This is a genomic window from Burkholderia sp. BC1 (assembly GCF_052683555.1).
The window spans coordinates 1-55,952 of sequence record NZ_JBQYLP010000017.1 but is presented as its reverse complement, the minus strand read 5'-3'; the positions used below and the strand labels follow the sequence as shown (position 1 = coordinate 55,952).

Sequence of the window (55,952 nt, the reverse complement as noted above, 5' to 3'; positions counted from 1 at the left end):
AGACGGACCGCGATCAGATTCGCGAGCGAGCCGATCGCGAATCCGAAGCCGCCGACCGATACGCCGAACGCGAGCGCACGCCAGTCGTGCGTGAACTCCGACAGCAGGATCGCGGCCGGCACGTTGCTGATGCCCTGCGACAGGATCGCGCCCGCCGCGAATACGCGCAGCGGCGAATCGAGCCGCGCGTGCGCGATCGCGTCGTGTATCCACGGCAGCGCCGCGGCCGTGCGCAGCACGACGAACATCAGCACGAAAATCAGCAGCAGCAGCCAGTCGATCTTCAGGACTGCCTTGCGTTGAACGGCGAGCAGCACGATCGTCACCGCGATCAGCGCCGGCAGCGGATGATGCGCATCGGCCAGCAGCACGAATGCGGCGAACAGCACGGCCGCGATCAGCGCGTGCGTGCGGTGCACGTCGACGTCCGCGACGTCGCCGGACAGATCGAGCGGTTTCGCGCGAAACGCGCATGCGGTCAGCGCGAGCAGCAGCACCATCAGCGCGACGGCGAGCGGCCCGAGCGTGACGACGAAGCGGCCGAACGACACGCCGCTCAACTGCCACAGAAAAAGATTTTGCGGATTGCCGAGCGGCGTTGCGATCGATCCCGCATTGACGGACAGCGCGACGACGATCACGAGGCGCCGGAACGGCAGCGGCGTCAGCTCGCGCAACGACACCATCAGCGGCACGACGACGAACAGCGCGACGTCGTTCGTCAGCCACATCGAGAGCACGGCCGCGAACACGACGAGCAGCATCGCGAGCCCGCGCTCGGAACGCACGTGATGCACGATCCGGTGCGCGAGCCACATCAGGCAGCCCGACAGTTCGAGCGCCTTCGTCAGCATCAACAGGCCCGCGAGCGTCGCGACCGTCTGCCAGTCGACGCGCTCGGCCAGCACGCGAATCGGTTGCGGACGCAACCATTCCAGCACGATCAGGCTGAGCGCCAGCACGGACAGCACGGGCTCCTGTGCAAGCCAGCCGAGCCACCGGCGCGGCGCCGGCGCGCCCGTGTCGTGAATCGACATGCTCCCGTTATTCCTCGGCCGCGACGTTGCCGCGCAGGCGCACGAGAATGCCTTCGAGCGCATCGAGGTTGCCGAAGTCGATCGTCACCTGCCCTCGCCCGCGACGGCCCAGTTTGATCTTCACCGTCGACGCCAGCAGATCCGACAACTCCTCTTCGAGACGACGCGTATCGCGGCCGCCGTCGTCCTTCGCGCGCGCCTTCACCGCAGGCGCTTCCTTCGTCGTCTGTGCGACGAGCTTCTCGGTCTCGCGCACCGACATCCGCTTGTTGACGACCTGATGCGCGAGCGTGATCTGCGTCGCCGCATCGACCGCGAGCAGCGCACGCGCGTGGCCCATGTCGAGATCGCCCGCGAGCAGCATCGTCTGCACGGGCGCCGCGAGGTTCAGCAAACGCAGCAGGTTCGACACCGCGCTGCGCGAACGGCCCACCGACTCGGCCGCCTGCTCGTGCGTGAAACCGAATTCGTCGAGCAGCCGCTGAATGCCGTGCGCCTCTTCAAGCGGATTCAGATCCTCGCGCTGGATGTTTTCGATCAGCGCCATCGCCGCGGCGGCCTGATCGGATACCTCCTTCACGAGTACCGGCACTTCCTCGAGGCCCGCGAGACGCGCGGCGCGGAAACGTCGCTCGCCCGCGATGATCTCGTATTTGTCTGACGAAATGGGGCGTACCAGGATCGGCTGCATCACGCCCTGTGCGCGAATGCTGGCCGCGAGCTCCTGCAGGCTGCCTTCGTCCATCCGCGTGCGCGGCTGGTATTTGCCGGCCTGCAGCTTGCCGAGCGCGAGCGTGTTCGGCGCGCCTTCGATCTTCACCGCTTCGGTGATGTCGGCGCTGCCGCCGAGCAGCGCTTCGAGGCCACGTCCCAAGCCCTTCTTCTTCGGTACGGCGTTCATGTCTTTCTTCCTCGCTTCGCTCATGTCCGGTTACGACGCCTCGAACGCGCGCACGCGCTCGATCATCTCTGCACCGAACTGGAGATAGGCTTGCGCACCGCGCGAGCTGCGGTCGAACACGACGCCCGGCAGCCCATAGCTCGGCGCTTCCGCGAGGCGCACGTTGCGCGGGATCACCGCGTCGAACACCTTGTCGCCGAAGTGCGCTTTCAGTTGATCGGAGACCTGCTGCTGCAGCGTGATGCGCGGATCGAACATCACACGCAGCAAGCCGATGATCTTCAGGTCGCGGTTCATGTTCGCGTGCACCTGCTTGATCGTGTTGACGAGATCCGAGAGCCCTTCGAGCGCGAAGTATTCGCACTGCATCGGGATCACGACGCCGTGCGCTGCGCACAGGCCGTTCAGCGTCAGCAACGACAGCGTCGGCGGACAATCGATCAGCACGAAGTCGTAATCGTCCTCGACGCGCTCGAGCGCCGCCTTCAACTGGCGCTCGCGGTTCTCGATACCGATCAGCTCGATCTCCGCACCGGACAGCTCGCGGTTCGCCGGCAGCACGTCGTACGTGACGGCTTCGGGCCGGATGCGCGCGTCGGCCACCGACACGCCGTCGACCAGCACCTCGTACACCGTCGCTTCGCATGCGGCCTTGTCGATCCCGCTGCCCATCGTCGCGTTGCCCTGCGGGTCGAGATCGATCAGCAGGACTCGTTGCTCCTGCGCTGCAAGGCTTGCGGCGAGATTGACCGATGTCGTCGTCTTGCCGACGCCCCCCTTCTGGTTCGCAACGCAGAAGATCTTTGCCATCGTTGGTGTGTTCCTCTTACCTTCAAACATTCGGCGCGCCGTTCGCGCGCCGTCAAATCGCCTCGTCGACGGCCACCTCGATCAGATGCCGTTCGGCATCGAGCATCGGAACCGCCAGACGCATCGTCTGCTTCACACGGCTGCCTTCGGGCAACCGCGCAATCTCGTCGTCCGGATGCACGCCCTTCATCGCCCAGATCGAACCGCCCGGCGCAACGAGATGCCGAGCAAGTTTAACGAAGTCGGACAGGTCCGCGAAGGCGCGCGACACGATGATGTCGAATTTTTCCGGCACCTCGACGCCGGGCCGCAGCGATTCGACGCGCCCCGTGACCACCGACAGATTCGTGAGCTTCAGTTCCGCACGCGTTTGCGTCTGGAACGCGGACTTCTTCTGCACGATGTCGTTCAGCGTTACCTGCCAGTCCGGCTCGACGATCGCGAGCACGATGCCCGGCAAGCCGCCGCCCGAGCCGACGTCGAGCACGCGTGCCGACGCGCGGCCGCGCAGATGCGGCACGATCGACAGCGAATCGAGGATGTGCTGGATCAGCATCTGCTGCGGATCGCGAATCGCCGTCAGGTTGTAGACCGCGTTCCACTTGCCCAGCAGCGCGACGTAGTCGAGCAGCCGGTTGCGTTGCGTATCGGATAGCGCGACGTCGAGCGACGCCGCGCCGTCGACGAGCATCCGTTCAAGTACGTCCCGATTAACCGCCGGCGCGCGACGCGCCGTCATTGTTGCGTCGGGACGGCGCCGTCCCCCTGCTCGGCAGCCGGTGCGGCCGCGCCGTTACGGCGGCCCAGCCCGCGCCGCTTCAAGTGCACCATCAGCAGCGAAATGGCCGCCGGCGTGACGCCGGAGATGCGCGATGCCTGCCCGATCGTCTCCGGCCGGAACTGATTGAGCTTCTGGCTGACCTCGAACGACAAGCCGCGCACTTCGCGATAGTCGATCCCGTCCGGCAGACGCGTGTTCTCGTTCGCGTCGTTGCGTTCGATCTCGGTCGCCTGACGTTCGATATAGCCCTGATACTTGATGCCGATCTCGACCTGCTCCTTGATCTGCGCGAGCAGCACCGGATCGTCGGCCAGCGGCTCCGCCGGCCCGCACTCGCCGCCCTTCAGCCCGCAGACGCCGTCGTAGTCGACGCCCGGACGCCGCAGCAGCTCCGCCAGGCTGTATTCATGGTCGATCGGTTTGCCGAGCAATGCGGTCGCCTCTTCCGGCGGCAGCGTCTTCGGCGTCACCCAGGTCGTCTTCAGTCGTTCGGTTTCACGTGAAACAGCGTCGCGCTTCCGGCAGAACGCGTCCCAACGCACGTCGTCGACGAGGCCCAGCTCGCGGCCGATCTCGGTCAGACGCATGTCCGCGTTGTCTTCGCGGAGGCTCAGACGGTATTCGGCGCGGCTCGTGAACATCCGGTACGGCTCGGCGACGCCGCGCGTAACGAGATCGTCGACCAGCACGCCGAGGTACGCCTGATCGCGACGCGGGCACCATGCGTCCTTTTCCTGCACGTAGCGGCCCGCATTGACGCCTGCGAGCAGGCCCTGCGCGGCGGCTTCTTCGTACCCGGTCGTCCCGTTGATCTGGCCCGCAAAGAACAATCCGTTGATCGCCTTCGTCTCCAGCGACGCCTTCAGCGCGCGCGGATCGAAGTAGTCATACTCGATCGCATAGCCGGGCCGCAGGATATGCGCCTGTTCGAGGCCACGCATCGAATGCACGAGCTCGAGCTGCACGTCGAACGGCAGGCTCGTCGAAATCCCGTTCGGGTAGAACTCGTTGGTCGTCAGCCCTTCCGGCTCGAGGAAGATCTGGTGCGATTCCTTCGACGCGAATCGATGAATCTTATCCTCGATCGACGGGCAGTAGCGCGGCCCCACGCCTTCAATCACGCCCGTGTACATCGGCGAACGGTCGAGACCGCCGCGAATGATGTCGTGCGTGCGCTCGTTCGTGTGCGTGACCCAGCACGGCAGTTGCTGCGGATGCTGCTCGGCACGGCCGAGGAAAGAGAACACCGGAATCGGATCGAGATCGCCCGGCTGCTCTTCGAGCTTCGAGAAATCGATCGTGCGCCCGTCGATACGCGGCGGCGTTCCGGTCTTCAGCCGGCCTTGCGGCAGCTTCAGCTCCTTCAAGCGCGCAGACAGCGACACGGCGGCCGGGTCGCCCGCGCGACCGCCCGTATAGTTGTTCAGGCCGACGTGGATCTTGCCGTCCAGGAATGTACCGGCCGTCAGCACGACCGCGCGCGCGCGGAACCGGATGCCGATTTGCGTGACGGCGCCGACCACGCGATCGCCCTCGACCATCAGGTCGTCGACGGCCTGCTGGAACAGCCACAGATTCGGCTGATTCTCGAGGCGGCGACGGATCGCCGCCTTGTACAGGATGCGGTCCGCCTGGGCGCGTGTCGCGCGTACGGCCGGGCCTTTCGACGAATTCAGGATCCGGAACTGGATCCCCGCTTCGTCGGTGGCTGCCGCCATTGCGCCGCCCAGCGCATCGACTTCCTTGACCAGATGGCCCTTGCCGATGCCGCCGATCGACGGATTGCAGCTCATCTGCCCGAGCGTTTCGATGTTGTGGGTCAGCAGCAGCGTCTTCCCGCCCATTCGGGCGGACGCCAACGCGGCTTCCGTGCCGGCATGACCGCCGCCGACGACGATGACGTCAAATTCTGTGGGATAAAGCATGGTGGATTCCGTACGCAGGACCGCGCACGAACCTATCTGAGAAATGTATGGGGCGAATTATAGCGGGTTCGCTTTTCGCCCGAAGGCCGTCCGAATGGTAGGGTCTGTACGTTTCGACGATTTTTTCGCCGATGCGTCCGAAAAACCGTGCCGCTGCGGCGAATCGCGGTAGCTCGCCGAGCCGTTCGCTGCTTCACAGCGTTCGCGCTCGATCGCCCTGAAGTTGTCCCCAAGCGGATGCTGCTTCTGTGCCCGCCCTTCCCGGCACGTCGGCCCGCCCCCAAACAAAAACGGCGTGTTTCACGTGAAACACGCCGCTCGTTTCCCGCTGCCAGCGGTTCGATCAGGCCGTCTTCCTTGCGAGCCCGAGATACGTCTCGATCACGCGCGGATTCTGTGCAAGTTCAGATGCCGGCCCTTCAAGCGCAAATTCGCCGGTCTCCAGCACGTAGCCGTAGTCCGAGATCTGCAGCGCCGCACGTGCGTTCTGCTCGATCAGCAGCGTCGCGACGCCTGTGCCGCGCAACGCGCTGATGATATGAAAGATCTCCTTCACGATCAGCGGCGCAAGCCCGAGGCTCGGCTCGTCGAGCATCAGCAGGTCCGGCTTGCCCATCAGCGCGCGTCCGACCGCGAGCATCTGCCGCTCGCCGCCCGACAGCGTACCGGCCGCCTGCTTGCGTCGCTCCTTCAATCGCGGAAACAGCGCGAACACCGGGTCGAGCTGGTCGAGAAAGTTCGCTTCGCCGGCCTGCTTGCGGCGATAGGCGCCGAGCACGAGGTTGTCTTCCACCGTCATCGTGCCGAACAGTTCGCGCTTCTCCGGCACGAGGCACATCCCGCGCGCGACACGCTGCTCGACCGGCAGTGCACCGACATCCTCGCCGCGATAGACGACCGCGCCGGACGCATGGCCCGTCACCGGCAGCGCGCCCATGATCGCGTTCAGCAGCGTCGATTTGCCGGCGCCGTTCGGGCCGATCACGCTGACGATCTGGCCCGCCCCGACCTTGATCGCCGCGCCGTGCAGCGCCTCGACCTTGCCGTACCGGACCGCCAGCCCGCGCACTTCGAGAATCGGCATCGTCGTGTCCGTCATCACTCCACCCCGCCCAGATACGCTTCAAGTACCGCCGGATCCTGCTGCACGTCCTGCGGCAGCCCTTCGGCGATGCGCGTGCCGAATTCCATGACGACGAGCCGGTCGGTCAGGTTCATCACGAAATCCATGTCGTGTTCGACGAGCAACACGCTCATGCCTTCGGCCTTCAGCCGGCGCAGCAGCTCCGCGAGTTGCTGTTTTTCCTGATAACGCAGGCCGGCTGCCGGCTCGTCGAGCAGCAGCAGCGTCGGATCGCAGCACAGTGCACGCGCGATTTCGAGAATCCGCTGCTGACCGAGTGCGAGGCTCCCCGCCTCGTCGTACATATGCTGTTCGAGGCCCACACGGCGGATCTGCCGCGCAGCCTCGGCGAGCAGCTGCGCTTCCTCGTGCGCATTGAGCCGCGCAATGCTGCGCCATACGCCCGTATGCCCGCGCAGATGGGCGCCGATCGCGACGTTCTCGAGCACCGTCATTCCCGGCAGCAGCTTCACGTGCTGGAACGTGCGACCGATCCCGCGCTGAACGATCTGTCGCGACGTGAGCCCGTCGATCCGTTCGCCGCGGAACGTGATCGTGCCGCCGGTCGGCTGCAGCACGCCGGTCACGAGGTTGAAGGTCGTCGACTTGCCCGCGCCGTTCGGGCCGATCAGCCCGACGATCTGCCCCGCTTTCACGTCGAAGCTGACGTCGTTGACGGCCACGAGCCCACCGAATTGCTTGCGTGCGTTGTCGACGACGAGCAGCGGCTCGCCGGCCACCGGTTTCGCGCGCTGCGGCAGCGGATCGGCGTGCTCTGGCACGTGCGCACGCGGCCCGCGCGGGAACAGTCGGGCGACGAACGGCCACACGCCCTGCCGCGCATACTGCAGCAGCAGCACCATCAGCACGCCGAACACGATGATCTCGAAGTTGCCTTCGGAGCCGAGCAGCTTCGGCAGCAGCGTCTGCAGGTAGTCCTGCAGCACCGTGAGGATCGCCGCACCGAGCACGGCGCCCCAGACATGCGACACGCCGCCGACGACGGCCATGAACAGGAATTCGATGCCGTGGTTCAGCCCGAACGGCGTCGGGTTCACCGCCCGCTGCAGATGCGCGTACAGAAAGCCGGACACCGCGGCGAGCACCGCCGCGTAGACGAAGATCACGACGCGCATCCACGCCGTGTTCACGCCCATCGCCTCGGCCATCACGCCGCCGCCGCGCAGCGCGCGAATCGCGCGGCCCGGCCGGCTGTTCAGCAGGTTCTGCACCGATACGATCGCCGCGAGCACGACTGCCCAGATCAGGAAATACAGGCTGCGGCCGCTGTCGAGTTCGAGCCCGAACAGGCTCAGCGCCGGAATGCCGTTGATGCCGTCGTATTTGCCGAGCACCTCGAGATTGCCGAACAGATAGAACAGCGCGAGGCCCCATGCGATCGTGCCGAGCGGCAGGAAGTGTCCCGAGAGCCGCATCGTGACCGCGCCGAGCACGAGCGCGACGAGCGCCGTCAGCGCGACGCCGACGATCAGCGCGAGCCACGGCGACACGCCGTAGCGCGTGGTCAGGAATGCGGTCGCATAGGCGCCGACGCCGACGAACGCGGCCTGCCCGAAGCTCGTCATGCCGCCGACGCCCGTCAGCAGCACGAGCCCGATCGCGACGATCGCATAGAGCCCGATGTAGTTGAGCAGCGTGATCCAGTATTCGGGCACGTGCAGCGCGCCGGGCAGCACCGGCAACGCGAACAGCACGACGAGAAACGCCCAGAACGTCTTGTTGCGCAGCATCGTCTTCATCGCGTCACTCCTCTTCCTCTTCCGCATGCGGCGTCGCGAAGCTGCGCCACAGCAGCACCGGAATGATCAGCGTGAACACGATCACCTCCTTGTACGAACTCGCCCAGAACGACGAATACGATTCGAGCACACCGACCAGCAGCGAGCCGGCCGCCGCGAGCGGATAGCTGACGAGCCCGCCGATGATCGCGCCGACGAAGCCCTTCAGGCCGATCAGGAAGCCGGAGTCGTAGTAAATGGTCGTCAGCGGGCCGACGAGAATGCCGGACAGCACGCCGAGTCCGGCCGCGAACGTGAACGCGAGCCGCCCCGCCTCCGTCGTGCCGATGCCGACGAGCCGCGCGCCGAGCCGGTTCACCGACGTCGCACGCAAGGCCTTGCCGGCGATCGTGCGGCCGAAGTACACGTACAGCGCCGCGATCAACACGAGCGCCGTGACGATCACGACGATGCTCTGCGCCGACACCGTCATGCTGCCGATCGACAGCGCCGCATCGGAGAACGCAGTCGTGCGCGAGCCTTCGGCGCCGAACATCACGAGGCCGAGGCCGACCATCGCGAAATGCACGGCGACCGACACGATCAGCAGCAGCAGCGTCGTGCCCTCGGCGATCGGCTGATACACGAGCCGGTACACGAACGGCCCCATCGGCACGACGATCGCGAGCGTCAGCGCGATCTGCGCGAGCATCGGCAGCGGCTGCGCGGCAAAGCTGCGCGTCACGGCGAATACCGCGAGCGGCAGCAGTACGTAGCGGCTACCGAGTGTCGCGAGCGTGCGGCCGAGCGGGCGACGCCGCTCGCGATGCCGGATCAGCCCGCCCACTTCGAGCAGGAAGCAGGCGATGCCCATGACGAACAGCAGCCAGCAGGTCGCGGGGAATTTCTGCGCCTGCAGCGCGGCGAGCGTCAGCGCGCCGTATGCGACGAACTCGCCCTGAGGAATGAAGATCACGCGCGTGACGGAAAACACCAGCACGAGCGCCAGCGACAGCAACGCGTAAATGGCGCCGGTCGTGATGCCGTCTTGCGCGAGGATCGCCGCAATCGAAAGATCCATACGTATCGTGTATCGAGAATGCTGCGGAGAAACGGCGACCGGGACGGCGCGCGCGTACGCGGCGACACGGCCTCACGTATCGTGGCGCCGCCCCGAAGGATTCGTGCGACGACGCGCGACGCACCGCTCGCGCGCGACGACGGCATGCGCGGCCCGCTCGGCACGCGCACGCCGATTTCACGTGACACTTACTCGGCCTGCAACTTCCACTTGCCGTCGACGATCTGCACCATCACGCGTGCGCGCGAATCGAAGCCGTTGTGATCGGTCGGCGTCATATTGATCACGCCGTGCGACACCGGCAGATCCTTCACGCTTTCGAGCGACGCGCGCAGCGCCTCGCGGAACGCCTCGGTGCCCGGCTGACCCTTCTTCAGCGCGTCCGGAATCGCGCGCTGCAGCAGCAGCCCCGCGTCCCACGCGTGGCCGCCGAAGGTCGACAGCGAGCCGGCGCCGTACGCCTTCTCGTAGGCGGCCTTGTACGCGAGCGCGGGCTTCTTCACCGGGTTCGAATCGGGCAATTGATCGGTCACGAGCACCGGGCCGGCCGGCAGGAGCTCGCCGTCGCAATCCTTGCCGCATACGCGCAGGAAGTCGTTGTTCGCGACGCCGTGCGTCTGATACACCTTGCCCTTGTAGCCGCGCTCCTTCAGCGTCTTCGCGGGCAGCGCCGCCGGCGTGCCGGAGCCGGCGATCAGCACCGCGTCCGGGTTCGAGCCGACCAGCTTCAGCACCTGCCCCATCACGGACGCGTCCGTGCGGTTGTAGCGCTCGTTCGACACGATCTTGATGCCGTTCTTCTGGGCGGCCGCGCTGAACGTGTTGTACCAGCTGTCGCCGTACGCGTCGGCGAAGCCGATGAAGCCGACCGTCTTCACGCCGTGCTTGGCCATGTAGCCGGCGATCGCGTCAGCCATCAGCTGGTCGTTCTGCGGCACCTTGAACATCCAGGCGCGCTTCGCGTCCATCGGCGAGATGATCTGCGCGCTCGCGGCGAGCGAAATGGTCGGCGTCTTCGCCTGCGACACGGGGTCGAGCATGGCGAGCGAATTCGGCGTGACCGACGAACCGATGATCGCGTCGACATGATCCTCGTCGATCAGCTTGCGCACGTTCTGCACGGCGCGGCTCGTGTCGGATGCGTCGTCGAGCACGATGTACTGCACGCTCTTGCCGGCGATTTCCTTCGGCAGCAGCGCGATCGTGTTCTTTTCCGGAATCCCGAGCGACGCGGCCGGCCCCGTCGCCGACAGCGTCACGCCGATCTTCACCTGCGCCGACGCCGTCGCGGCCGCGCATGCGAGGCCCGCGGCAAGCAAAGCCTCCATCCATCGATTCATCTTCATTTTCGTTGTCTCCAAACGCTGCTCGAAAAATCCGCGGGCCGCTCGGGCGACTCCCGGCCTCAAACAAGTTAATAATTTAACTATCTCGCATTGCGGTGCCTACACTCGTTTTCCCGCGAAAAACCGTATGCACCGCGAGCCCGGCAACATCGCGCCGATCGGCCTGAAAACGACGCACGACGCCCGTTACCGTGCGCGAGCGCAATGTCGTCAGGATGAAGCAGCGCGAAATATGGGAAAGGATCGGTGCGAACGCAACGACGGGCCAACTGTCCGGAACAGGAAAACGACGGCTCAGGCTCATGCGGGACGGCACCCCGAGAAAGCGCCACGCGATGCCGGGCCGGACCGCGAGAATTCGGGGCCTGCCGACGCGCGCGACGTCGTGCGGCCCAGGCTCGACCACGTGCGCGGCTCGGCGTTGCCGCGACCACACCGCGGCGCGGCCTGCGCGTGCATGCCGCCCGGCGCGCGCGCACCCCGTGCCGCGCGGCTCGCCCCGCTCCATCGTCCTGCGCTTCTCATTCAACCGCACTCCATCTTCTGCATTCTGCTTGTAGGAGGACTGCCGACCATTTCGCCGACCGCTCGGTCGGCGAAAGCTGAGTGTAACGGACGCTTTTTGCGCACGCCAACCGGGTAAGCCCGGACGGTATGCGCGCGGCTGCGCGCCGTACGCGTATGCGAAAACGGAAATACGAAGGAAGACAAAGAATACGCGCCCGAATGCGGTGCGGCGAATGCGAACCGCCATGCCGAGTCGGCCGTCGCACGCGCATTGAAATGCGGTGAAAATCCGCGCGCAAATGAAAAAGCGCTGTTGGATTCCGTCCAACAGCGCTTTGGGGTCCGGGCACTTTGTGCCTCGATTGTCTCCTCGTTCTCCACCTGCAAATTCGATTCGCGGTGCATCAGAACTGAAACGAAGCTTAAAGAAGCTTAAGGCCGCCGGCAACTTAGCATTTACCCCTATGGTGCATCGCCGCACGAAAATGGGGCACCACTTTGCCGCGCGGCGCGTGCCGGAGGCCGCTTCGGCGCCGTTCCGAAGCATGCCGGATGGTGCTTCGCATCAAGGCGCCGGCGGCCGTGCACACGCCGTTACGACGCGCCGAGCGGCTTGATCCGCGCGATCATCTCGCCGACGATCCCGCGCCGGAACGCGAGCACGCAGGCGATGAAGATCAGCCCGGTGACGATCGTCGCCGATTCGCCGAGCGAATGGAACCAGCCGATGCCCGTCGTCGAGGCGAGCCACTCGCCGATGTCGCCGAGCCGGTCTTCGAGCGCGACGATCAGCGCCGCGCCGAGCAGCGGCCCGAACAGCGTGCCCATGCCGCCGACGAGCGTCATCAGCACGACGAGGCCCGACATCGTCCAGTAGGCATCGGACAGCGTCTCGAAGCCGAGCACGAGCACCTTCAGCGATCCGGCCAGCCCCGCGAGCCCCGCCGACAGCACGAACGCGAGCAGCTTGAAGCGATCGGTGTCGTAGCCGAGCGAGATCGCGCGCGCCTCGTTCTCCTTGATCGCGACGAGCACCTGGCCGAACGGCGAGTGCACGATCCGCACGATGAACGCGCAGGCGGCGACGATCACGACGAGCACGACGTAGTACAGCGCGAGGTCGTTCGACAGGTCGAGCAACCCGAACAGCCGGCCGCGCGGCACGCCCTGCAGCCCGTCCTCGCCGTGCGTGAACGGCGCCTGCAGATAGATGAAGTACACCATCTGCGCGAACGCGAGCGTGATCATCGCGAAATAGATGCCTTGCCGGCGAATCGCGAACAGCCCGACGACGAGTCCGAGCAGCGTCGCGATCGCGGTGCCGGCCAGCACGCCGAGCTCGGGCGTGAAACCGAGCGTCTGCATCGAGTAGCCGGTCGCGTAGCCGGCCGTCGCGAGGAACATCGCATGGCCGAACGACAGCAGCCCCGTATAGCCGATCAACAGGTTGAACGCGGCCGCGAACAGCGCGAACGCGAGCACCTTCATCACGAAGACCGGATACGCGCCGACGAACGGCGCGACGAGCAGTGCGGCGAGCAGCACGCCGTAGAGCACTTTTCTCTGCATCATTTTTCCTTGCCGAACAGGCCGGCCGGGCGGATCAGCAGCACGATCGCCATGATCACGAACACGACCGTCGCGGACGCTTCCGGATAGAACACGCGCGTAAAGCCCTCGATCACGCCGAGCAGCAGGCCCGTAACGATCGAGCCGAGAATCGACCCCATCCCGCCGATCACGACCACCGCGAACACCGTGATGATCATCGGCTGGCCCATCAGCGGCGACACCTGGATCACCGGCGCGGCGAGCACGCCCGCGAAGGCGGCGAGCGCGACGCCGAAGCCGTAGGTGAGCGTGATCATCATCGGCACGTTCACGCCGAACGCCTCGACGAGCTTCGGATTCTCGGTGCCCGCACGCAGGTAGGCGCCGAGCCGCGTCTTCTCGATCACGAACCAGGTGGCGAGGCACACCGCGAGCGACGCGACGACGACCCACGCACGATAGTTCGGCAGGAACATGAAGCCGAGATTGGTCGCGCCGGACAGCTGCGACGGCACGTCGTACGGCTGCCCCGACGAGCCGTAGATCGAGCGGAACACGCCTTCGACGACGAGCGTGAGGCCGAACGTCAGCAGCAGCCCGTACAGGTGATCGAGCTTGTACAGCCAGCGCAGCATCGAGCGCTCGATCGCGATGCCGAACGCACCGACGATCAGCGGCGCGAGCACGAGCATCGCCCAGTACGGCAGCCCGAAATACGACAGGCCCATCCAGGCGAGCATCGCGCCCAGCATGAACAGCGCGCCGTGCGCGAAGTTGATCACGTTGAGCAGCCCGAAGATCACCGCCAGCCCGAGGCTCAGGATCGCGTAGAACGAACCGTTGACGAGCCCGAGCAGCAACTGGCTCAGCATCGCCGGCAACGGAATGCCAAAGATTTCCATCGAGTTTGCCGTCAGAATGAGTTTCGTTGCGCACGCAACCGTATCGGGCCGCGTGCGCCGGCGGCGCAGCGGACGTACCGCGGCGGCCGTCGGTGCCGCGCGGCGCGCCGCCAGGCGCGCCGCCGCGTCACGTCTACTTCCACAGCGCGCAGCGCGATTCCTGCTTGGTCGCGAATGCCTGTTCGCCCGGAATCGTCGCGAGCACCTTGTAGTAATCCCAGGGCTCCTTCGACTCGGACGGCTTCTTCACCTCCATCAGATACATGTCGTGGATCATGCTGCCGTCCTGACGGATGTAGCCCTTCGCGTAGAAGTCGCTGATCTTCATCTTCTTCAGCTCGGCCATCACCTTGTCGGAATCGGTCGTGCCGGCCGCCTGCACGGCCTTGAGGTACGTCGTCACCGACGAATAGTCGGCCGCCTGCAGGCTCGACGGCATCTTCTTCATCTTGCCGAAGTAGCGCTGCGCCCACTGGCGCGACGTCGCATCGCGGTTCCAGTACCAGCTGTCGGTCAGCACGAGGCCCTGCGTCGTCTCGAGGCCGAGGCTGTGCACGTCGTCGATGAACATCAGCAGCGCGGCGATCTTCATCGTCTTCGTGATGCCGAATTCCTTCGACGCCTTGATCGAGTTGATCGTGTCGCCGCCGGCATTCGCGAGGCCGAGGATCTGCGCCTTCGACGACTGCGCCTGCAGCAGGAACGACGAGAAGTCCGACGCGGACAGCGGATGGCGCACCGAGCCGAGCACCTGTCCGCCGTTCGCCTTCACGACATCCGACGTGTTCTTCTCGAGCGCCTTGCCGAACGCGTAGTCGGCGGTCAGGAAGAACCACGTCTTGCCGCCCTGCTTCACGACCGCGGAACCGGTGCCTTTCGCGAGCGCCATCGTGTCGTACGCGTAGTGCACGGTGTACGGCGTGCACTGTTCGTTGGTCAGCGTGTCGGCGCCCGCGCCGATGTTGATGTAGACCTTCTTCTTCTCGGCAGCGACCTGGTTCATCGACAGCGCGGTCGCCGAGTTCGTGCCGCCGACGAGCAGGTCGAGCCCGCCGCGGTCCATCCATTCGCGCGCCTTCGACGCGGCGATGTCGGCCTTGTTCTGGTGATCGGCATAGACGACCTCGATCGGCTTGCCGAGCACCTTGCCGCCGAAGTCGGCGACCGCCATGCGGATCGCCTCGAGGCCGCCCTGCCCGTCGATATCCGCGTAAAGCCCCGACATGTCCGTGATGAAGCCGATCTTCACGGTATCGGCCGCGTGGGCGGCGCCGGCGGTGAATGCGGCGGTCGCGAGCGCGAGACACGCGTGGGCGAGGGTCTTCATTTTCATTGACGTCTCCTGTTGTTCTGATGCGTTGTGGTTGTTCGTGCGCCGCGACGGCCGGCGGCAAGGAAACGGGGCGGCGTCACACCCCGAGCAGGTCGTGCAGGACCGGCATCTTGCCTTCCAGTTCCGACGCGCGGAAATGTTCGACGATGCGGCCGTGCTCCATCACGTAGAAACGGTCGGCGAGCGGTGCGGCAAAGCGGAAATTCTGTTCGACCATCACGATCGTGTAACCGCGCGACTTCAGCGCGACGATCATGCGCGCGAGCGCCTGCACGATCACCGGTGCAAGGCCTTCCGAGATCTCGTCGAGCAGCAGCAGGTTCGCGCCCGTGCGCAGGATGCGCGCGACCGCGAGCATCTGTTGCTCGCCGCCGGACAGCCGCGTGCCCTGGCTCTGCCGCCGCGAGGCGAGGTTCGGAAACATCGCGTAGATGTCGTCGAGCGACATCGCGTTCTCGCGCGCGCCGATCATCGGCGGCAGCATCAGGTTCTCCTCGCACGACAGGCTCGAGAAGATCCCGCGCTCCTCCGGGCAATAGCCGACACCGAAATGCGCGATGCGGTGCGTCGCGAGACCGATCGTCTCGTTGCCCGCGACCTTGATCGAGCCGCTGCGGCGGCCCGTGAGCCCCATGATCGCGCGCAGCGTCGTCGTGCGGCCCGCGCCGTTGCGGCCGAGCAGCGTGACGACCTCGCCGCGATGCACGGTCAGATCGACGCCATGCAGAATGTGCGATTCCCCGTACCAGGCCTCGAGGCCCGTGATTTCCAGCGCGGGCGTGCCGCTTTCGACACCGCTCAACTCGCGTTCCTCCCGTTCGCTGTGCTTCATGCGTGCGCCCCCGCGAGCGCCGCGTCGGCGCTGCCCATGTAAGCCTCGATGACGAGCGGATTCTTCGACACCTCCGCATACGAACCCTCGGCGAGCACCTCGCCGCGCTGCAGGACCGTGATCGTGTCCGAGATGCCGGCGATCACGTTCATGTTGTGCTCGACCATCAGGATCGTGCGGCCGCTCGCGACCTTCTTGATCAGTGCAGTCACGCGATCGACGTCCTCGTGGCCCATCCCCTGCGTGGGCTCGTCGAGCAGCATCAGTTCGGGTTCCATCGCAAGCGTCGTCGCGATCTCGAGCGCGCGCTTGCGCCCGTAGGCGAGCTCGACGGTGCGCACGTGCGCGAAATCGGTCAGGCCGACCTGCGTGAGCAGATCCATCGCGCGATCGTCGAGACGCTTCAACGTGCGCTCGCTGCGCCAGAAATGGAATTCGGTGCCGAGCGCGCGCTGCAGGCCGATGCGCACGTTCTGCAGCGCGGTCAGATGCGGGAACACGGCCGAGATCTGGAACGAGCGGATGATCCCGCGGCGCGCGACCTGGGCCGGCCGCTCGTCGGTGATGTCGATGCCGTTGAAGACGATCTGGCCGGCTGTCGGCGTCAGGAACTTCGTCAGCAGGTTGAAGCAGGTCGTCTTGCCGGCGCCGTTCGGGCCGATCAAGGCGTGAATGGCACCGCGACGCACGCGCAGGTTCACGCCATTCACGGCCGTGAAGCCCCTGAATTCCTTGGTGAGTCCGCGTGTTTCCAGAATCGTGTCGCCGAGAATCATGTTCCCTTCCGTACGAAGTCAGGCGAAGCACCGGGAAAGTTCGCGCAAGCGGCCGCGAAACAGGTCAGCGGATCGACGGGCTGCCCCCGAGCGCCGTGTTACGCCTCGAGGGTGGTCTCCCGCGCCGACGCGTAGGCACGCTGCGCGTCATTGTCGCGCCGTTGGTGCAGTGCAATCATCGGGATTTGCACTTATAGGGATGGCCGCGATACGCACGCCGCTGCGCATGCCGCTGCCCGCACCGCCGGCCGCATCGCTGCACGCGCCGTTCCCGTGCATCCGATGCACGCGAAAGGCGCGCGAACGCACGGTGCGCACGAATCGTGCCGCGCAGCACACACGGCGCGTGCACAAGCATGCGTTGTTTCGCAGCGCGAAGCAGCGCGTGGCGCGACACGCGTCCGCGATCGCGGCGCAATGGATGCCCACGCGCGCGTCGGCGTGTCGTCATGCGGGCGTCACGACCGCGTCGGTGTGCACCGAGGCGGCCGCGTCGCGCGCTGCACGGCGGTCCGCACGAATCATGTCGCTCGCGCGCTCGGCGATCATCAGCGTCGGCGAATTCGTGTTGCCCGACGTGATGAACGGCATCACCGACGCATCGACGATGCGCAGCCCCGCGATGCCGCGCACGCGCAGCCGGCTGTCGACGACCGCGCGCGGATCGTCCGCGCGTCCCATGCGGCACGTGCCGACCGGATGGAAGATCGTCGTGCCGACCGCGCCGGCCGCTTCCTGCAGCTCGGCTTCGGTCTGATAGCGCGTGCCCGGCAGGATTTCCTCGGGACGGTAGCGCGCGAGCGCCGGCGCGGACGCGATGCGGCGCGTGAGACGCAGCGCGTTGGCGGCGACGTGGCGGTCGTAGTCGGTCGACAGATAGTTCGGCGCAATCACGGGCGCCGCATGCGGATCGGCACTCGCGACATGCACGCTGCCGCGCGAGGTCGGCCGCAGATGACACACGGACGCGGTGAACGCATTGAAGCTGTGCAGCGGCTCGCCGAAGCGGTCGAGCGACAGCGGCTGCACGTGATATTCGAGATCGGGCGACGCGAGCGTCGGATCGTCCGGATCGGATTTCGCGAACGCGCCAAGCTGCGACGGCGCCATCGACATCGGCCCGCGCTGCAGCAGCGCATATTCGGCGCCGATCATCAGCTTGCCCCACCAGCGCGCGGACAGCGTGTTCAGCGTGCGCACGCCCTGCACGCGAAACGCCATGCGCAGCTGCAGGTGGTCCTGCAGGTTTTCGCCGACGCCCGGCAGATCCTGTACGACCTCGATGCCGAGCGCCTGCAGCCGCCGGCCGTCGCCGATGCCGGACAGCTCGAGCAGCTGCGGCGAATTCACCGCGCCCGACGTGAGCAGCACTTCGATGCGCGCGCGCGCGACGTACTCGGTACCGCCGCCGCGATATTCGACGCCGACCGCACGCCGCCCCTCGAAAATCACGCGCTGCGCGTGCGCGCCGGTGATCACGGTCAGATTCGCGCGCGCCATCGCGGGCCGCAGGAACGCCTTCGACGTGTTCCAGCGCACGCCGCGCTTCTGGTTCACCTCGAAGTAGCCGACGCCCGTGTTGTCGCCGCGATTGAAATCGTCGGTGGCCGGAATGCCCGTCTGCTGCGCGGCCTGCGCGAACGATTCGAGGATCTCCCAGCGCAGCCGCTGCTTCTCGACGCGCCAGTAGCCGCCCGCGCCGTGCGCGTCGCTCGCGCCCGCATGATGATCCTCGCTGCGCTTGAACACCGGCAGCACGCTGTCCCACGACCAGCCGGCGTCGCCGGTTTCCCGCGCCCAGCGGTCGTAATCGTCGCGCTGGCCGCGCATATAGATCATCCCGTTGATCGACGAACAGCCGCCGAGCACGCGTCCGCGTGGATACGACAGCGCGCGGCCGTTGAGCCCCGCTTCCGGCTGCGTCTTGTACAGCCAGTCGGTGCGCGGATTGCCGATGCAATACAGATAGCCGACCGGGATATGAATCCAGTGATAGTCGTCCTTGCCGCCCGCCTCGAGCAGCAGCACGCGAACGTCCGGGTCCTCGGTCAGCCGGTTGGCCAGCACGCAGCCGGCCGTGCCCGCGCCGACGATCACGTAATCGAATTCGCCTTCGAGCGTACGTTCCGTACTCACGATGTGTCTCCTGTCGATCGGCGTGCGCGCCGATTCGATGCAAAGCATGTTGTTATCGCGTCGCGCGGCGCGATTCCGCGCGTCGTTTTCAGCATAGTGCGCCCGCGCCGCCTGCGGTGCCTGCGGCGCATGGCGTGCCGCACGTCGGCCTACGGCGCGACGCCGCGATCGCCGCCGCGCCGTTCGCGTCCGGGCACACGGCGCGGAACGCGACCGATGAAGCGTACTCCCGGCGCCGCCCGCCGATCCAATGAGTTATGCTCAACTGCGTTATAAGCGGCGCTCATATCACGACGATGGATCTCACCCTGCTACGCGCGTTCGCGACGGTCGCCCGCGAAGGCAATCTGACGCGCGCGGCCGCGCAGTTGCATCTGACGCAGCCCGCGGTGAGCCTGCAGATCAAGCATCTGCAGGAGACGCTCGGCGTCGCGCTGTTCACGCGCACGTCGCGCGGGCTCGCGCTCACGCGCGACGGCCAGACGCTGCTGCCGCACGCGGAACGCGCGCTCGCGGCGGCCGCCGACGTCGAGCGCGCGGCGGCCGCGCTGCGGCACGAGGTGCGCGGCCGGCTGCGGATCGGCACGATCCTCGATCCGGGATTCCTGCGGCTCGGCGGCTTTCTGCGCGCGCTCGTCGAAACCCACCCGCAAATCGAGACCGCGCTGCGGCACGGGATGTCGGGCTGGGTGCTCGACCAGGTGCGTGCGCAGGCGCTCGATGTCGGCTACTACATCGGCCGGCCCGGCGACGACGATCCGCGCGACGGTGCGCCGTTCCATACGGTCACGCTCACGCATTTCCAGTACCGCGTGCTCGCGCCGGCCGGCTGGAAGGAGCGCGTGCAGCGCGCGCACGACTGGCGCGCGCTCGCTGCGCTGCCTTGGATCTGGACGCCGCCCGCGTCGGCGCACAACCGGCTGCTGTCGCGGTGCTTCGCGCAGGCCGGCGTGCAGCCGCTGAAGGTCGCCGAAGTCGATCAGGAGCAGTCGATGCTCGACCTCGTGAAATCGGGGATCGGTCTGACGCTCGCGCGCGACGCGATTGCGCTCGCCGAAGCGCACGCGCATGCGCTGACGATCGTCGAGCGCGTGACGGTGCCGACCGAGCTGACCTTCGTCACGCTCGCCGAGCGGCGCGACGAACCGGCGATCGCGGCCGCGCTCCGGCTGATCGAAGCGCAGTGGGCAATATGAGCGCGATTGATGATGCGGGCCGCGGCGCGCGCCGCGCGCTGCGCTTCGGCGCGGCGGGCTTCACGTCGCCGTCGCAGCCTTTTTGCTAGATTGTGCGTTCGCACATCCGTACATCGTCGTCGACCGAAGGAGGTCCGCATGGCCCGCAACATCGAGATCAAAGCCCGTGCCCGCGAATTCGACCGTCTGCGCGAACGCGCGGCCGCCCTGGCGACCGAAGCGCCGCTGTTCTACCGCCAGCAGGACTTCTTCTACGACGTGCCGCGCGGCCGGCTCAAGCTGCGCCGCTTCGAGGACGGCACGCCGGCCGAGCTGATCTTCTACCAGCGCGACGATCGCGACGGCCCGAAGGCGTCGTACTACACGCGCAGCCCGGTGACGAACCCGGACGCGATGCACGCGCTGCTCGCGACCGCGCTGACGACGCGCGGCATCGTCACGAAGGAGCGTCACGTGTATCTGGCCGGCCGCACGCGCATTCACCTCGATCGCGTCGACGGCCTCGGCGACTTCATCGAACTCGAAGTCGTGCTCGGGCCCGACGACGACGAAGCAGGCGGCGAAGCGGAGGCGCACGACGTGTTCGCGAAGCTCGGCGTCGCGCATGACGATCTCGTCGCGCTCGCCTATGTCGACCTGCTGAACGCGGCCGAGCGCGAAACGGCCGCGTGATCGTGCGCGGCATGCATGTGCGCGGCGTGCATACGCGCGGCGTGCGTACGCGCGGCGTGCGACGCGCGGTACAAACGCGCGCCGCCTGCCAACGCCGTGCGCGCGTCAGGCCGCGCCGGGCGCCAGATGCGCGAGCGGCAGCGCGCCGTTGCGCTTGAAGGTCGTCAGCACGATGTTCGAGCGCACGCTGTCGACGCCCGGCACACGCATCAGCTTCTTCATCACGAACTGCGACAGCGCGTTCAGATCCGGCGCGACGATCCGCAGCAGATAGTCGGCATCGCCGACCACCGCGTGGCATTCGAGCACTTCGGGCAGCACGTCGATCTGCTGCTGGAACTGCTCGATGATCGAATCGCCGTGATGCTTGAGCTTCAGGCTCGTGAACGCGGTCACGCCGAGCCCGAGTTTTTCGGGCCGCAGCATCACGCGATACCCCTCGATCACGCCGGCGGCCTCGAGCCGCTGCAGCCGGCGACCGATCTGCGACGGCGACAGCGGCACTTCCTCGCCGAGCTGCTGATGCGTCGCGCGGCCGAAGCGCTGCAGCACGTCCAGCAGCGCGAGATCGAAGTGATCGAGTTCCAGCATGTCCATTCTCCGCATGATTCGATGATTTAATGCGCGATTATCGCATTACATCCTGAATATGCGCCAATTTTGCGCCCAAGCCGCGCGCAGCCCGCTCTACACTTGCATGCATCCGAAACCACAGCATGCCGAGCGTCTCATGTCCACCGTCGTCACCGCGAAACTGCAGGAGCAGTTCGATGCGGGCCTCGAAACCCGCGCCGATTTCACCATCGACCAGCCGCTGCAGCGTTACGGCCGCCTCGACCACGCGGTGTGGCAGCAGCTCTATACGCGCCAGTCGGCGCTGCTGCGCGGGCGCGCATGCGATGGGTTCGTCGCCGGGCTCGGCAAGATCGACCTGCCGGCCGATCGCGTGCCGTCGTTCGCGGACGTGAACCGTCAGCTGATGCCCGCAACGGGCTGGCAGATCGTCGCGGTGCCGGGCCTCGTGCCCGATCGCGTGTTCTTCGAACACCTCGCGAACCGGCGCTTTCCGGTCACCTGGTGGATGCGTCGCCCCGATCAGCTCGACTACCTGCAGGAGCCCGACTGCTTCCACGACCTGTTCGGCCACGTGCCGCTGCTGATCGAGCCCGTTTTTGCCGACTACATGCAGGCATACGGCCGCATCGCGCTCGCGATCGCCGACGACGAAGCGGCGCTCGCGCGCCTCGCGCGGCTCTACTGGTATACGGTTGAGTTCGGGCTGATCCGCGACGGGCGCGGCCCCGGCGGGCTATCGATCTACGGCGCCGGCATCGTGTCGAGCAAGGGCGAGAGCCTGTACAGCGTCGAAAGCGCGGCGCCGAACCGGCTCGGCTTCGATCTCGAGCGCGTGATGCGCACGCGTTACCGGATCGATACGTTCCAGAAGACCTACTTCGTGATCGACGACTTCGCGCAGTTGTTCGCGCTGGCGGAGCTCGACGGCCGCGCGCTCGCCGCGCGCCTCGCGGGGCTGCCGGAGTATGACGCCGGCGCGGTGCTCGACACCGATCGCGTGCTGCATCGCGGCACCGGCGAAGGCTGGCCCGACGACGCCGACGCGTAATGTGACGCACGCCGCACGTGCCGACGCGCGGCGCGCAACTATGAAAGAATGACCGGTGCCGGCCCCGCCGCGCGGCGCATGCCGCGCGCGAGCGCCGTTACCGAACGAGGTGCAACATGGTCCACAAGCTCACATCAGAAGAACGCAAGACGCGACTCGAACGCCTGCCGCAATGGTCGGCGGTACCGGGCCGCGATGCGATCCAGCGCAGCCTGCGCTTTGCCGATTTCAACGAAGCGTTCGGCTTCATGACACGCGTTGCGATCAAGGCGCAGGAAATGAACCACCATCCGGAATGGTTCAACGTCTACAACCGCGTCGACGTGACGCTGTCGACACACGACGCCGACGGTCTCACCGAGCGCGACATCGAACTGGCCCTCTTCATCGACGCGGTCGCCGCACACGCGCGTCCGGCGAGTTGAGCACGCGCGTCCCGAGCGCGAACGAACGCGCCACGCGCTTTTTCGGCGCGCGGCGCGTCAACTTTTCATTTGCATGAACGTTTTCTAGGATGTACTCAGCGAAAGCCTTCAGCTTTCCAAGCCGTCCTTAAGGCGCACGTAAGTCTCGTACGCTTTCCGTGCCTTGGGGTCCAAACCTTCCAGTTGCAGCGCGCTTTCGCGCTGTACAATCAGCAGCGCATACGGCTTGGAGAGCGCGCTGGCCTCTTCGCAGAGTTTGAGTTCGTCGCCGCTCGACGGCGAGCGGGCGCGCCAGAAATTGATCGCGGCTTCGAGGTCGTGGATCGAAATATCGGACATGATTGGTTGTAATCGTGCGCTGGCCGCCATGCTTGATTGTCACGCGATGCGGCGGCCCTGTGGAAACGGCGTCGTGCTGTCCGCGTGCCTGAACCGCCAACCCATTGTACTTGAGCGAACTTCATGCGACTCCTTCTGATCGAAGACGACCGCCCCATCGCACGCGGTATCCAGAGCAGCCTCGAACAGGCTGGCTTCACCGTCGACATGGTGCACGACGGCATCTTTGCCGAACAGGCGCTGGCACAAAATCGCCACGAACTCGTGATCCTCGACCTCGGCCTGCCGGGCATCGACGGAATGACGCTGCTCACGCGCTTTCGCCAGACCAACCGCCACACGCCCGTCATCGTGCTGACCGCGCGCGACGAACTGAACGACCGTATCCAGGGCCTGAACTCGGGCGCCGACGATTACATGCTGAAGCCGTTCGAACCGGCCGAGCTCGAAGCGCGGATCCGCGCGGTGATGCGCCGCAGCGGCCCGCACAGCGACATGCCGCGTCCGGAAGTGTCGCTCGGCGGCGTCCGCCTGTCGGGCGTCGATCGCCGCATCTTCAACGACGACAAGCCGCTCGAACTGTCGCCGCGCGAATTCGCGGTGCTCGAAATGCTGCTGCTGCGTCACGGTCGCGTCGTCAGCAAGGCGCAGCTGCAGGATCACCTCACGCACTTCGGCGGCGATCTCGGCGACACCGCGATCGAAGTCTACGTGCACCGCGTGCGCAAGAAACTCGAACAGTGCCGCGTCGAAATCGTGACGGTGCGTGGCTTCGGCTATCTGCTGCAGGAAATCCGCCAGACGGCCAGCGTCTGAGCGGCACCGCCGTCGCCGGCGCGCCGCGTGCAGGCAGGCCGGCGGGCCGGCTCGCCGCGCGGCGTCGCCGTCCGGCGCACGACCGCGCCGCTCCGTCGTCTGAGCGGCGCTCATTCATTTGCCCGTCGACATGTCTTCTGATCCGGCTGTGACCAGCCTGCGCCGCTCGCTGCTGCGGCGCCTCGCCGCGCCGCTGTCGATGCTCGCGCTGATGAGCGGCCTGATTGCGTACTGGCTCGCGTGGCAATACACGCAGCACGTGATCGACCGCTCGCTCGCCGATCTCGCAACCGCCATCTCGAAACAGATCCAGATCGCCGGCCCCGACGCGCCGTTTACGGTGCCGCCGCTCGCGCAGGCGATGTTCTCCGATCCGGCCGAAGCGCTGATCTACCGGATCAGCGACGGCGAGCAGGAACTCGCCGGCGATCCGAAGCTGCCGCTGCAGGGCATCAACGTGCGGCGCATGCATCATGCATACGTGTTCGAAGCGGAATACGACAACCGCGCGGTGCGTGTGGCGCAGGTGCGCGTCGACAACGTCGAAGGCGGCAAGCCGATGGTCGTCGAAGTCGCGCAGCCGGTGCGGCATCGCTACCGGATCGCGGCGGAATTCCTCGTCGCGATCATGATGCCGCTGCTGCTGCTGCTGCTCGCGGGCTGGGGGATCGTATGGCGCGTCGTGAACCAGCAGCTCGGCCCGCTCACGCATCTCGCCGATTCGCTGAACCGGCAGACGCATACGTCGCTCGAGCCGGTCGACGAAACCGACGTGCCGCTCGAGATCCGGCCGCTGACGAGCGCGATGAACGCGCTGCTCGGCCGCCTGAAGACCGCCCTCGACGCGCAGCGCAAGTTCATTGCCGACGCCGCGCACCAGCTGCGCACACCGCTGACGGCCGTCAAGCTGCACGCGGAGCAGGCCGCGGTCGCACGCGATACGCAGCAGACGTATGCCGCGTTGCGCGAGTTGCGCGCGGCGGCCGACCGTGCGGTGCGGCTGTCGAATCAGCTGCTGTCGCTCGCGCGCGCGGAGCCCGGCGAACAGGCCGCGCGCTTCGTCGATGTCGACCTCGCGGCGATGGCATTCGAGACCGGTGCCGAATGGGTGCCGCGCGCGCTCGCCGCGCATGTCGATCTCGGCTTCCAGCGCAGCGACGATCCCGGCGAGGACGAGACGCTGCCCGTGCGCGGCAATCCGGTGCTGCTGCGTGAAGTGATCGCGAACCTGCTCGACAACGCGCTGAAATATGTGCCGCTCGCCCGGCCGAGCGGCGCGCGGATCACGGTGAACGTCGCGCGCGGCACGCTCGACGACGGCCAGCCGGCCGCGGAAATCGTCGTCGAGGACAACGGCCCCGGCGTGCCGGCGAACCAGCAGGCCGACCTGTTCAAGCGCTTCTTCCGCGGCGATGCGCACAACGGCAACGGCGTCGAAACCGGTGCGGGCCTCGGTCTTGCGATCGTCCACGACATCGTGGCGATGCACGGCGGCACGGTGTCCTACGAGGATGCACCGGAAGGCGGTTCGCGCTTCGTCGTCAAGGTGCCGCTCGCCGCACGCGCGGCGACGCCGGTCAGCGCGACGCCCGCTGCCGCGCCGACGCACTGAGCGACCGCTGCGGGCGCCGTGCATGCGGGCGCCGCGCATGCGGACGCGCGCATGCAGGCGCCGCGCACTGACCTACTTCTTCTTTTTCTTGTCCTTCGACTTGTCCTTCGCGGACGCATCGGACTTGCCGTCCTTCTTCTTTTTCTTCTTGCCGCTCTCATCCGACGTCGCGAGCAGCGTGCCGCGGCACGCATGGGTGCCGCAGTGGCATGCATATTCGCGCTTCAGCTTTTTCGTCAGCTTCGCGTCGATCACGAGCCCGTAGTCGTAGAACAGCTCTTCTTCCGGCTCGATGTCGCGCAGCGCGTGGATATACACGCGCCCGCCGACTTCTTCCGCCTCGCAGTTCGGCGCGCACGAATGGTTGATCCAGCGCGCGCTGTTGCCGTTGACCTTGCCGTCGATCACGCCGCCCTCTTCGAGCGCGAAATAGAACGTGTGGTTCGGTTCGTTCGGATCGTGCGGATGGCGGCGCAGCGCTTCCTTCCACGAAATTCGCTCGCCCTTGTATTCCACTACGCGCTCGCCGGCCTTGATCGGCGCCACGGCGAATACGCCCTTGCCGTGTACTCCCGAGCGGCGCACCGCGATCCTGCGTGAACTCATCGAACGAATCCTCGTGAAGACGACTTGAATGGAAGACGGCCGCGATCGCGGCCCGATGTCGCCGCTGCACGGCCGCCGGCATCGGTCGGGCCGGAAACGAAAACGCGGCACCGGTCGGTGCCGCGTCGGGGCATGCGGCGAATCACCCGCATCCTACACGTTCGCGATTGCTTCGTTCAACATCGCGTGCGATGCCGCGTGTCGCTCAGCGCTGGCCGAATGCGATGTCGCCGAACAGCGCCTTGTATTCGCGCGGCTGCGAGCGCCAGTACTGCGGCGGCGCCGACACCTGCGCGCCAAGTTCGGCAGCCGCGTGCCACGGCCAGCGCGGGTCGTACAGCATCGCACGCGCCATCGCGACGAAGTCCGCATCGCCCGCTTCGATCAACCGGTTCGCATGCGCGGGCTCGTTGATGAGGCCGACCGCGATCGTCGGCATGTCGACCGCGCGCTTCACGGCCTGCGCGAACGGCACCTGATAGCCGGGCGACAGCGGAATCTTCTGCAACGGCGATACGCCGCCCGACGACACGTCGATCCAGTCGCAGCCGCGGCGCTTCAGTTCGTGCGCGAATGCGATCGTGTCCTCGAGCTCCCAGCCGCCTTCGACCCAGTCCGTCGCCGAAACACGCACGCCGACCGGCCGATCCTCCGGAAACGCGGCACGCACGATGTCGAAGATCTCGAGCGGAAAGCGCATGCGGTTTTCGCGCGAGCCGCCGTATTCGTCGGTGCGCCGGTTCGCGAGCGGCGACAGGAACTGATGCAGCAGATAGCCGTGCGCCGCATGCACCTCGATCGCGTCGATGCCGAGCCGCGCCGCACGTTTCGCGGACGCAGCGAATGCCTCGCGGACGCGGTTCAGCCCGGCCGCGTCGAGCGCGAGCGGCGGCGTCTCGCCGTCCTTGTGCGGAACGGCCGACGGCGCGTGCGGCAGCCAGCCGCCCTCGGCGACGGGCACCAGTTGCCCGCCCTTCCACGGCACCTCGCTCGATGCCTTGCGTCCCGCATGCGAGAGCTGCATCGCGACGCGAATCGGCGAGTAGCGACGGATCGCGGCGAGGACGGGCTTCAGCGCCGCTTCGGTCGCGTCGTCCCAGAGGCCGAGGTCGCCGTGCGTGATGCGGCCGTCGGGTTCGACCGCGGTCGCCTCGATGCAAAGCAGCGCCGCGCCGGACAGCGCGAGATGGCCGAGGTGAATCATGTGCCAGTCGGTCGCTTCGCCGCGCTCCGCGGAATACTGGCACATCGGCGAAATCACGATCCGGTTCGGCAGGGTCACGCCGCGCAGCGTGAACGGTGAAAACAGCGCAGTCATGGTGGCCGCTCTCGAGAAATGGAAGAGCGCACGAGCGTAGCACGCACGACCGAAGCCTGCAGACGGCGGCAACGGCAGTAAGCGATTGGTCAGGAACGTGGGACGACCGTTGCGCGGCGTGCGGGCCGTACGGTCAGCATGCGATCGACGACCGCTGCAGCGGCGCGAGCGGCACGGTGCCGCTCAGAGCCCGACGCTGTCGAGCCATTCGCCGAACATCGTGCGCGCGGCGATTTCGAGCGTGGGCCCGTGCTGCGCGGTATCGTCGCGCAGCTGTCGCGCATCGATACCGGGCGTCGATGCGATCTCGCCCGCGTTCGCGATCAGCCAGGGTTCGAAGCGATCGGCGCGGATCTCCGGATGGCATTGCAGCGCGAGCACATGCTGGCCCCACGAGAATGCCTGATGCCGGCAGGCCGGCGTCGAGGCGAGATGAATCGCGCCGCCCGGCAGATCGAACGTATCGCCGTGCCAGTGGAGCATCGACGTCGTCGCGCCGTCGAGATGACGCAGCGGCGATGCGCGGCCGGCGTCGGTCAGCGTCAGCGGCGACCAGCCGAGTTCGACCTGCGCGGCCGGATAGACGCGCGCGCCGAGCGCGCGGGCGATGAACTGTGCGCCGAGGCAGATGCCGAGAATCGGCAGCGCGGCATCGATCCGCTGCTTCACGAGCGCCGCGAGCGGTGCGATCGTCGGATACTGCGCGTCGTCGTAGACGCTGAGCGGGCCGCCGAGCACGACGAGCAGCGACGGTTCGAGCGCATCGAGCACCTCGACGCGCGACGAGCCGACGTCGACGTAGCGCACACGCCGGCCGCGCTCGCCGAGCACCTGCTCGAAACTGCCGAGATCCTCGAAATGCACGTGGCGGATCGCCACGACTTCAGCGTTCATCATCGGCCTCCCGGTCGATCGACGGACGTCAGCCTGCGAAAATCTTCCAGGTCTTTTTCTGCGTGGCCACGTCGGCTTCTTCGTGCATCGAACAGTCGAGACGCAGATCGCCGTCCGCGAGCGGCGTACCGAACGACGCGCAGTGATGCACGGCCTTCTTCGACGGCTTCGACGGCTGGAAATGCACGCACGTGAGGCACATGCGCTGCGGCGGCGTCGCGCCGGCGACCTGCAGCTCGCGCAGCGTTTTCAGCAGCGCGCGGTACAACGCGCCCTGCTCGTCCGCGCCGAGCTTGCCGACCGCCTTCGTCAGGAATTCCGGCCATTGCAACGCCTTCTTCGCGGCCGTGCGGCCGCGTGCCGACAGGCGCACGGCGAGCGCGCGGCCGTCGTCGAGCGCGCGGCGCTTCTCGACGAGCCCCTTCATCTCGAGCGTGCTGACCGCATCGCTCGTGGTAGCCGCGGTGAGCTGCGTCTCGCGCGCGATTTCGCCGAGCCGCATCGGGCCCTTGCGCTGCAGCAGCAGCACGAGGATCTCGCCCTGCGTCGGCGTGAGGCCGGCGCCTTCCGCCCAATCCCATGCCTCGCTCCGCATGGCCGTACTCAACCGCAGCAGGCTGTGGGTCACACGTCCCGCAGCCTGATTCCCGTAAACGCCTTCGCTCATAGTCTTTTCGCTTTGCCGCCGCCCGGACTTGCCGAGCGGCCGTAGTGTGGAGATCGAATCTCTGTCTCAGGGGCGGACCGGATCGTCGAATCCGTCCGGCACGGCCGTCGCGAGGCACACGCGGCGGTCGCGTCCGCGGCGACCGGTAAGACACGCGGTGCTTCCGGTGTCCGCAAAGCCGACATTCTAAGCGAGAGCGGAAAATCGCACAGCTAAGTTATCCCCTTTGCGCTGTGGAAAATCACGGGATAACTGTGTTTTTTCATTGTGCAGCCGATGCGGCGTGCCGGCGGCCCGTGTCGCGCGGCCATCGAGCGGCGCGCGCCGGCAATCGCGCGAGGCATGGCGATCCACCGGGTTATCCATTCCACAGACCTTTGACTTTGCAGCGGAATATCCGGTTATCCACAGCATGGCGGCAGAACCGGCAACGGTTGCCGACTCGACGCGTGCCGGTTCGCACTCAGCGAATCGCGACGCGGTCGAGTCCGCAATCTGCAAAACATTTTTTCATTCGCGCCAACGCAGGCACTGCTGGCGAACGGTTTCGTTCAGCGACTTTTCCTGCTTGAAGACGGTTCGCAGCCACGACGCGTCGTTCACGCGCGCTTTCGCGAGCGCACCGATCTCGTCGAGCGCCGCGCGCGAGCCGAGCTCGGCCGCATGCGGGGCGATCCGATCGAGCGTGTCGAGGATGTCCTCGGCGATCGTGCGGCGCTCACCCGTCTGAGGATTCACGCACGTGCCTTCGAGCCCGAAGCGGCACGCTTCGAAACGGTTGAACGTGTAGACGAGATAGTCGTCCTCGGTGAGCGTGAGCGGACGATCGATCAGCAGATAGCGCGCGAGCGTCTGGATGTAGCACGCGATCGCGGCCGCACGATCGACCGACAGCGGCGTATCCATCACGCGCACTTCGATCGTTCCGTAGCCGGGCTTCGGGCGGATGTCCCAGTAGAAATCCTTCATCGAGTTCACGACGCCCGTGTTGACCATCTTCGTGAAGTATTCCTCGAAGTCGTGCCACGTGAGCGCGAACGGCGCGCGACCCGACAGCGGAAATGCGAACACCGAATTGAGCCGCGCGGAATGGAAGCCGGTGTCGACGTTCTGCACGAACGGCGAGGACGCCGACAGCGCGATGAAGTGCGGAATGAAGCGCGACATCGAATGCAGCAGGAACAGCGCGCTGTCGGGATCGGGACAGCCGATGTGCACGTGCTGGCCGAACACGGTGAACTGCTTCGCGAGATAGCCGTACAGCTCGGACAGATACTGGAAGCGCGGCGCATCGTAGATCTGCCGGTCGCTCCATTGCTGGAACGCGTGCGTACCGCCGCCGGCCAGCCCGACGTTGAGCTGGTCGGCCGCCTTCACGAGCACATCGCGGATCGCGTGCAGCTCGCCGAGCGCCTGCTCGTGCGTATGGCAGATGCCGGTCGACAGCTCGATCATGCTCTCGGTGATTTCCGGCGTGATGTTGCCCGGAAAGGTCTCGCCCTGGATCAGCCGCATCAGGTCCGATGCGGCCTTGGTAAGGTCGTAGTTGTGCGTGTTGACGACCTGGATTTCGAGTTCGACGCCGAACGTGAACGGCTCGGAATTGACGAAGGTTTCGAGTGCCATGGCAGGGGGTTCCGGAATCAGTTGCCGTCGCTGCGCTCGCCGACCGCCGACAGGCATCGGTAGACGACGAACGGGCTGACGAGCTGCAGGATCACGATCGTGCACATCACGATCGCGCGCAGATGCGGATCGAAGTTCGGGTAGAGCTGGTAGGTATCGTCGACGAGCAGGTAGCTCAGCGCGGACATCGGCGTCAGCGCGATGCCGAGCGCGACACCCTGCTTCATCCCGATCCCGCTCGGCTTCGCGAACGCGACGACGCCGCCGAGTTTCGCGACGAGCCGCGTGACGATCAGCACGATCGCGAACAGGCCGCCGATCGCGATGTCGCTCCATGTGAACGACGTGAGCGTAAGCACGAACAGCACGACCGTGAGCAGCCAGCCGGCCGTGCCGAAATGCTCGGGCCACAGCTGCGGGCGCGCTTCGAGGTTCTTGACGATGATCCCCGCGAGCAGCAGCGTGAGCAGCGTCGACAGCTTCAGCGCCTGAGCCACCGCGATCGCGAGCATGACGAGGCCGAACAGCGCGACGAACGAATGCTCGTCACGCATCGTCGACGTCATGTGGCGGAACAGGTAGTTGCACGAACGCGCGACCAGATACGCGACGATGAACGAACCGACGAGCAGATAGACCGGCTGCAGGATCGTGGCGAACACGTTGCCGTACGCTTCCTGATGCAGCCAGCTCGTGACGAGCTTGGTCAGCACGATCGCGTAGACGCTGTTCAGCGCGGTCAGCGTGATCAGCCGCTGCGATACCTGCCCTTCCGCGCGCAGTTCGGTCTTGAGCTGGATCACCATCGACGGCGACGTCGCGATCGCGATCGCCGACAGCACGAGCGCGACCATGCCCGACACGCCGAGCGCGAGCATCACGAACAGCACGAGCACGAACGTCAGCGTCGCTTCGGCGAGGCTCGACGCAATGAGCCACGGATTGCGGCGGATCCACCGCAGGTCGAGGCGGCTGCCGAGTTCGAACAGCAGCAGCCCGAGAGCGACGTTGATCAGCAGCCGCGACGTTTCGTCGGTGCTCGAGTCGATCACGCCGAAACCGAACGAACCGGCGATGAGACCGATCACCGCATAACCGGTAATGCGCGGCAGCCGCCACGCGCGATAGCAGAGTTCGCCGCACAGCCCGGCCGCGAACAGCGCGAGCCCGGCCCAGAACACGGCATCCGGCGTAAGCGGCCAGTTGGGCAGAAATGAGAACGCCGACTTCATCGTGGTGACTTCTCCTTTGGAAGCAACCGCCAGCGACGCGGGGTCAAGCGTCAGGAATGAGTGCGCGCCGGCTGGGTATCGCCCCGAATGTGATTGTTGTGGTTGACGACGGCGGGACATGGGGTCCGCCTGTACCGCCATTCGGCGGATGTGTCGCTCAGGTCTGCCGATCTGGATTGTCGGCCTGATGTGTGAACGGACTGCGCTGCCTCGAAGACTCAGATTCGAAACTGTGCGGACCGTTCCGTTGAAGCATGTCCGGCGCCTGGCCGGACGAACGCGAAGGAAACCGATTGTGCCACAGCTTTTTCACTCTGGAACCCATTCGATCGAACCCGAAACGCTGTGCGGCGCACAGGTCTTTGGTTTAAAAGGTTTATCTGTATATATACGTAGTAGAAGTTAACAAAGCGCTCACAGTTCTGTGGATAACCTCGGTTTACGCTGCCGGATCAAAGGCTTGTTGAAAACATAACCGGTTGCACAGCGTGTTCGTGCACAGTAGTTTGAGATGAGCAACTTTTGGACCCTGTGCGCGACCGGCCGAGTTACCCCGTTTACGTCCACTGTGATTGCACACGAACCGAGCATGGATTTCGCGCGGTTATCCACAGCATCGCGTGGATAACTTTGCGCGGGAAAATCGGGAAACTGTGAGGGGAACGGTGCGCCGGTTCAGTCGGCGGCGCTCACCTGGCGTGCGCGCAATGCGCGGATCAGGAAACGGGCGGGATCGACGGCTTCCGCGAGTTCGCGCTCGATCGGCCAGGGCTCGCCGTCGAGTTGCGAGGCGATGAGCTCGGCGCCGAGCGCGGCCCAGACGAGACCGCGCGAGCCGTAGCCGAATGCGCCGTAGAGCCCCGGCATGCGCGGCAGGTCGCGGGCTTTGGCACCGCTCAGCGCGCGGGCGTTTGCCACTGCCTGCGCTTCGTCGGCGAGCGGGCCGATCAGCGGCAGCCGGTCGCCGGCGACCCAGCGGAACGCGACGCGGCCGCGCAGCGTGTCGAGCGCGGGCACGTCGCGGATCAGTCCCGGCAGCAGGCGCCTCACACGCTCGAGGTTTTCCGCATGGCCGGCCACGCGTATCGCCGGATCGACGTCGTCCGGTTCGAACGTTGCGCCGATCAGCAGCGTGCCGTCGTCGAGCGGCACCGCGTAGCCGTCGCCGATCGCCGGGCACGGCAGCGGCGATGCGCTGGCTGCCGGCAGCAGCGTGAGCTGCCCGCGCACGGGTTGCAGCGCGACGTGCCGCAGCCCGGCAAGCCGCACCGCATCGCCGGCATTCGCGAGTACGACGACGGGCGCCTGGGCGAGCGTGCGTCCGTGCGCATCGAGCGCATGCCACTCGTCGCCGTTGCGTTCGAGCCGCGCGACTTCGGTGCGCGTCAGCCGTTGCACGCGATCGCCGGCGGCCGCGCATTGCGCGTCGGCGAGTGCGGCCGGCCACACCGCACCGCCGTGCGGAAACAGCAGCCCGCCATGCGCGACCGGCAAATTCAGATAGGCGCGCGCGGCGTCCGTGTCGAGCAGCGTCGCATAGTCGGACGGCGCGCCGAGCGCATCGAATGCATCGCGCATGCGCGCGAAGTCGTCCGCAGATTCGGCGAGATGAACCATGCCGTGCGTGCTGCGCGCAAACGCATGACCGCCCGCTTCGAGCGCCCGCCAGCGCGCGAGCGCATAGAGAAAACCGGCGCGCGTGAGACGGCTCGCGACGTTGTCGTCGCGCGTCATCAGCGGATGGAACACACCGGCCGGATTGCCGGACGCTTCGCTCGCGATCCGTTCGTGCCGTTCGATCAGCGTCACGTTCCAGCCGCGCGCGGCGAGCCGCTCGACGACCGCGCAGCCTGCAACGCCGGCACCGATCACGAGCGCACGACGCGTGGCGGCGTTCGGCCATGCGCGCGGCGGTTCGTGCCGGCGCATGCGCCAGCGCGGCGCATATTCGCCGACCAGCATCGCGCGCTTGCCGGCGAAACCGTCGACCTTGCGATACGCGAAACCCGCTTCGTCGAGCGCGCGTTTCACGACGCCGGAACTCGAATAGGTCGCGAACGTCGCGTGCTCGTCGGCCATGCGCGCAAGCGCGCGAAACACGTCGATCGACCAGAGGTCCGCGTTCTTCGACGGTGCAAAGCCGTCGAGATAAAACGCATCGGCGCGCGCGACGAGCGCCGGCAGCCGTTCGAGCGCATCGCCGAACACGAGCGTGAGCACGACGCGCCCTGCGTCGAATTCGAGTCGATGCACGCCCGGCACGAGCGGCGGCCATGCATCGGCGAGCGTATCGACATTCGCCGATATGGTTGTATTCGCAACGATATGCGCAGCGGCGCGTCGCAGGTCTTCACGCGAGAACGGATGCTTTTCGACCGACACGAAATGGAGGCGCTCGCAGCGCGCGGGATCGTCGCGCCACGCGGCCCATGTGGCGAGAAAGTTGCAGCCGATGCCGAAGCCCGTCTCGACGATCGTAAACGTGCGGCGCTGCTGCCAGCGCGCGGGCAGCCCGTTGCCCGCGACGAACACGTGGTTGGCCTGCGCGATCGCGCCCGCGGCACTGTGATAGATGTCGCCGTACGCGGGCGAGACGAGGGTGCCGTCGTCGCGGAACGCGAGCGTGGCAGGGACGAGTCGGTCGGGCATGCGAAACAAAAATCGTGACAGCCAAGCCTGGCAAGGGATTGCGGCGCACGTGCCGATCGGCCGTTGGCAAAATCCAACGGCGCGACGCAGGCGCGCAGCGGGCTGCGTATCCTGTCCGGTTGGCGCTGGTCAAAAAACGGGCAATCGACGATCGATTCGGCGAAATACCGATGAAAATCTTTGAAACCCTTGTCGTTATTGGGTTTGCGCTGCGCTATCATAGCAACGCCGTACCGCGGGGTGGCCGCCGGCGTAGCCGGTAGGCGCGTCGCGCGGGCCAGGATTCGGCGCTGTGCCGTCAGAGTCTGACTCTCGACGGCACGGTTCGCGCACGTATAATCGGCGCGTTCGCGCTGTTCGTGTCAACCTAACCTGAAAAAGGAACCTTAATGAACAAACAGGAACTGATCGACGCCGTCGCCGCCCAAACGGGCGCCAGCAAGGCTCAAACCGGCGAAACGCTGGACACGCTGCTCGAAGTCATCAAGAAAGCCGTGTCGAAGGGTGATGCGGTTCAGCTGATCGGCTTCGGCAGCTTCGGTTCGGGCAAGCGCGCAGCACGTACGGGCCGCAACCCGAAGACGGGCGAAACCATCAAGATCCCGGCAGCCAAGACGGTCAAGTTCACGGCTGGCAAGGCGTTCAAGGACGCCGTCAACAAGCGTTAATCCAGCGCCTGTTCAAAGAAAACCCGCCTTTCGGCGGGTTTTTTGTTGGGTGCGCGCGGCATTTTTGCCACAGTCCGTCACACCTTTACAAGATTTTACGGTTCGTCGATCGCTGTTACGGGCGCACGATCTGCGCGTCGCCCGGGTCTTCGTCGTCGTGCGCGTCGACGTCCCATGCAGGGAACGGGTCGTCGAACGCGGCCCATCCGGCCGCGCCGAGCGCGAATTCCGCATCGGTCAGCAGGCAGGCGTCGAGCTTCGCGCGCCATGCGTCGGCGTCGAGCGCGATGCCGATCAGCACGAGTTCCTGACGGCGATCGCCGATCGAGCGGTCGTCGAAATCGCCTTCCCATTCAGTGCGAATTTCGGCGAGCAGTTCGTCGTCGTCCGGCCATTCCGCGCGATCCTGCGCGGCCCACCAGAGCCCGGCCGGACCGTGCCGGCACACGCCGCCCGCCTGCGACAGCGAGCCCGCGATGTCGTTGCGCGTCGCGAGCCAGAAGAAGCCCTTGCTGCGCAGCACGCCCGGCCACTGCTGATGGAGCAGCGCCCAGAGCCGCGCCGGATGAAACGGCCGGCGCGCGCGGTAAACGAAATTCGCGATGCCGAATTCGTCCGCTTCGCCGTGCACGTGCGCATGATGATGCGCGTCGCAGTCGGGATCGTCGCAGTACGCATGATCGCGATCGAGCGACGCGAGCCAGCCGGGCGCGTTCGCCGCTTCGTCGAAATCGAAGCGGCCGGTGTTCAGCACCGCGTCGAGCGGCACGTTGCCGAACGTCGACACGACCTGATGCGCGCGCGGATTGAGCCGCGCGAGAATGTGCTGCAGCCGCGCGAGTTCGTCCGCGCTGACGAGGTCGGCCTTGTTGATCACGAGCACGTCGCAGAATTCGATCTGCTCGATCAGCAGCTCGACGAGCGTGCGATCGTCGTCTTCGGAGGCGGCGATGCCGCGCGTTGCGAGTGCGTCGTCCGAGCCGTAGTCGCGCAGGAAATTGAATGCGTCGACGACCGTGACGAGCGTGTCGAGCCGTGCGGTATCGCCGAGCGACGTGCCGTCGTCGTCGACGAACGTGAAGGTCTCGGCGATCGGCATCGGCTCCGCGATACCGGTCGATTCGATCACGATCGCGTCGAAGCGGCCTTCCGCCGCGAGCTGGCGGATCTCGACGAGCAGATCGTCGCGCAGCGTGCAGCAGATGCAGCCGTTCGACATCTCGACGAGCCGTTCCTCGACATGCGACAGCGCCTGCGCGTCGCGCACGATCGACGCGTCGATGTTGACCGCCGCGAGGTCGTTGACGATCACGGCGACTTTCAGGCCCGCGCGGTTCGCGAGGATATGGTTGAGCAGCGTGGTCTTGCCGGCGCCGAGGAAGCCGGACAGCACGGTGACGGGCAACGGCTGTTTCATTGCGGTACGCACCAACGGAAAAGTGAAAAAGCGGCCGCGGCGCCGCTGCGCGGCACGAGCGGCCGGGCCGTTCGCGCGCGCGAAGCCGCAGCGTAAGCCCGCATTGTGCATCAAACGCGCGCGCGACGGCCGGGGCGCGATCGGCCCGGCGCGCGGCGCACCGCTATTGCGGCGGCAGCAGTTTCCACTGCGCGAGGATCGCCGCGATCTGCCGCGCGTACTTGTCGCGCAGTGCCGGCGTTTCCGAATGATAGGCGCCGACGGCCTGCCACGTGTTGCCGTAGCGGTTCATTTTCTGCCGCAGATGCCACGCGGCGATATAGACGTTCTTGCACGGCTCCATCAGCGTGTCGCGATCGATGCCGTAGCGCGACAGCGTCGACAGATGGACCGAATTGATCTGCATGAGCCCGTAATCGACGGACCCGTTCGTGTTCTTGTTCAGTGCGCTCGGGCGGTTGCGCGACTCCTGCCAGGCGATCGCGCGCAGGATCAGCGGATTGACCTTCTGATAGCGGGCGGCCTCGTCGAAACAATCGGCGTGCGCGTTCGCGCTGGCGAACCACGCGCCGGCGGCGATCCACACGAGCGAAGCGAACCGTCTTTTCATGGGGCGAAAGCGGAAAGAAAATGCGCGGGGTCGGGAAAACCCGTGCCCGTCATTCGTGCGACGAGAAACGCGCCGCCCGTATCATACCGGCAGTTCGTGACTGTGCGACAGCCCGGCATGACGGCTATCGCGCGTCGGTCCGGCGGTGATCGGGCTATCCGGATCGCCGGACGGCGACGGCCGACGCGGCGCGCGCGACCTTACATATCGCATACGGGCCGCCGGGCGCCTGTCGTATGTGAGACAGTCCTCGGATCAATGTGATATTTCGGACATGAAAAACTGCTAATGTCGCCTTTTTCGGATTTGGATCCCAGCACTACCGCCGGAAGTGGCCTGAGCCGGCATCGCCCCATTCATCCATGACAAGAAATCGCTTCGTTATGCGGCGCGTCGCCACGACGCTGATCATCGCCGGCATCATCGGCTCGCAGGCTGCCTACGCTCAGGTCACGCTCAATTTCGTCAATGCGGATATCGACCAGGTCGCGAAGGCGATCGGCGCCGCCACCGGCAAGACCATCATCGTCGACCCGCGCGTCAAGGGGCAGCTGAACCTCGTCGCCGAACGCTCGGTGCCCGAAGATCAGGCGCTGAAGACGCTGCAGTCCGCGCTGCGCATGCAGGGCTTCGCGCTCGTACAGGATCACGGCGTGCTGAAGGTCGTGCCCGAAGCCGACGCGAAACTGCAGGGCGTGCCGACCTACGTCGGCAACGTGCCGCGCGCACGCGGCGACCAGGTCATCACGCAGGTGTTCGAACTGCACAACGAATCGGCGAACAACCTGCTGCCGGTGCTGCGGCCGCTGATCTCGCCGAACAACACCGTGACCGCGTATCCGGCGAACAACTCGATCGTCGTCACCGACTATGCGGACAACGTGCGCCGCATCGCGCAGATCATCGCCGGCGTCGACAGCGCCGCGGGCGCGCAGGTGCAGGTCGTGCCGCTGCGCAACGCGAACGCGATCGACCTCGCGTCGCAGTTGCAGAAGATGCTCGACCCCGGCGCGATCGGCAACAGCGACGCGACGCTGAAGGTCTCGGTCACGGCCGATCCGCGCACCAACTCGCTGCTGCTGCGCGCCTCGAATGCGTCGCGGCTCGCGGCCGCGAAGCGCCTCGTGCAGCAGCTCGACGCGCCGAGCGCGGTGCCCGGCAACATGCATGTCGTGCCGCTGCGCAACGCCGATGCCGTGAAGCTCGCGAAGACGCTGCGCGGCATGCTCGGCAAGGGCGGCAACGACACCGGTTCGTCGGCGTCGTCGAACGACGCGAACAGCTTCAACCAGAACGGCTCGTCCTCAAGCGGCAACTTCTCGACCGGCACGGCCGGCACGCCGCCGTTGCCGTCGGGCGGGCTCGGCGGGACGTCTTCGTCGTCGTACGGCAGCGGCGCGTCGGGCAGCGGCGGCCTCGGCAATGCGGGGCTGCTCGGCGGCGACAAGGACAAGAACGACGACAACCAGCCCGGCGGGATGATCCAGGCCGATGCGGCGACCAACTCGCTGATCATCACCGCGTCCGATCCCGTGTACCGGAACCTGCGCGCGGTGATCGACCAGCTCGACAAGCGTCGCGCGCAGGTCTATATCGAAGCGCTGATCGTCGAACTGAACTCGACGACGGCCGGCCAGCTCGGGATCCAGTGGCAGGTCGCGAGCGGCGCGCTGCTCGCCGGCACGAACCTCGCGGCGACGGCCGGCAGCGTCGCCGGCAACAGCATCATCAACCTGACGACGGGCTCGGTGAACAGCAGCACGGGCACCGCCACCGGCGTCGGGCTGCCCGCCAATCTCGCGAACCTGAACCAGGGCCTCAACATCGGCTGGCTGCACAACATGTTCGGCGTGCAGGGCCTCGGCGCGCTGCTGCAGTATTTCGCGGGCGTCAGCGACGCGAACGTGCTGTCGACGCCGAACCTGATCACGCTCGACAACGAGGAAGCGAAGATCGTCGTCGGCGAAAACGTGCCGATTCCGACCGGCTCGTATTCGAACCTGACGAGCGGCACCACGAGCAACGCGTTCAACACCTACGATCGCCGCGACGTCGGCCTGACGCTGCACGTGAAGCCGCAGATCACCGACGGCGGGATCCTGAAGCTGCAGCTCTACACCGAGGATTCCGCGGTCGACACCGCGACGACGAACGCGCAGACGGGCCCGTCGTTCACGAAGCGCTCGATCCAGTCGACGATTCTCGCGGACAACGGCGAAGTGATCGTGCTCGGCGGCCTGATGCAGGACGCGTACAACGTGTCCAACAGCAAGGTGCCGCTGCTCGGCGACATCCCGTGGATCGGCCAGCTGTTCCGCTCCGAAAGCAAGCAGCGCAAGAAGACCAACCTGATGGTGTTCCTGCGCCCGGTGATCATCGCCGATCGCGATACGGCGCAGGCCGTCACCTCGAACCGCTACGACTACATCCAGGGCGTGACGGGCGCGTACAAGTCGGACAACAACGTGATCCGCGACAAGGACGACCCCGTCGTGCCGCCGATGCCGCTCGGCCCGAGCCAGGGCGGGACGGCCGCGGGCAACCTGTTCGATCTCGACAAGATGCGTCGCCAGCAGATGCAGCGCCAGATCGCGCCGCCGGCCGCCGAGCAGGCGCCCGCGCAGTCGCAGGGCGTGCCGGCGCAGACGGTGCCGCAGCAGCCGCTGACCGCGCCGGGAGCGTCGCAGTGAGCGACTTGCTGTCTTCCGCCCACGACGGCGCGCCCGGCGAACGGCAGCCGCCCTCGCCGCTCGCCGCGCGGCTGCTGCCGTACGGCTTCGCGAAGAACGGCCAGGTGCTGATCGCGCACCAGCTCGACGACACGCTCGAGGTGTGGATCAGCGATCGCACGAACGACGCCGCGCTGGCCGAGATCGCACGCAATTTCGGCTCGATCGTCGTGCAGCGTGTGCCGGCCGACGAGCTCGCGCAGGCGATCAACCACGCGTATGCGCGGCAGGACGGCAGCGCCGCGCAGATCGTCGGCGAGGTGGAAGGCGAAGTCGATCTGTCGCGGCTGATGCAGGACATCCCGGAAGTCGAGGATCTGCTCGAATCGGAGGACGACGCGCCGATCATCCGGATGATCAACGCGCTGCTGACGCAGGCCGCGCGCGAACAGGCGTCGGACATCCATATCGAACCGTTCGAGAATGCATCGGTCGTGCGCTTTCGTGTCGACGGCACGCTGCGCGACGTCGTGCGGCCGAAGAAGGCGCTGCACGGCGCGCTGATCTCGCGCATCAAGATCATGGCGCAGCTCGACATCGCGGAAAAACGTCTGCCGCAGGACGGCCGCATCACGCTGCGCGTCGGCGGCCGTCCGGTCGACGTGCGCGTGTCGACGCTGCCGACCGGCCACGGCGAACGCGCGGTGCTGCGTCTGCTCGAGAAGGACGCGCAGCGGCTGAACCTCGAAGCGCTCGGGATGGGCCGCGACACGCTCGTGCAGTTCGACAAGCTGATCTCGCGTCCGCACGGCATCGTGCTCGTCACCGGGCCTACGGGCTCCGGGAAGACGACGACGCTGTACGCGTCGATGTCGCGGCTCGAAACCGCGACGACCAACATCATGACCGTCGAGGATCCGATCGAATACGACCTGTCGGGCATCGGCCAGACGCAGGTCAACGAGCGGATCGGGATGACCTTTGCGCGCGCGTTGCGCTCGATCCTGCGTCAGGACCCGGACGTGATCATGATCGGCGAAATCCGCGACCTCGAAACCGCGCAGATCGCGGTGCAGGCCTCGCTCACGGGCCACCTCGTGCTCGCGACGCTGCACACGAACGATGCGGCATCGGCCGTCACGCGTCTGACCGACATGGGCGTCGAGCCGTATCTGCTCGCGTCGTCGCTGCTCGGCGTGCTCGCGCAGCGGCTCGTGCGCCAGCTTTGCCCCGTCTGCAAGGAAGAGCGGCACGAGGACGGCCGCAGCGTGTGGCATCCGGTCGGCTGCGACAAGTGCGGGCATTCGGGCTACACGGGCCGGCGCGGCGTGTACGAGCTGCTGATCGTCGACGATGCGATCCGCACGCTGATTCACCGCAACGCGGCCGACGCGGAGATTCTCGCGGCCGGCCGCGCGCAGGGCATGCGCACGCTGCGCGACGACGCGGAGCGCTGGCTCGCGGCCGGCGCGACGTCGCTCGAGGAAGTGCTGCGCGTGACGGGAGGCGCGTAGCGCGATGCCCGCATTCCGTTTCGAAGCGATCGATGCGGCCGGCCGCACGCAGAAGGGCGTGGTCGATGCCGACAGCGCGCGCGCCGCACGCGGGCAGCTACGCACGCAAGGGCTGACGCCGCTCGTCGTCGAACCGGCCGGAAGCGCGACGCGCGGTGCACGTTCGCAGCGGCTCGCGCTCGGCCGCAAGCTGTCGCAGCGCGAACAGGCGATCCTCACGCGCCAGCTCGCGAGCCTGCTGATCGCCGGCCTGCCGCTCGACGAAGCGCTCGGCGTGCTGACCGAGCAGTCCGAGCGCGACTACATCCGCGAACTGATGGCCGCGATCCGCGCCGAAGTGCTCGGCGGTCATTCGCTCGCGAACGCGCTGAGCCAGCATCCGCGCGATTTTCCGGAAATCTATCGCGCGCTGGTGTCGGCCGGCGAGCATACGGGCAAGCTCGGGATCGTGCTGTCGCGGCTCGCCGACTACATCGAGCAGCGCAACGCGCTGAAGCAGAAGATCCTGCTCGCATTCACCTATCCGGCGATCGTCACGGTGATCGCGTTCGGGATCGTCACGTTCCTGCTGAGCTACGTGGTGCCGCAGGTCGTCAACGTGTTCGCGAGCACGAAGCAGCAGCTGCCGCTCCTGACGATCGTGATGATGGCGCTGTCCGGATTCGTGCGGCACTGGTGGTGGGCGATCCTGATCGCGGTCGCGCTCGTCGTGTGGTTCGTGAAGGCGACGCTGTCGCGCGCGGGGCCGCGGCTCGCGTTCGATCGCTGGCTGCTGACCGCGCCGCTCGCGGGCAAGCTCGTGCGCGGCTACAACACGGTGCGTTTCGCGAGCACGCTTGGCATTCTGACCGCGGCCGGCGTGCCGATCCTGCGCGCGCTGCAGGCGGCCGGCGAGACGCTCAGCAACCGCGCGATGCGCGCGAACATCGACGACGCGATCGTGCGCGTGCGCGAAGGCTCGGCGCTGTCGCGCGCGCTGAACAACGTGAAGACGTTTCCGCCGGTGCTCGTGCATCTGATCCGCTCCGGCGAGGCGACCGGCGACGTGACGACGATGCTCGACCGCGCGGCCGACGGCGAAGCGCGCGAGCTCGAGCGCCGCACGATGTTTCTGACGAGCCTGCTCGAGCCGCTGCTGATTCTCGCGATGGGCGGGATCGTGCTCGTGATCGTGCTCGCGGTGATGCTGCCGATCATCGAGCTGAACAACATGGTGCAGTGACGCGGCAGCCCCGTGCCGGGCCGCCGACGTTCAGCGCATGTAGATCGCGGGGGACGGCGTGTTGGCCGGCAGCTGGATTTCCGCGCGCGCGCCGTTGCGTTCGACGACGATCGAGCGGTTGCGGACTTCGGCGAGCTTCGCGCCGGGCGTGAGTTCCGCGCCGAGCGACACCGCGCGCGGCGGTTCGCCGCCGACGCCGACGATCGCCGCACCGCCGTGCTGCAGCGCGAGGATGCCGAACAGGTGGATGTCCTGCACGGGATTGCGTTCGAGCTGTCCGCCGAACAGCGCCGCGGCGTCCTCGGTGCGGATCGGCGGCCGCGCGGCGGCTGCGGGCAGCGGCGCTTCGCGGGCCGACAGCGTGACGACCCAGTACGTGGCCGTCGCGCACAGCGCCGCGAAGAGGGCGAGGGAAAGGATCCGGATCGAGAGCGCGTTCATGCGCGCTATTGTACGGATCTATGTGAAATTTGCGTTGAGTGAAAGCCCTCGACGATGCGCGCCTTACAATGCGTGCTCCGCTCCCGCGGATCGTGGAAGGTGGCCGTCAGGCGATCGTCCGGATGCCACGGGCGCGTTGTTCAATCGACGATATTTTTTGGAAAGAGGTAGTCAGTCATGCAAACGTGGATCACTCGCCGCAATGGAGCCGTGCGCCGTCAGCGCGGTTTCACGCTGATCGAGATCATGGTGGTGGTCGCGATCCTCGGGATCCTTGCCGCGCTGATCGTGCCGAAGATCATGAGCCGCCCCGACGAGGCGCGCCGCATCGCCGCGAAGCAGGACATCGGCACCATCATGCAGGCGCTGAAGCTGTACCGTCTCGACAACGGCCGCTATCCGACGCAGGAACAGGGCCTGAACGCGCTGATCCAGAAGCCGTCCACCGATCCGATTCCGAACAACTGGAAGGACGGCGGCTATCTCGAACGGCTGCCGAACGATCCGTGGGGCAATCCGTACAAGTATCTGAACCCGGGCGTGCACGGCGAGATCGACGTGTTCAGCTACGGCGCCGACGGCAAGGAAGGCGGCGACGCCAACGATACCGATATCGGCTCGTGGCAGTAAGCCGCCGCCGACCGGTCCGATCCTTCTCTCCCGCGCTTCATGCTCGCACTTCGTACGACGACCCACCGCTGCGCCGGCCACGGCGGCCTGCGCCGCGCGGCGGCATCGCCCGTCCGGGCGTGTGCGGCGGCTGAGCCGGGATCGCGCCGCCGGCTAGCGAAGTCGACCGGCCCGTGCGCGGCGAGCCCTGCCTTCGGAGGGCAGTGTACGCAGCATCGCCGTCGCGCCGCGCGCGGCTTCACGCTGCTCGAGATGCTCGTCGTGCTCGTGATCGCGGGGCTGCTGGTGTCGCTCGCGTCGTTGTCGCTGACGCGCAATCCGCGCACCGACCTGCGCGAGGAAGCACAGCGGCTCGCGCTGCTGTTCGAGACGGCCGGCGACGAAGCGCAGGTGCGCGCGCGGCCGATCGCGTGGCAGCCCACCGCGCACGGTTTCCGTTTCGACGTCAGTTCGTCCGACGGCTGGCGCACGCTGCACGACGATCTGCTGCGCCCGCGCGACTGGGACGGCGGCGTGACGGGCGCGGACATCGACTACCCCGGTTCCGATACGCGCGCGAGCCGCGTCGTATTCGGCACCGAAAGCATCGACACGCCGGTGCGCGTGACGCTGCATTCGGCCGTCGGCAGCGCGACGATCGTCGGCACCGGCAACGGCCGCTACGAGGTGCAATGACGATGCGTGGTCGCATGCGCCGCCCTGCCCGTTCGCCGCGCATTGCCGGCGCCTTGCGCCTGCGCGGCGCGGCGCGCGGCTTCACGATGATCGAGGTGCTGGTCGCGCTCGCGATCATCGCGGTCGCGCTCGCGGCATCGATTCGCGCGGTCGGCACGATGGCGACCGGCGCATCGGAACTGCATCGCCGGCTGCTCGCCGGCTGGAGCGCCGACAACGCGCTCGCGCAGCTGCGGCTCGCGCATGCGTGGCCGCAGATCGGCGAACAGAACTTCGACTGCTCGCAGGGCAACGTGCCGCTCGTGTGCACGCAGCGCGTCAGCGCGACGCCGAATCCGGTATTCCGGCGCGTCGAGGTGTCGGTCAGCATGCCGGGCCGCTCCGGCGTGCTCGCGCAGATGGTCACGGTGGTCGCGAATGAAACCAGCCGTTCGCTCTGACGCGCCGATGCCGCGCCCGTTCGCCCGCGCGTCCCGCGCACGCGGCTTCACGCTGATCGAGCTGATGATCGCGATCGCGATTCTCGCCGTCGTCGCCGTGCTCGCGTGGCGCGGGCTCGATCAGATCATGCGCGGCCGCGACAAGGTGGCGTCTGCGATGGAAGACGAACGCGTATTCGCGCAGATGTTCGATCAGATGCGCATCGACGCGCGGCTTGCCGCGACCGACGACGAAGCCGGCCAGCCGGCGATCGGCGTGGCCGGCAACACGCTGCAGATCATTCGCGCACTCGACGTGCCGGGCGCCGCGCCGCGGCTGCAGGTCGTGCGCTACCGGATCGCCGGCGGGCGCGTCGTGCGCTACGCGTCGCCGCCGCTCGACGACGCGAACCGGCTGCATGCGCTTCTGAAGGACAGCAGCGTCGACGGCTGGAGCGCAGTCGCGCTGATGGGCGGCGTCGGCGCGATCGATGCGAAGCTGTACGTGCCGCGCGTCGGCTGGACGACCAGCGTGCAGGCGGCGAACGACGCGCTCGCGCAGAACAACGATGCGCTGAAGGTGCCGCAGATCGGCAACGCGCCGCCGCCACGCGCGGTCACGGGGCTGCAGGTCAGCATCGGCGCGACGTCGCTGCGCGTGCCGATCACGCGCGTATTTCTCGTCGGGGAGTGACGCACGATGCGCACGCGCCCTCACCTTTCGATGCCCGAGCGCCGCGCTTGCCGACGCGCGCACGGCCTGCCGCGCGGCGAGCGCGGTGCGGCGATCATCACGGCGCTGCTGGTCGTCGCGCTGGCGGCGATTCTCGTGTCCGGCATGCTATGGCGCCAGCAGGTGCAGGTGCGCCGCATCGAGAACCAGCGGACGCTCGCGCAGGCGCAGTGGGTCGCGCGCGGCGCGCTCGACTGGACGCGGATGATCCTGCGCTCGGAAGGCGACACGGCGCCCGGCATCACGTATCTCGGCGGGATCTGGGCGGTGCCGATCGCGAAGACGAAGCTGTCGGATTTTCTCGGCCGGATCGGCGCGCCGAACCAGGGCGGCGACGACACCTATATCTCCGGGTCGATCGAGGATGCGCAGGCGAAGTTCAACCTGCGCAACCTGATCGCGTCGCCGGCGCCCGGCGTGCTGCAGCTCAACGTCGCGCAGCTCGCGGCGTTCCAGCGGCTGCTGACGACGCTCGGCTACGACGGCGCGTTCGCGAAGCGGATCGCGCTGCAGGTGCGCGCGGGGCTCATGCATTCGGCGACGCGCTTTCAGCTGCCGACGCTGCCCGGCGGCGGCATGGCGCCGACCGCGCCGGTGACGGGCGGCGACACGCAGGCGGGCGGCTTCACCGACGATCCGGGCCTCGCCGACAGCGAGCGCGGGCCCGCGCCGCTGACGATGACGAGCGTCGACAGCCTGCTCGACGTCGACGGCGTGACGCCCGAGATGGTCGCGCGGCTGCGCCCGTTCGTGACCGTGCTGCCGACCACGACGCCCGTGAACATGAACACCGCGCCGGCCGAGGTGATCGCCGCGCTGGTGCCGGGCATGAGCGTGTCGTCCGCGCAGGCGCTCGTCTCGCGCCGCGAGACCGTGTTTTTCCGCAACGTCGGCGACGTGCAGCTCGCGCTGCGCGGCGCGGGCGCGCCGGGCGTACAGCTCGATGCGAGCCTCATCGACGTCAATTCGAGCTACTTCGTCGTGCACGGCCGGATCCAGCACGACCGCGCGGAGGTCGATCGCACCTCGCTCGTGTATCGTGATCCGACCACGCACTCGACGCGGGTCGTGCGCATCCGCGATCAGCTATAACGACGCCATTCGGGAGAGGAGCCCTTGAGCACGTTGATTGTTTCATTGCCGCCGCGCGAGCCTGCCGTGCCGTTGCAGGAATGGCAGTGGCCGGAGCTGCCGTTCATGCTCGTCGACAAGGCCGGCCACGTGCAGCGCGCGGGCCGCGCGGCGCTGTCGCTGCTGCCGCGCGCGAGCGCGACGGTGCTGATCGTCGCCGCGCGCGACGTGCTGCTGCTGGCCGCGAGCGTGCCGCCGCTCAAAGGGCCGAAGCTGCGCCAGGCGCTGCCGAACATCGTCGAGGATCAGTTGATCCAGGATCCGCTCGGCTGCCATATCGCGCTCGATCCGGTCGCGCTGCCGGACGGGCGCCGCGTGCTGGGCGTCGTCGATCGCGCGTGGTTCCGCGCGATCTGCGACGCGTTCACGGCAGCCGGCCACCGGCAGCTGCGCGCCGTGCCCGCGACGCGCTGCCTGCCCGCGCCGCTCGCGGCCGCACCTGCACCGTCGGCCGTGCCGGCCGACGACGAGGCGCCCGACATCGCGGCCGCAGCGGACGGCTTGCCGCTTGGTTCGTCGACCGGCACGCCGTCGGCCGAGCCGCTCGTGCGTCCGGCCGCGGTCGCCGCGGTGCTCGGTGTCGCGACGTCGGTCGAACCGGCGCTCGTCGAAGCGGGCGCGCAGCCGCTCGCCGCGAGCGCGCCGCGGCTCGAACTCGCGATCGCGCGCGGCGCGCTCGGCGAAGGCTTCGCGGCGCCGGCCGCGCGCGCGCCCGGCACGCTCGCCGCGCTCGCGGGCGGTGGCGCGGTCGAGCTGTACGAGCTCGGCGAGCCCGGTGCGGAGCCGCGCGTCGCGTCGGCCGGCCGCGCGGGCGGCGCCCCGCTGCTGCCCGGCGCGATGCCGCTGTCGTTCGACGCATTCGCGCGCCGGGCGCTCGCGGAGCGCTTCGACCTCTGCCAGTTCGAATTCGAGTCGCAGCCCTGGCGTTTCGACCGCGCGACGCTGAAGCGCCTGCGCCTGCCGATCGCGCTCGCGGCGGCGACGCTCGGCATCGCGGTGATCGGGATGAATCTGCATTGGTGGAAGCTGTCGCGCGAACGCGATGCGCTGTCGGCGCAGATCACCGAAACGCTGCTGTCGGCGTTCCCGAAGACGACGACGGTGCTCGATCCGCCCGCGCAGATGCAGCGGCAGCTCGACCAGTTGCGTCTCGCGGCCGGCGAGCTGTCGCCGAACGACTTCCTCGCACTGTCGAGCGGGCTCGCGCGCTCGATGGGTGCGCTGCCGCTGAACGGCATCGCGTCGCTCGACTATCACGACCGGCGGCTCGACGTCGGCTTCAAGCCGGAGGTCAAGGTCGATCCCGACTTCCCGCAACGCCTCGCGCGCAACGGGCTGGCCGGCGAAGTCGACAGCAACACGGGCAAATGGACGATCCGGAGCCGCTCATGAACACCGAACGACTGACTCAGGCGTTAACCCAGTTCTGGGGCGAGCGCACGCCGCGCGAAAAGACGCTGCTCGGTTGGGGCGGCGCCGTGCTGGCCGTCGCGATCGCCTATTCGGTGCTGTGGTCGCCCGCACAGGAAGGCCGCGCGCGCATCGAACGCGAGCTGCCGACGATGCGCCGCGAACTCGCGCAGATGACCGCGCAGGCGAACGAAGCGAAGTCGCTGACGGCCGCCGCGCAGGGTGTCGCGCCGACCGGTCTCGCGCTGAAGGATGCGCTCGCCGCGTCGCTGTCCGATCACGGGCTGCCGGGCGCGCAAGTGCAGATCGTCGGCAACGGCGTGCAGATCCAGATGAAGAACGTGTCGTTCCCCGCGTGGACGCAGTGGCTCGACGACGTGCGCCGGCAACTGAAGGCGCAGGTCGGCGAGGCGCACGTGAGCGCGTTGAAGGAAGACGGCCAGGTCGACCTGACGGCCGTGATGCAGCCGTCGATGCCGAAATGAGGATGGCGACGATGCAAGCGGCGGGCGCTCGATGAACCGATGGACGATGCGGCTCGTCGCCGCGCTGCCGTGGGTCGCGGTCGGCGCGCTCGCGACGGCGATCACGCTGATCGCGCTCGCGCCGGCCGCGTGGATCGCGCCGCAGTTCGCGCGCGCGACCGGCGGCCATGTCAACCTCGTCGATCCGGCCGGCTCGCTGTGGCACGGTTCGGCCACGCTGATGCTCGCGCCCGGCGCGGACCAGAGCGCATCGACGCTGCTGCCGGGCCGCGTCGAATGGACGACGCGCTTCTGGCCGCTGCTGACCGGGCGCGTGCAGATGCGTCTGCGCCAGACCGACGCGATGCCGCAGCCCGTGACGCTCGATGCGACCTGGCGCGGCGCCGTGCTGTCGGCCGGCGCGATGGCCGTGCCCGCGTCGCTGCTCGCGGGGCTCGGCACGCCGTTCAATACGCTCGATCTGCAGGGCGACGTGCGGCTCGGCTGGACCGACTGGCGGCTGATCGGCCGCAACGCGTTCGGCCAGCTGACGGTGACGATCGACGGGATGAGCTCGCGCGTGTCGCGCGTGAAGCCGCTCGGCTCGTACCGCGCCGTGCTGCAGGCGAAAGGCACGGGCGCCGATCTCGATCTGACGACGACGCAGGGCCCGCTGTTTCTCGATGGGCACGGTACGTTCGGGCCCGGCAGCGGCGCGTTTCGCGGCACCGCGCATGCGGCGCCCGAACAGCAGGCGAACCTTGCGGGCCTGCTGAACCTGCTCGGCCGCCCGATCGGCAACGGCCAGGTGTCGCTGATCTATGGCGGCGCGATGCGCTGAGCGAGCGCCGCACGCGGTGCGGCGCGGCCTGCCGATTGCGGTGACTTATTGGCGCGCGAGCGTGCCGGCGGCGGGCGCAGCGGACACGGCCGACGCAGCGGCTGCACCGGATGCCGGCACGGCCGCCGGCGCCGCCATGTCGCCCGTCTCGCGCGCGATATCCGACACGTTCCAGCCGCCGCCGAGCGCCTTCACGAGTCCGACCGACGACACCATCCGCTGCCCGGTGATCGTCGCGAGCTTCTGGCGCGCGGTGAAGGCCGTCGTCTGCGCGGTCAGCACGTTCAGATACGCGACGGTGCCGGCCTTGTACTGGTTCGTGACGATCGCGAGCGCATGCTCGGCGCTCTCGACCGCCTGTCGCTGCACGTCGATTTCCTGCGCGAGAATCCGCTGCGAAGCGAGGTTGTCCTCGACGTCCTGGAACGCGCTCAGCACCGCGAGCCGGTATGCGGCGACGTCCTGATCGTAGGTCGCGCGCGCGGCCTGCGTTTGCGCGGCGCGCAGCCCCGCGTCGAACAGCGTCGCCGCGAGCTGCGGGCCGACCGTCCAGAAACGCGCCGGCAGCGTGAACAGCTGCGACCAGACCGAGCTTTCGAAACCGCCGCTCGCCGACAGCGTGAGCGTCGGGAAGAACGCGGAGATCGCGACGCCGATCTGCTCGTTCGCGGCCGCCGCGCGGCGTTCGGCCGCCGCGATGTCGGGCCGGCGCTCGAGCAGCGTGGACGGCACGTCGACCGGCGTGACGGGCGGCTCGGCCGTGAGCGGCATCGGCGGCAGCGAGAACGTCGACGCGGGCTCGCCGATCAGCGTCGCGATCGCATGCTCGTACTGCGCGCGCGCGACGCCGTTGTCGATTGCGGCGGCCTGCGCGCTTTGCAGCTGCGTCTGCGCCTGGATCACGTCCGCGCGCGCGGCGACGCCCTGCGCATACTGGTTTTGCGTGAGCTGCAGCGATTGCCGGTACGACTGCACGGTTTCGTCGAGCAGCTTCTGCAGCGCATCGGACGTGCGCAGCTGGAAGTAGGTCTGCGCGAGCAGCGCCTGCTGCGAGAGCCGCGCATTCGCGAGATCGGCCGCGGCCGCCGCTTCGCCGGCGCGCTGCGCGCTGACGGTGCGGCTCACCTTGCCCCACAGATCGGGTTCCCAGCTTGCATCGAGGCCGACGCTGTAGCTGTTGTTGATCGATCCCGACGTACTGTTGCCGAACGACGACGAGCCCGACGAGAACGACGAGCGCGGCGTGCGCGCGCGCGAGCCGGACGCGCTCAGACCGACGGTCGGGAAATACGCGGCGCGTGCCTCGCTGACGAGCGCGCGCGCCTGACGGTAGGCGGCCGCCGATTGCGCGATCGTCTGGTTCGACGCATTGAGCTTGTCGATCAGCGCGTTCAGCTGCGGATCGTCGTAGACGGTCCACCACGGGCCGCGATCGGCACGGTCGGCAGGCTGCGCGACTTTCCAGCCGGCGGGCGCTTCCTTGAACGCGGCCGGCATCGACGTATCGGGGCGGTGGTAATCGGGCCCGACGGCGCAGCCGGCGAGCAGCACGGCCGTCGCGACGGCGACGGCGGCGCTCAGCGGGCGGAGGGCGCGCGGGAGTGGGGCGTACGGCATCGTATTTTTCCTGTCTGGGCGCAACGGGCCGCGAGCGGCGCCGCGCGGTGCGGACGTCATGCCGCTGGCGGACAAATGGTAACTGACGGCGGGGAGCCTGCGCAGCCGTTAGGGTACGGTGCGCGACGACAGGAATGTGTTACCGGCGCGGGCGACCGGTTTACCGGCCATTACGGATCGCTTGCGGGATCGGCGTCAGCGGCGCACGGGCAGCGGCTGGGCGGCGAGCCGCCATGACGGCGGCTCCGTTGCCGCGCGCTCGGGCGTGCGGCGCGATGCGCCCTTCGCGTTGCGCTGCCGGCGATGATCGAACCATGCGAACCCGAGCGCCGCGAGCGAGCCGCCCGGCAAGACCAGCATCGCCACGTACAGTGCGATCTTCCAGCCGCGGTGCGGCCCGGAGAACACGTGATGAGCGGTATCGGTCACGGTGCGGCGCAGCGCGCCGGCGGCATTTTTCAGGAACAGCATCGCGAACATCCTCGGGGTGCCCGGCAAAGCGGGCGGATCGGTCAGAACATAGTCTCCGGCAGTGCAACATGCACGTCGTAACTGGTTGCCTGAAATAATATTGACTATGCAAGCAATTTTCAAGATACTAGGCGCGTTTTGACCTGAAACGCACTATTGCTGCGCGCGAACGCATGGCTGGCGGCCTCTACGATCCCGACTCCATCGAGCTGGAAACCAGTCTCGGCTACTACCTGACGAAGGCGCGTCAGGTGTTGTTCGAGCGGATGGATCGTGCGCTCGAGCCGTTCGACCTGACGGCGCAGCAGATCGGCGTGATCCTGCTGCTGTCGCGCGGCTATGCGCGCACGCCGTTCGAGCTGTCGCGCAAGATGGCGTACGACAGCGGCTCGATGACGCGCATGCTCGATCGCCTCGAACGCAAGGGACTCATCGCGCGCTCGCGCAGCGAGCAGGACCGCCGCATGATCGAGTTGGCGCTGACCGAGCGTGGCGCCGACGCCGCGCGTGCGCTGCCCTCGCTGATCGCGACCGCGCTGAACGCGCAGCTCGCCGGCTTTTCCACCGACGAACTCGCGACGCTGACCGGTCTGCTGCAGCGCTTCATCGAGAACGGGCCCGGCCCGGCCGGCTGTCCGAAGCCCGACGACGGGCACGACTGACGCGGAGGGTCGCTTGCGCTCGATTGTTCCGATTAAACGTTCGCTTATTTATCTGTCTGGGCAGAAGATGACGCGACATATGCCCGTCTTCCGCCGCCTGCCGTTGCGCCCCGCTACGCGTTGCTGCGCTGCGGGCGCGAGCCGATCCTAGGAGATTCCGATGTCCGCCACCACGGCATCCGCCGCGTCCCCTGCCGCCGAACCGGCGCCGCTGTCCGGCGGCGCCCTCGCGCTGCTCACCGTCGGGCTCGCGCTCGGCACGTTCATGGAAGTGCTCGACACGTCGATCGCGAACGTCGCGGTGCCGACGATTTCGGGCAGCCTCGGCGTCGCGACCAGCGAAGGCACGTGGGTGATTTCGTCGTATTCGGTCGCGTCCGCGATCGCGGTGCCGCTGACGGGCTGGCTCGCGCGGCGCGTCGGCGAAGTGCGGCTGTTCACGCTGTCGGTGCTCGCGTTCACGATCGCGTCGGCGCTCTGCGGCCTTGCGTCGAACTTCGAGACGCTGATCGCGTTCCGGCTGCTGCAGGGCCTCGTGTCGGGGCCGATGGTGCCGCTGTCGCAGACGATCCTGATGCGCAGCTACCCGCCCGCGAAGCGCGGGCTCGCGCTCGGCTTATGGGCGATGACGGTGATCGTCGCGCCGATCTTCGGCCCGCTGCTCGGCGGCTGGATCAGCGACAACTACACGTGGCCGTGGATCTTCTACATCAATCTGCCGATCGGGATTTTCTCCGCGACCTGCGCGTTCTTCCTGCTGCGCGGCCGCGAGACGAAGACGACGAAACAGCGGATCGACGCGGTCGGCCTCGCGCTGCTCGTGATCGGCGTGTCGTGCCTGCAGATGATGCTCGACCTCGGCAAGGACCGCGACTGGTTCAGCTCGTCGTTCATCGTCGCGCTGGCGCTGATCGCGGTCGTGTCGCTCGCGTTCATGCTCGTCTGGGAAGCGACCGAGAAGGAGCCGGTGGTCGACCTCACGCTGTTCAAGGATCGCAACTTCGCGCTCGGCGCGCTGATCATCTCGTTCGGCTTCATGGCGTTCTTCGGCTCGGTCGTGATCTTCCCGCTGTGGCTGCAGACCGTGATGGGCTACACGGCCGGCAAGGCCGGCCTCGCGACCGCGCCGGTCGGGCTGCTCGCGCTCGTGCTGTCGCCGCTGATCGGCCGCAACATGCACCGGCTCGACCTGCGGATGGTCGCGAGCTTCGCGTTCATCGTGTTCGCGATCGTATCGGTATGGAACTCGACGTTTACGCTCGACGTGCCGTTCAACCACGTGATCCTGCCGCGGCTCGTGCAGGGGATCGGCGTCGCGTGCTTCTTCGTGCCGATGACGACGATCACGCTGTCGAGCATCCCCGACGAGCGGCTCGCGAGCGCCTCGGGCCTGTCGAACTTCCTGCGTACGCTGTCGGGTGCGATCGGCACCGCGGTCAGCTCGACGTTCTGGGAGAACGACGCGATCTACCACCACGCGCGGCTCGCCGAATCGGTGAGCGTCTATGCGCAGAACACGACCGACTATCAGGGCGCGCTGGCGCAACTCGGCGTCGTCGGCCAGACCGCGAACGCGCAACTGAACCAGATCGTCACGCAGCAGGGCTTCATGATGGCGACCAACGACTTCTTCCACCTGTCGGCGATCGTGTTCGTCGCGCTCGCGGCGCTCGTGTGGATCACGAAGCCGAAGAAGGGCGCGGGGCCGGCGATGGGGCATTGACGGTCCATCGCCCGCGGGACGTGTCCTGCGTCGTCCGGGCGTTGGCGTCGCTTCGGCCAGAGTCGGTTCGAATCCAAATCGAACCGCGTCACTCCCGCGCCCGCAAGCCGCCGAACGCCAGATCGTCGCCCGGCGCGATCGGCAGCGTCGCACGCGCGACCTCGAGCCACGCGCGCGCCGCGTGCGACAGATAGCCCTTCTTCACCCAGCCGAGCGCGATCGCCCACGTGATCTCCGGTTCGACGATCGGCCGGCACGTGAACTGCCCCGCATCAAGCCGCCGGCAGTACGGCTCGGGCAGCAGCGCGATGCCGACGCCCGCATGCACGAGCGCGGCCATGAAATCCCAGTGTCCGCTGCGGCTCACGATCGACGGCGTGAAGCCGACCTGCCGGCAGGCGTCGAGCACCGCGTCGTGCAGCGCAAGGCTTTCCGCATAGAAGACGAACGATTCGCGCGCGAGATCCGCGAGCGGCACGGCCGCGTGGTCCTCCCAGCGCGATTCGCGCGGTGCGACGAGCCAGAGCGGCGCGCGCACCATCGGCAGCCGCTCGAACGTGGCCGGATCGACCGGCTCGAGCAGCCCGCCCAGCTCCAGCTCGCCCGACATCAGCGCGGCCTCGATCATCCGCGCGCCCTGCTCGAACAGCTTCAGCTCGATGTTCGGATAGCGCTGTTTGTATGCGGCGATGATCGGCGTGAACAGCGACCCGCCGAGCGGCGGAATGCCGATCGTCAGCTCGCCGCGGCCGAGCGTGCCGAGGTCGTTCAGTTCCGACTGCAACTGCGCCTGCGCGGCGAGCACGTCCTGCCCGCGCTGGAACACGATCCGCCCCGCGTCCGTCAGCACCATCTGCCGGCCGTCGCGCAACAGCAGCGGCGAGCCGATTTCGTCCTCGAGCGCCTTCACCATCTTGCTGATGGTCGGCTGCGTGACGAACAGCTTGTCGGCGGCCGCGGTGAAGCTTTGTTGGCGGACGACCTCGATGAAGTACCGCAGCGCGCGCAATTCCATCGGCGACTCCCCAAAGTGGTGCAAATGAACGAATGAATTCCGAATCGGAATGAGAAGAATAGAGACAAGTCATTTTATTTATGGATGAGGGAATCCTATACTTGCGACATCCTAGAAATTTCTGTATGCGAGCCCAGCCATGAATCGACCGACCGCCGTTCCCGCCCGTCCCGCCGGTGCCGCGCATGCCGGACGCATCGCGCTGCAGGCCGCCGCGCTCGGCGTGCTGTGGCTGGCGGTCGACTGGGCCGTGCGCGCGGTCGGGCTGCCGGTGCCGTCCGGCGTGATCGGCCTCGCGGTGCTGCTCGTGCTGCTGTTCTCCGGCCGCGTCGCCCCGACGTGGATCAAGGACGGCGCGAACTGGCTGCTGTCCGACATGCTGCTGTTCTTCGTGCCGGCGGCCGTCGCGGCGGTCCAGTACGGCGGCCTGTTCCGCGAGGACGGCTGGCGGCTCGCGCTGGTCGTCGTCGCGGGCACCGCGTTCGTGATGGTCGCGGTGGCCGTCGCGGTCGATCTCGCCGCACGGCTCGAACGCCGCTTCGTCGTGCAGCGCGTGTACGCCGAACGCCGCCGCGCACGCGCGTAACGCCCTCAGCGAACCGGAGCCCGTCATGTTTGCCGCGTTGTCGAACCTGCCCGCCGATCGTGTGAACGCCGCGATCTCGTTCGGCTGCTTCGTGCTGACCGTCGCGCTGTATTTCGCGTCGAAGCGGCTCTACGCGTACAAGAAGACGCTGCTGTTCTCGCCGCTCGTGTTCGTGCCGGGCGTGCTGGTGCTGCTCGTGCTGCTGACCGGCATTCCGTATTCGGTGTATTTCCGCGACACGCGCTGGCTGATGTGGCTGCTCGGCCCCGCGACGATCGCGTTCGCGGTGCCGATCTACGACTATCGCGACCTGATCCGCCGGCACTGGCTGTCGCTGTCGGTGGGCGTCGCGGTCGGGATCGGCGCGGGCGTATGCGGTTCGCTGCTGCTCGCGAAGCTGCTGCACCTGTCGCCGGAGCTGCAGCGCTCGCTGATGACGCGCTCGGTGTCGACGCCGTTCGCGCTCGCGGTGTCCGACAAGATTCACGCGCCGAAGGACCTGACCGCGCTGTTCGTGATCGCGACCGGCATCTGCGGGATGCTGCTCGGCGAGATCGTGCTCGCGCTCGTGCCGATGC

Annotated in this window: 53 protein-coding genes (1 of these 53 running past the window's edge); 22 read left to right on the top strand and 31 right to left on the bottom strand. The window is 67.3% G+C overall.

All coding sequences use genetic code 11. From position 1 onward, the window contains the following. The 16 genes from ACSHSS_RS11360 to ACSHSS_RS11285 form a co-directional block, all read right to left on the bottom strand. Positions 1 to 1,037, bottom strand: partial view of an SLC13 family permease gene (locus ACSHSS_RS11360; protein WP_212160834.1) — the 5' portion only. Its footprint begins 100 nt before the window's first position; 1,037 of the gene's 1,137 nt are visible here — the first part of the coding sequence; its start codon is at positions 1,035 to 1,037; the stop codon falls past the left edge of the window. 7 nt (positions 1,038 to 1,044) lie between these two features. Continuing rightward, positions 1,045 to 1,938 carry a ParB/RepB/Spo0J family partition protein gene (locus tag ACSHSS_RS11355; RefSeq protein WP_006401471.1) on the bottom strand — a complete coding sequence of 298 codons (894 nt, stop codon included), beginning with the start codon at positions 1,936 to 1,938 and terminating at the stop codon, positions 1,045 to 1,047. Positions 1,939 to 1,968: 30 nt separating this feature from the next. After that, positions 1,969 to 2,748: a ParA family protein gene (locus ACSHSS_RS11350; RefSeq protein WP_006401472.1), complete on the bottom strand. Its 780-nt coding sequence runs from the start codon at positions 2,746 to 2,748 to the stop codon at positions 1,969 to 1,971. Between the two features lie 52 nt (positions 2,749 to 2,800). Next, positions 2,801 to 3,487 carry a 16S rRNA (guanine(527)-N(7))-methyltransferase RsmG gene (gene rsmG / locus ACSHSS_RS11345; RefSeq protein ID WP_043281333.1) on the bottom strand — a complete coding sequence of 229 codons (687 nt, stop codon included), beginning with the start codon at positions 3,485 to 3,487 and terminating at the stop codon, positions 2,801 to 2,803. Continuing rightward, a complete protein-coding gene (mnmG, locus tag ACSHSS_RS11340; RefSeq protein ID WP_105841707.1) occupies positions 3,484 to 5,454 on the bottom strand; it encodes a tRNA uridine-5-carboxymethylaminomethyl(34) synthesis enzyme MnmG in 1,971 nt (656 codons plus the stop codon). The genes rsmG and mnmG overlap by 4 nt, the downstream gene beginning before the upstream one ends. A 343-nt stretch (positions 5,455 to 5,797) precedes the next feature. Then, positions 5,798 to 6,553: an ABC transporter ATP-binding protein gene (locus ACSHSS_RS11335; protein WP_006415001.1), complete on the bottom strand. Its 756-nt coding sequence runs from the start codon at positions 6,551 to 6,553 to the stop codon at positions 5,798 to 5,800. Further along, entirely contained in the window at positions 6,553 to 8,337 is a 1,785-nt protein-coding gene (locus tag ACSHSS_RS11330; protein ID WP_006401476.1) for a branched-chain amino acid ABC transporter ATP-binding protein/permease, read from the bottom strand. The genes ACSHSS_RS11335 and ACSHSS_RS11330 overlap by 1 nt, the downstream gene beginning before the upstream one ends. A gap of 4 nt (positions 8,338 to 8,341) precedes the next feature. Further along, positions 8,342 to 9,397, bottom strand: coding sequence for a branched-chain amino acid ABC transporter permease (locus ACSHSS_RS11325; protein WP_212160828.1), 1,056 nt, complete (start codon positions 9,395 to 9,397; stop codon positions 8,342 to 8,344). Between the two features lie 188 nt (positions 9,398 to 9,585). After that, positions 9,586 to 10,743, bottom strand: coding sequence for an ABC transporter substrate-binding protein (locus ACSHSS_RS11320; RefSeq protein WP_006411129.1), 1,158 nt, complete (start codon positions 10,741 to 10,743; stop codon positions 9,586 to 9,588). A gap of 76 nt (positions 10,744 to 10,819) precedes the next feature. Then, positions 10,820 to 11,578 carry a hypothetical protein gene (locus tag ACSHSS_RS11315; protein ID WP_249170491.1) on the bottom strand — a complete coding sequence of 253 codons (759 nt, stop codon included), beginning with the start codon at positions 11,576 to 11,578 and terminating at the stop codon, positions 10,820 to 10,822. A gap of 266 nt (positions 11,579 to 11,844) precedes the next feature. Continuing rightward, positions 11,845 to 12,819, bottom strand: coding sequence for a branched-chain amino acid ABC transporter permease (locus ACSHSS_RS11310; protein WP_012212466.1), 975 nt, complete (start codon positions 12,817 to 12,819; stop codon positions 11,845 to 11,847). Beyond that, entirely contained in the window at positions 12,819 to 13,703 is an 885-nt protein-coding gene (locus tag ACSHSS_RS11305) for a branched-chain amino acid ABC transporter permease (RefSeq protein WP_006401481.1), read from the bottom strand. The genes ACSHSS_RS11310 and ACSHSS_RS11305 overlap by 1 nt, the downstream gene beginning before the upstream one ends. A gap of 133 nt (positions 13,704 to 13,836) precedes the next feature. Beyond that, positions 13,837 to 15,036 (bottom strand): ABC transporter substrate-binding protein, encoded by a 1,200-nt coding sequence (locus ACSHSS_RS11300; RefSeq protein WP_212160823.1) that lies wholly within the window; start codon positions 15,034 to 15,036, stop codon positions 13,837 to 13,839. Positions 15,037 to 15,112: 76 nt separating this feature from the next. After that, positions 15,113 to 15,868 (bottom strand): ABC transporter ATP-binding protein, encoded by a 756-nt coding sequence (locus tag ACSHSS_RS11295; protein WP_012212465.1) that lies wholly within the window; start codon positions 15,866 to 15,868, stop codon positions 15,113 to 15,115. Continuing rightward, on the bottom strand, positions 15,865 to 16,644 hold the full coding sequence (locus ACSHSS_RS11290; RefSeq protein WP_006401484.1) for an ABC transporter ATP-binding protein: 780 nt from the start codon (positions 16,642 to 16,644) through the stop codon (positions 15,865 to 15,867). The genes ACSHSS_RS11295 and ACSHSS_RS11290 overlap by 4 nt, the downstream gene beginning before the upstream one ends. A gap of 447 nt (positions 16,645 to 17,091) precedes the next feature. Then, the gene (locus ACSHSS_RS11285; protein WP_175765380.1) at positions 17,092 to 18,780 is read right to left on the bottom strand and encodes a GMC family oxidoreductase; all 1,689 of its coding nucleotides are present in this window, start codon (positions 18,778 to 18,780) and stop codon (positions 17,092 to 17,094) included. 296 nt (positions 18,781 to 19,076) lie between these two features. On the opposite strand from ACSHSS_RS11285, the gene ACSHSS_RS11280 reads away from it, so the two are divergent. Then, positions 19,077 to 19,976 (top strand): LysR family transcriptional regulator, encoded by a 900-nt coding sequence (locus ACSHSS_RS11280; RefSeq protein ID WP_048805466.1) that lies wholly within the window; start codon positions 19,077 to 19,079, stop codon positions 19,974 to 19,976. 138 nt (positions 19,977 to 20,114) lie between these two features. Continuing rightward, the gene (locus ACSHSS_RS11275; RefSeq protein ID WP_006401489.1) at positions 20,115 to 20,648 is read left to right on the top strand and encodes a class IV adenylate cyclase; all 534 of its coding nucleotides are present in this window, start codon (positions 20,115 to 20,117) and stop codon (positions 20,646 to 20,648) included. 105 nt (positions 20,649 to 20,753) lie between these two features. Here the strand turns inward: ACSHSS_RS11275 and ACSHSS_RS11270 are convergent, their stop codons facing one another. After that, positions 20,754 to 21,239, bottom strand: coding sequence for an Lrp/AsnC family transcriptional regulator (locus ACSHSS_RS11270; protein ID WP_006408082.1), 486 nt, complete (start codon positions 21,237 to 21,239; stop codon positions 20,754 to 20,756). Between the two features lie 139 nt (positions 21,240 to 21,378). Here ACSHSS_RS11270 and phhA point away from each other — a divergent pair, with 139 nt between their 5' ends. Then, positions 21,379 to 22,272, top strand: coding sequence for a phenylalanine 4-monooxygenase (gene phhA, locus ACSHSS_RS11265; RefSeq protein ID WP_249170490.1), 894 nt, complete (start codon positions 21,379 to 21,381; stop codon positions 22,270 to 22,272). A 116-nt stretch (positions 22,273 to 22,388) separates the two neighbouring features. Beyond that, complete coding sequence (locus ACSHSS_RS11260) at positions 22,389 to 22,697, top strand: 4a-hydroxytetrahydrobiopterin dehydratase (RefSeq protein ID WP_006401492.1); 309 nt, start codon at positions 22,389 to 22,391, stop codon at positions 22,695 to 22,697. Positions 22,698 to 22,805: 108 nt separating this feature from the next. Here ACSHSS_RS11260 and ACSHSS_RS11255 read toward each other — a convergent pair whose 3' ends face one another. Next, positions 22,806 to 23,036: a DUF3717 domain-containing protein gene (locus ACSHSS_RS11255; protein WP_006401493.1), complete on the bottom strand. Its 231-nt coding sequence runs from the start codon at positions 23,034 to 23,036 to the stop codon at positions 22,806 to 22,808. Positions 23,037 to 23,159: 123 nt separating this feature from the next. On the opposite strand from ACSHSS_RS11255, the gene ACSHSS_RS11250 reads away from it, so the two are divergent. Continuing rightward, the gene (locus ACSHSS_RS11250; RefSeq protein ID WP_006401494.1) at positions 23,160 to 23,852 is read left to right on the top strand and encodes a response regulator; all 693 of its coding nucleotides are present in this window, start codon (positions 23,160 to 23,162) and stop codon (positions 23,850 to 23,852) included. 130 nt (positions 23,853 to 23,982) lie between these two features. Next, complete coding sequence (locus tag ACSHSS_RS11245; RefSeq protein WP_012212460.1) at positions 23,983 to 25,464, top strand: sensor histidine kinase; 1,482 nt, start codon at positions 23,983 to 23,985, stop codon at positions 25,462 to 25,464. A 72-nt stretch (positions 25,465 to 25,536) separates the two neighbouring features. Here ACSHSS_RS11245 and ACSHSS_RS11240 read toward each other — a convergent pair whose 3' ends face one another. From ACSHSS_RS11240 to mnmC, 7 genes are all read right to left on the bottom strand, one after another. Further along, positions 25,537 to 26,070 (bottom strand): SET domain-containing protein, encoded by a 534-nt coding sequence (locus ACSHSS_RS11240; RefSeq protein ID WP_212160814.1) that lies wholly within the window; start codon positions 26,068 to 26,070, stop codon positions 25,537 to 25,539. Between the two features lie 205 nt (positions 26,071 to 26,275). Then, positions 26,276 to 27,388, bottom strand: a complete 1,113-nt coding sequence (locus ACSHSS_RS11235) for an NADH:flavin oxidoreductase/NADH oxidase (protein WP_105776591.1) — start codon at positions 27,386 to 27,388, stop codon at positions 26,276 to 26,278. Positions 27,389 to 27,571: 183 nt separating this feature from the next. Then, the gene (locus ACSHSS_RS11230) at positions 27,572 to 28,282 is read right to left on the bottom strand and encodes a glutamine amidotransferase (protein ID WP_039216682.1); all 711 of its coding nucleotides are present in this window, start codon (positions 28,280 to 28,282) and stop codon (positions 27,572 to 27,574) included. 28 nt (positions 28,283 to 28,310) lie between these two features. Further along, positions 28,311 to 28,949, bottom strand: a complete 639-nt coding sequence (locus ACSHSS_RS11225; RefSeq protein WP_006408074.1) for a MarR family winged helix-turn-helix transcriptional regulator — start codon at positions 28,947 to 28,949, stop codon at positions 28,311 to 28,313. A gap of 510 nt (positions 28,950 to 29,459) precedes the next feature. After that, positions 29,460 to 30,575 carry a YbdK family carboxylate-amine ligase gene (locus ACSHSS_RS11220; protein WP_006401501.1) on the bottom strand — a complete coding sequence of 372 codons (1,116 nt, stop codon included), beginning with the start codon at positions 30,573 to 30,575 and terminating at the stop codon, positions 29,460 to 29,462. A 17-nt stretch (positions 30,576 to 30,592) separates the two neighbouring features. After that, entirely contained in the window at positions 30,593 to 31,807 is a 1,215-nt protein-coding gene (locus tag ACSHSS_RS11215; RefSeq protein ID WP_006401502.1) for a cation:proton antiporter, read from the bottom strand. A gap of 675 nt (positions 31,808 to 32,482) precedes the next feature. After that, a complete protein-coding gene (gene mnmC, locus ACSHSS_RS11210) occupies positions 32,483 to 34,456 on the bottom strand; it encodes a bifunctional tRNA (5-methylaminomethyl-2-thiouridine)(34)-methyltransferase MnmD/FAD-dependent 5-carboxymethylaminomethyl-2-thiouridine(34) oxidoreductase MnmC (protein ID WP_212160802.1) in 1,974 nt (657 codons plus the stop codon). Between the two features lie 389 nt (positions 34,457 to 34,845). On the opposite strand from mnmC, the gene ACSHSS_RS11205 reads away from it, so the two are divergent. Continuing rightward, positions 34,846 to 35,124: an HU family DNA-binding protein gene (locus tag ACSHSS_RS11205; RefSeq protein WP_006401505.1), complete on the top strand. Its 279-nt coding sequence runs from the start codon at positions 34,846 to 34,848 to the stop codon at positions 35,122 to 35,124. 115 nt (positions 35,125 to 35,239) lie between these two features. On the opposite strand, the gene ACSHSS_RS11200 is transcribed toward ACSHSS_RS11205, so the two are convergent. Both ACSHSS_RS11200 and ACSHSS_RS11195 read right to left on the bottom strand, forming a co-directional pair. Next, entirely contained in the window at positions 35,240 to 36,553 is a 1,314-nt protein-coding gene (locus tag ACSHSS_RS11200; RefSeq protein ID WP_269147904.1) for a GTP-binding protein, read from the bottom strand. Positions 36,554 to 36,704: 151 nt separating this feature from the next. Further along, entirely contained in the window at positions 36,705 to 37,151 is a 447-nt protein-coding gene (locus ACSHSS_RS11195) for a lytic transglycosylase domain-containing protein (protein ID WP_006401507.1), read from the bottom strand. Between the two features lie 383 nt (positions 37,152 to 37,534). Between ACSHSS_RS11195 and gspD the strand changes: the two genes are divergently transcribed. From gspD to gspF, 3 genes are read left to right on the top strand one after another with little or no spacing between them, the layout of a single operon-like run. Beyond that, positions 37,535 to 39,841 carry a type II secretion system secretin GspD gene (gene gspD, locus ACSHSS_RS11190; protein WP_006401509.1) on the top strand — a complete coding sequence of 769 codons (2,307 nt, stop codon included), beginning with the start codon at positions 37,535 to 37,537 and terminating at the stop codon, positions 39,839 to 39,841. Beyond that, on the top strand, positions 39,838 to 41,334 hold the full coding sequence (gene gspE / locus ACSHSS_RS11185) for a type II secretion system ATPase GspE (protein ID WP_006401510.1): 1,497 nt from the start codon (positions 39,838 to 39,840) through the stop codon (positions 41,332 to 41,334). Before gspD ends, gspE begins: the two co-directional genes overlap by 4 nt. 4 nt (positions 41,335 to 41,338) lie before the next feature. Then, positions 41,339 to 42,556, top strand: a complete 1,218-nt coding sequence (gspF, locus tag ACSHSS_RS11180; protein ID WP_006401511.1) for a type II secretion system inner membrane protein GspF — start codon at positions 41,339 to 41,341, stop codon at positions 42,554 to 42,556. Between the two features lie 30 nt (positions 42,557 to 42,586). Here gspF and ACSHSS_RS11175 read toward each other — a convergent pair whose 3' ends face one another. Further along, a complete protein-coding gene (locus ACSHSS_RS11175) occupies positions 42,587 to 42,997 on the bottom strand; it encodes a type II secretion system protein N (RefSeq protein ID WP_006401512.1) in 411 nt (136 codons plus the stop codon). Positions 42,998 to 43,174: 177 nt separating this feature from the next. On the opposite strand from ACSHSS_RS11175, the gene gspG reads away from it, so the two are divergent. From gspG to ACSHSS_RS11135, 8 genes are all read left to right on the top strand, one after another. Then, positions 43,175 to 43,627, top strand: a complete 453-nt coding sequence (gene gspG / locus ACSHSS_RS11170; protein WP_035489561.1) for a type II secretion system major pseudopilin GspG — start codon at positions 43,175 to 43,177, stop codon at positions 43,625 to 43,627. 252 nt (positions 43,628 to 43,879) lie between these two features. After that, the gene (locus ACSHSS_RS11165; protein WP_006408069.1) at positions 43,880 to 44,302 is read left to right on the top strand and encodes a GspH/FimT family pseudopilin; all 423 of its coding nucleotides are present in this window, start codon (positions 43,880 to 43,882) and stop codon (positions 44,300 to 44,302) included. After that, on the top strand, positions 44,299 to 44,742 hold the full coding sequence (gene gspI / locus ACSHSS_RS11160) for a type II secretion system minor pseudopilin GspI (RefSeq protein WP_369714618.1): 444 nt from the start codon (positions 44,299 to 44,301) through the stop codon (positions 44,740 to 44,742). Before ACSHSS_RS11165 ends, gspI begins: the two co-directional genes overlap by 4 nt. Continuing rightward, entirely contained in the window at positions 44,720 to 45,415 is a 696-nt protein-coding gene (locus ACSHSS_RS11155; RefSeq protein ID WP_012212451.1) for a PulJ/GspJ family protein, read from the top strand. The genes gspI and ACSHSS_RS11155 overlap by 23 nt, the downstream gene beginning before the upstream one ends. Before the next feature lie 6 nt (positions 45,416 to 45,421). Further along, on the top strand, positions 45,422 to 46,546 hold the full coding sequence (gene gspK, locus ACSHSS_RS11150) for a type II secretion system minor pseudopilin GspK (RefSeq protein ID WP_006401517.1): 1,125 nt from the start codon (positions 45,422 to 45,424) through the stop codon (positions 46,544 to 46,546). A 24-nt stretch (positions 46,547 to 46,570) separates the two neighbouring features. Beyond that, positions 46,571 to 47,977 carry a type II secretion system protein GspL gene (gene gspL / locus ACSHSS_RS11145; protein WP_261513050.1) on the top strand — a complete coding sequence of 469 codons (1,407 nt, stop codon included), beginning with the start codon at positions 46,571 to 46,573 and terminating at the stop codon, positions 47,975 to 47,977. Further along, entirely contained in the window at positions 47,974 to 48,480 is a 507-nt protein-coding gene (gspM, locus tag ACSHSS_RS11140; RefSeq protein WP_006401703.1) for a type II secretion system protein GspM, read from the top strand. The genes gspL and gspM overlap by 4 nt, the downstream gene beginning before the upstream one ends. 46 nt (positions 48,481 to 48,526) lie before the next feature. Then, positions 48,527 to 49,300: a type II secretion system protein N gene (locus ACSHSS_RS11135; RefSeq protein ID WP_006401704.1), complete on the top strand. Its 774-nt coding sequence runs from the start codon at positions 48,527 to 48,529 to the stop codon at positions 49,298 to 49,300. Positions 49,301 to 49,345: 45 nt separating this feature from the next. On the opposite strand, the gene ACSHSS_RS11130 is transcribed toward ACSHSS_RS11135, so the two are convergent. Next, positions 49,346 to 50,917: an efflux transporter outer membrane subunit gene (locus ACSHSS_RS11130; RefSeq protein ID WP_212161204.1), complete on the bottom strand. Its 1,572-nt coding sequence runs from the start codon at positions 50,915 to 50,917 to the stop codon at positions 49,346 to 49,348. 195 nt (positions 50,918 to 51,112) lie between these two features. Then, the gene (locus ACSHSS_RS11125; RefSeq protein ID WP_212161261.1) at positions 51,113 to 51,397 is read right to left on the bottom strand and encodes a multidrug ABC transporter ATPase; all 285 of its coding nucleotides are present in this window, start codon (positions 51,395 to 51,397) and stop codon (positions 51,113 to 51,115) included. Between the two features lie 164 nt (positions 51,398 to 51,561). Between ACSHSS_RS11125 and ACSHSS_RS11120 the strand changes: the two genes are divergently transcribed. Then, complete coding sequence (locus ACSHSS_RS11120) at positions 51,562 to 52,050, top strand: MarR family winged helix-turn-helix transcriptional regulator (protein ID WP_039216618.1); 489 nt, start codon at positions 51,562 to 51,564, stop codon at positions 52,048 to 52,050. A 160-nt stretch (positions 52,051 to 52,210) separates the two neighbouring features. Next, positions 52,211 to 53,773 carry a DHA2 family efflux MFS transporter permease subunit gene (locus tag ACSHSS_RS11115; RefSeq protein ID WP_006401709.1) on the top strand — a complete coding sequence of 521 codons (1,563 nt, stop codon included), beginning with the start codon at positions 52,211 to 52,213 and terminating at the stop codon, positions 53,771 to 53,773. Positions 53,774 to 53,861: 88 nt separating this feature from the next. Here ACSHSS_RS11115 and ACSHSS_RS11110 read toward each other — a convergent pair whose 3' ends face one another. Beyond that, positions 53,862 to 54,788, bottom strand: a complete 927-nt coding sequence (locus ACSHSS_RS11110; RefSeq protein WP_006401710.1) for a LysR family transcriptional regulator — start codon at positions 54,786 to 54,788, stop codon at positions 53,862 to 53,864. 139 nt (positions 54,789 to 54,927) lie between these two features. On the opposite strand from ACSHSS_RS11110, the gene ACSHSS_RS11105 reads away from it, so the two are divergent. Together ACSHSS_RS11105 and ACSHSS_RS11100 are read left to right on the top strand one after the other, a co-directional pair. Continuing rightward, the gene (locus tag ACSHSS_RS11105) at positions 54,928 to 55,374 is read left to right on the top strand and encodes a CidA/LrgA family protein (protein ID WP_059784544.1); all 447 of its coding nucleotides are present in this window, start codon (positions 54,928 to 54,930) and stop codon (positions 55,372 to 55,374) included. A gap of 25 nt (positions 55,375 to 55,399) precedes the next feature. Further along, a partial coding sequence (locus tag ACSHSS_RS11100) for an LrgB family protein (RefSeq protein ID WP_445544973.1) occupies positions 55,400 to 55,952 on the top strand: 553 nt, incomplete at its 3' end.

Excerpts from the sequence above, each read along its gene's own strand:
- ACSHSS_RS11335 (WP_006415001.1), bottom strand. The coding sequence starts at position 6,553 with ATGACGGACACGACGATGCCGATTCTCGAAGTGCGCGGGCTGGCGGTC.
- ACSHSS_RS11230 (WP_039216682.1), bottom strand. The coding sequence starts at position 28,282 with ATGAACGCTGAAGTCGTGGCGATCCGCCACGTGCATTTCGAGGATCTC.
- gspD (WP_006401509.1), top strand. The coding sequence starts at position 37,535 with ATGCGGCGCGTCGCCACGACGCTGATCATCGCCGGCATCATCGGCTCG.
- ACSHSS_RS11155 (WP_012212451.1), top strand. The coding sequence starts at position 44,720 with ATGAAACCAGCCGTTCGCTCTGACGCGCCGATGCCGCGCCCGTTCGCC.
- ACSHSS_RS11215 (WP_006401502.1), bottom strand. The coding sequence starts at position 31,807 with ATGAAGTCGGCGTTCTCATTTCTGCCCAACTGGCCGCTTACGCCGGAT.
- ACSHSS_RS11300 (WP_212160823.1), bottom strand. The coding sequence starts at position 15,036 with ATGAAAATGAAGACCCTCGCCCACGCGTGTCTCGCGCTCGCGACCGCC.
- ACSHSS_RS11355 (WP_006401471.1), bottom strand. The coding sequence starts at position 1,938 with ATGAACGCCGTACCGAAGAAGAAGGGCTTGGGACGTGGCCTCGAAGCG.
- gspI (WP_369714618.1), top strand. The coding sequence starts at position 44,299 with ATGACGATGCGTGGTCGCATGCGCCGCCCTGCCCGTTCGCCGCGCATT.
- gspK (WP_006401517.1), top strand. The coding sequence starts at position 45,422 with ATGCGCACGCGCCCTCACCTTTCGATGCCCGAGCGCCGCGCTTGCCGA.
- ACSHSS_RS11110 (WP_006401710.1), bottom strand. The coding sequence starts at position 54,788 with ATGGAATTGCGCGCGCTGCGGTACTTCATCGAGGTCGTCCGCCAACAA.
- rsmG (WP_043281333.1), bottom strand. The coding sequence starts at position 3,487 with ATGACGGCGCGTCGCGCGCCGGCGGTTAATCGGGACGTACTTGAACGG.
- gspF (WP_006401511.1), top strand. The coding sequence starts at position 41,339 with ATGCCCGCATTCCGTTTCGAAGCGATCGATGCGGCCGGCCGCACGCAG.
- ACSHSS_RS11290 (WP_006401484.1), bottom strand. The coding sequence starts at position 16,644 with ATGATTCTCGGCGACACGATTCTGGAAACACGCGGACTCACCAAGGAA.
- ACSHSS_RS11125 (WP_212161261.1), bottom strand. The coding sequence starts at position 51,397 with ATGTTCGCGATGCTGTTCCTGAAAAATGCCGCCGGCGCGCTGCGCCGC.
- ACSHSS_RS11105 (WP_059784544.1), top strand. The coding sequence starts at position 54,928 with ATGAATCGACCGACCGCCGTTCCCGCCCGTCCCGCCGGTGCCGCGCAT.
- ACSHSS_RS11130 (WP_212161204.1), bottom strand. The coding sequence starts at position 50,917 with ATGCCGTACGCCCCACTCCCGCGCGCCCTCCGCCCGCTGAGCGCCGCC.
- ACSHSS_RS11220 (WP_006401501.1), bottom strand. The coding sequence starts at position 30,575 with ATGGCACTCGAAACCTTCGTCAATTCCGAGCCGTTCACGTTCGGCGTC.
- ACSHSS_RS11195 (WP_006401507.1), bottom strand. The coding sequence starts at position 37,151 with ATGAAAAGACGGTTCGCTTCGCTCGTGTGGATCGCCGCCGGCGCGTGG.
- ACSHSS_RS11120 (WP_039216618.1), top strand. The coding sequence starts at position 51,562 with ATGGCTGGCGGCCTCTACGATCCCGACTCCATCGAGCTGGAAACCAGT.
- ACSHSS_RS11350 (WP_006401472.1), bottom strand. The coding sequence starts at position 2,748 with ATGGCAAAGATCTTCTGCGTTGCGAACCAGAAGGGGGGCGTCGGCAAG.
- ACSHSS_RS11305 (WP_006401481.1), bottom strand. The coding sequence starts at position 13,703 with ATGGAAATCTTTGGCATTCCGTTGCCGGCGATGCTGAGCCAGTTGCTG.
- ACSHSS_RS11175 (WP_006401512.1), bottom strand. The coding sequence starts at position 42,997 with ATGAACGCGCTCTCGATCCGGATCCTTTCCCTCGCCCTCTTCGCGGCG.
- ACSHSS_RS11235 (WP_105776591.1), bottom strand. The coding sequence starts at position 27,388 with ATGACTGCGCTGTTTTCACCGTTCACGCTGCGCGGCGTGACCCTGCCG.
- ACSHSS_RS11255 (WP_006401493.1), bottom strand. The coding sequence starts at position 23,036 with ATGTCCGATATTTCGATCCACGACCTCGAAGCCGCGATCAATTTCTGG.
- ACSHSS_RS11165 (WP_006408069.1), top strand. The coding sequence starts at position 43,880 with ATGCTCGTCGTGCTCGTGATCGCGGGGCTGCTGGTGTCGCTCGCGTCG.
- ACSHSS_RS11135 (WP_006401704.1), top strand. The coding sequence starts at position 48,527 with ATGCGGCTCGTCGCCGCGCTGCCGTGGGTCGCGGTCGGCGCGCTCGCG.
- gspM (WP_006401703.1), top strand. The coding sequence starts at position 47,974 with ATGAACACCGAACGACTGACTCAGGCGTTAACCCAGTTCTGGGGCGAG.
- ACSHSS_RS11205 (WP_006401505.1), top strand. The coding sequence starts at position 34,846 with ATGAACAAACAGGAACTGATCGACGCCGTCGCCGCCCAAACGGGCGCC.
- ACSHSS_RS11330 (WP_006401476.1), bottom strand. The coding sequence starts at position 8,337 with ATGAAGACGATGCTGCGCAACAAGACGTTCTGGGCGTTTCTCGTCGTG.
- gspG (WP_035489561.1), top strand. The coding sequence starts at position 43,175 with ATGCAAACGTGGATCACTCGCCGCAATGGAGCCGTGCGCCGTCAGCGC.
- ACSHSS_RS11320 (WP_006411129.1), bottom strand. The coding sequence starts at position 10,743 with ATGAAGATGAATCGATGGATGGAGGCTTTGCTTGCCGCGGGCCTCGCA.
- mnmC (WP_212160802.1), bottom strand. The coding sequence starts at position 34,456 with ATGCCCGACCGACTCGTCCCTGCCACGCTCGCGTTCCGCGACGACGGC.
- ACSHSS_RS11250 (WP_006401494.1), top strand. The coding sequence starts at position 23,160 with ATGCGACTCCTTCTGATCGAAGACGACCGCCCCATCGCACGCGGTATC.
- ACSHSS_RS11240 (WP_212160814.1), bottom strand. The coding sequence starts at position 26,070 with ATGAGTTCACGCAGGATCGCGGTGCGCCGCTCGGGAGTACACGGCAAG.
- mnmG (WP_105841707.1), bottom strand. The coding sequence starts at position 5,454 with ATGCTTTATCCCACAGAATTTGACGTCATCGTCGTCGGCGGCGGTCAT.
- ACSHSS_RS11115 (WP_006401709.1), top strand. The coding sequence starts at position 52,211 with ATGTCCGCCACCACGGCATCCGCCGCGTCCCCTGCCGCCGAACCGGCG.
- ACSHSS_RS11245 (WP_012212460.1), top strand. The coding sequence starts at position 23,983 with ATGTCTTCTGATCCGGCTGTGACCAGCCTGCGCCGCTCGCTGCTGCGG.
- phhA (WP_249170490.1), top strand. The coding sequence starts at position 21,379 with ATGTCCACCGTCGTCACCGCGAAACTGCAGGAGCAGTTCGATGCGGGC.
- ACSHSS_RS11325 (WP_212160828.1), bottom strand. The coding sequence starts at position 9,397 with ATGGATCTTTCGATTGCGGCGATCCTCGCGCAAGACGGCATCACGACC.
- ACSHSS_RS11295 (WP_012212465.1), bottom strand. The coding sequence starts at position 15,868 with ATGAAGCACAGCGAACGGGAGGAACGCGAGTTGAGCGGTGTCGAAAGC.
- ACSHSS_RS11260 (WP_006401492.1), top strand. The coding sequence starts at position 22,389 with ATGGTCCACAAGCTCACATCAGAAGAACGCAAGACGCGACTCGAACGC.
- ACSHSS_RS11270 (WP_006408082.1), bottom strand. The coding sequence starts at position 21,239 with ATGCTGGAACTCGATCACTTCGATCTCGCGCTGCTGGACGTGCTGCAG.
- ACSHSS_RS11275 (WP_006401489.1), top strand. The coding sequence starts at position 20,115 with ATGGCCCGCAACATCGAGATCAAAGCCCGTGCCCGCGAATTCGACCGT.
- ACSHSS_RS11225 (WP_006408074.1), bottom strand. The coding sequence starts at position 28,949 with ATGAGCGAAGGCGTTTACGGGAATCAGGCTGCGGGACGTGTGACCCAC.
- ACSHSS_RS11310 (WP_012212466.1), bottom strand. The coding sequence starts at position 12,819 with ATGCAGAGAAAAGTGCTCTACGGCGTGCTGCTCGCCGCACTGCTCGTC.
- ACSHSS_RS11280 (WP_048805466.1), top strand. The coding sequence starts at position 19,077 with ATGGATCTCACCCTGCTACGCGCGTTCGCGACGGTCGCCCGCGAAGGC.